The 57671-nt window shown below is 44.7% G+C and carries 52 protein-coding genes, 1 tRNA gene, 1 rRNA gene and 1 pseudogene (1 of these 55 running past the window's edge); 39 read left to right on the forward strand and 16 right to left on the reverse strand.

What is annotated here, in order from left to right:
• Positions 1-66: 66 nt before the first annotated feature.
• The 9 genes from D4N35_RS10975 to dnaA form a co-directional block, all read right to left on the reverse strand.
• Positions 67-143: transfer RNA gene (locus D4N35_RS10975), tRNA-Ile, on the reverse strand.
• A gap of 232 nt (positions 144-375) precedes the next feature.
• Positions 376-1923 (reverse strand): 16S ribosomal RNA (locus D4N35_RS10980).
• A gap of 358 nt (positions 1924-2281) precedes the next feature.
• On the reverse strand, positions 2282-4777 hold the full coding sequence (gyrA, locus tag D4N35_RS10985) for a DNA gyrase subunit A (RefSeq protein ID WP_120073482.1): 2496 nt from the start codon (positions 4775-4777) through the stop codon (positions 2282-2284).
• An 81-nt stretch (positions 4778-4858) separates the two neighbouring features.
• The gene (gene gyrB / locus D4N35_RS10990) at positions 4859-6784 is read right to left on the reverse strand and encodes a DNA topoisomerase (ATP-hydrolyzing) subunit B (protein WP_120073598.1); all 1926 of its coding nucleotides are present in this window, start codon (positions 6782-6784) and stop codon (positions 4859-4861) included.
• Positions 6785-6831: 47 nt separating this feature from the next.
• Entirely contained in the window at positions 6832-7080 is a 249-nt protein-coding gene (gene remB / locus D4N35_RS10995; protein WP_120073484.1) for an extracellular matrix regulator RemB, read from the reverse strand.
• An 11-nt stretch (positions 7081-7091) separates the two neighbouring features.
• Positions 7092-8210 (reverse strand): DNA replication/repair protein RecF, encoded by a 1119-nt coding sequence (gene recF / locus D4N35_RS11000; protein WP_120073486.1) that lies wholly within the window; start codon positions 8208-8210, stop codon positions 7092-7094.
• Positions 8211-8224: 14 nt separating this feature from the next.
• Positions 8225-8440: a ribosome maturation protein RlbA gene (gene rlbA, locus D4N35_RS11005; RefSeq protein WP_120073489.1), complete on the reverse strand. Its 216-nt coding sequence runs from the start codon at positions 8438-8440 to the stop codon at positions 8225-8227.
• Between the two features lie 119 nt (positions 8441-8559).
• Complete coding sequence (gene dnaN / locus D4N35_RS11010) at positions 8560-9696, reverse strand: DNA polymerase III subunit beta (protein WP_120073491.1); 1137 nt, start codon at positions 9694-9696, stop codon at positions 8560-8562.
• Positions 9697-9870: 174 nt separating this feature from the next.
• Positions 9871-11220, reverse strand: coding sequence for a chromosomal replication initiator protein DnaA (gene dnaA, locus D4N35_RS11015; RefSeq protein ID WP_120073494.1), 1350 nt, complete (start codon positions 11218-11220; stop codon positions 9871-9873).
• A 518-nt stretch (positions 11221-11738) separates the two neighbouring features.
• On the opposite strand from dnaA, the gene rpmH reads away from it, so the two are divergent.
• The 12 genes from rpmH (at position 11739) to D4N35_RS11070 (ending at position 22826) form a co-directional block, all read left to right on the forward strand.
• Positions 11739-11873 carry a 50S ribosomal protein L34 gene (rpmH, locus tag D4N35_RS11020; protein ID WP_120073498.1) on the forward strand — a complete coding sequence of 45 codons (135 nt, stop codon included), beginning with the start codon at positions 11739-11741 and terminating at the stop codon, positions 11871-11873.
• A gap of 378 nt (positions 11874-12251) precedes the next feature.
• Positions 12252-12386 carry a hypothetical protein gene (locus D4N35_RS18525; protein ID WP_268920377.1) on the forward strand — a complete coding sequence of 45 codons (135 nt, stop codon included), beginning with the start codon at positions 12252-12254 and terminating at the stop codon, positions 12384-12386.
• On the forward strand, positions 12383-12769 hold the full coding sequence (rnpA, locus tag D4N35_RS11025; protein WP_120073503.1) for a ribonuclease P protein component: 387 nt from the start codon (positions 12383-12385) through the stop codon (positions 12767-12769). Before D4N35_RS18525 ends, rnpA begins: the two co-directional genes overlap by 4 nt.
• A gap of 79 nt (positions 12770-12848) precedes the next feature.
• The gene (gene spoIIIJ, locus D4N35_RS11030) at positions 12849-13637 is read left to right on the forward strand and encodes a YidC family membrane integrase SpoIIIJ (protein WP_120073505.1); all 789 of its coding nucleotides are present in this window, start codon (positions 12849-12851) and stop codon (positions 13635-13637) included.
• Positions 13634-14254: an RNA-binding cell elongation regulator Jag/EloR gene (jag, locus tag D4N35_RS11035; RefSeq protein ID WP_120073507.1), complete on the forward strand. Its 621-nt coding sequence runs from the start codon at positions 13634-13636 to the stop codon at positions 14252-14254. The genes spoIIIJ and jag overlap by 4 nt, the downstream gene beginning before the upstream one ends.
• 769 nt (positions 14255-15023) lie before the next feature.
• Entirely contained in the window at positions 15024-16409 is a 1386-nt protein-coding gene (mnmE, locus tag D4N35_RS11040) for a tRNA uridine-5-carboxymethylaminomethyl(34) synthesis GTPase MnmE (protein WP_120073509.1), read from the forward strand.
• A 19-nt stretch (positions 16410-16428) separates the two neighbouring features.
• Positions 16429-18324, forward strand: coding sequence for a tRNA uridine-5-carboxymethylaminomethyl(34) synthesis enzyme MnmG (mnmG, locus tag D4N35_RS11045; RefSeq protein ID WP_120073511.1), 1896 nt, complete (start codon positions 16429-16431; stop codon positions 18322-18324).
• Between the two features lie 312 nt (positions 18325-18636).
• Entirely contained in the window at positions 18637-19353 is a 717-nt protein-coding gene (gene rsmG, locus D4N35_RS11050; protein ID WP_120073514.1) for a 16S rRNA (guanine(527)-N(7))-methyltransferase RsmG, read from the forward strand.
• A gap of 97 nt (positions 19354-19450) precedes the next feature.
• The gene (gene noc / locus D4N35_RS11055; protein WP_120073516.1) at positions 19451-20326 is read left to right on the forward strand and encodes a nucleoid occlusion protein; all 876 of its coding nucleotides are present in this window, start codon (positions 19451-19453) and stop codon (positions 20324-20326) included.
• A 139-nt stretch (positions 20327-20465) separates the two neighbouring features.
• Positions 20466-21227: a ParA family protein gene (locus D4N35_RS11060; RefSeq protein ID WP_120073600.1), complete on the forward strand. Its 762-nt coding sequence runs from the start codon at positions 20466-20468 to the stop codon at positions 21225-21227.
• Positions 21220-22074: a ParB/RepB/Spo0J family partition protein gene (locus D4N35_RS11065; RefSeq protein WP_120073518.1), complete on the forward strand. Its 855-nt coding sequence runs from the start codon at positions 21220-21222 to the stop codon at positions 22072-22074. Before D4N35_RS11060 ends, D4N35_RS11065 begins: the two co-directional genes overlap by 8 nt.
• 32 nt (positions 22075-22106) lie before the next feature.
• Complete coding sequence (locus D4N35_RS11070; RefSeq protein ID WP_120073520.1) at positions 22107-22826, forward strand: DUF554 domain-containing protein; 720 nt, start codon at positions 22107-22109, stop codon at positions 22824-22826.
• A gap of 72 nt (positions 22827-22898) precedes the next feature.
• Here D4N35_RS11070 and yyaC read toward each other — a convergent pair whose 3' ends face one another.
• Positions 22899-23507 (reverse strand): spore protease YyaC, encoded by a 609-nt coding sequence (yyaC, locus tag D4N35_RS11075; RefSeq protein ID WP_120073522.1) that lies wholly within the window; start codon positions 23505-23507, stop codon positions 22899-22901.
• A 178-nt stretch (positions 23508-23685) separates the two neighbouring features.
• Between yyaC and D4N35_RS11080 the strand changes: the two genes are divergently transcribed.
• From D4N35_RS11080 to D4N35_RS11180, 21 genes are all read left to right on the forward strand, one after another.
• Positions 23686-24606, forward strand: coding sequence for a mechanosensitive ion channel family protein (locus tag D4N35_RS11080; protein ID WP_120073524.1), 921 nt, complete (start codon positions 23686-23688; stop codon positions 24604-24606).
• On the forward strand, positions 24603-24806 hold the full coding sequence (locus D4N35_RS11085; protein WP_425326480.1) for a DUF951 domain-containing protein: 204 nt from the start codon (positions 24603-24605) through the stop codon (positions 24804-24806). Before D4N35_RS11080 ends, D4N35_RS11085 begins: the two co-directional genes overlap by 4 nt.
• Before the next feature lie 367 nt (positions 24807-25173).
• Entirely contained in the window at positions 25174-26274 is a 1101-nt protein-coding gene (ychF, locus tag D4N35_RS11090; protein ID WP_120073528.1) for a redox-regulated ATPase YchF, read from the forward strand.
• Between the two features lie 203 nt (positions 26275-26477).
• On the forward strand, positions 26478-27617 hold the full coding sequence (locus tag D4N35_RS11095; protein WP_120073530.1) for a thiolase family protein: 1140 nt from the start codon (positions 26478-26480) through the stop codon (positions 27615-27617).
• 24 nt (positions 27618-27641) lie between these two features.
• Complete coding sequence (locus D4N35_RS11100) at positions 27642-29195, forward strand: fatty acid--CoA ligase (RefSeq protein WP_120073532.1); 1554 nt, start codon at positions 27642-27644, stop codon at positions 29193-29195.
• 112 nt (positions 29196-29307) lie between these two features.
• Positions 29308-29652 carry a DUF378 domain-containing protein gene (locus D4N35_RS11105; RefSeq protein WP_120073534.1) on the forward strand — a complete coding sequence of 115 codons (345 nt, stop codon included), beginning with the start codon at positions 29308-29310 and terminating at the stop codon, positions 29650-29652.
• A 251-nt stretch (positions 29653-29903) separates the two neighbouring features.
• Positions 29904-30194: a 30S ribosomal protein S6 gene (gene rpsF / locus D4N35_RS11110; protein WP_120073536.1), complete on the forward strand. Its 291-nt coding sequence runs from the start codon at positions 29904-29906 to the stop codon at positions 30192-30194.
• A 62-nt stretch (positions 30195-30256) separates the two neighbouring features.
• Positions 30257-30757: a single-stranded DNA-binding protein gene (ssb, locus tag D4N35_RS11115; protein ID WP_120073539.1), complete on the forward strand. Its 501-nt coding sequence runs from the start codon at positions 30257-30259 to the stop codon at positions 30755-30757.
• Between the two features lie 24 nt (positions 30758-30781).
• Positions 30782-31018, forward strand: a complete 237-nt coding sequence (gene rpsR / locus D4N35_RS11120; RefSeq protein WP_120073541.1) for a 30S ribosomal protein S18 — start codon at positions 30782-30784, stop codon at positions 31016-31018.
• 332 nt (positions 31019-31350) lie between these two features.
• Positions 31351-32289 (forward strand): YybS family protein, encoded by a 939-nt coding sequence (locus D4N35_RS11125; RefSeq protein WP_120073543.1) that lies wholly within the window; start codon positions 31351-31353, stop codon positions 32287-32289.
• 40 nt (positions 32290-32329) lie between these two features.
• Positions 32330-34303, forward strand: a complete 1974-nt coding sequence (locus D4N35_RS11130; RefSeq protein ID WP_120073545.1) for a DHH family phosphoesterase — start codon at positions 32330-32332, stop codon at positions 34301-34303.
• Complete coding sequence (rplI, locus tag D4N35_RS11135; protein ID WP_120073548.1) at positions 34300-34749, forward strand: 50S ribosomal protein L9; 450 nt, start codon at positions 34300-34302, stop codon at positions 34747-34749. Before D4N35_RS11130 ends, rplI begins: the two co-directional genes overlap by 4 nt.
• A 136-nt stretch (positions 34750-34885) precedes the next feature.
• On the forward strand, positions 34886-36238 hold the full coding sequence (gene dnaB, locus D4N35_RS11140) for a replicative DNA helicase (protein ID WP_390615258.1): 1353 nt from the start codon (positions 34886-34888) through the stop codon (positions 36236-36238).
• Positions 36239-36325: 87 nt separating this feature from the next.
• Complete coding sequence (locus D4N35_RS11145) at positions 36326-36679, forward strand: hypothetical protein (protein ID WP_120073553.1); 354 nt, start codon at positions 36326-36328, stop codon at positions 36677-36679.
• A 188-nt stretch (positions 36680-36867) separates the two neighbouring features.
• On the forward strand, positions 36868-38154 hold the full coding sequence (locus D4N35_RS11150) for an adenylosuccinate synthase (RefSeq protein WP_120073555.1): 1287 nt from the start codon (positions 36868-36870) through the stop codon (positions 38152-38154).
• Positions 38155-38760: 606 nt separating this feature from the next.
• Entirely contained in the window at positions 38761-40134 is a 1374-nt protein-coding gene (locus tag D4N35_RS11155; protein WP_164876345.1) for a vWA domain-containing protein, read from the forward strand.
• 349 nt (positions 40135-40483) lie between these two features.
• On the forward strand, positions 40484-41209 hold the full coding sequence (gene yycF, locus D4N35_RS11160) for a response regulator YycF (RefSeq protein WP_120073602.1): 726 nt from the start codon (positions 40484-40486) through the stop codon (positions 41207-41209).
• A 6-nt stretch (positions 41210-41215) separates the two neighbouring features.
• Complete coding sequence (gene walK / locus D4N35_RS11165; protein WP_120073559.1) at positions 41216-43042, forward strand: cell wall metabolism sensor histidine kinase WalK; 1827 nt, start codon at positions 41216-41218, stop codon at positions 43040-43042.
• Complete coding sequence (locus tag D4N35_RS11170) at positions 43039-44364, forward strand: YycH family regulatory protein (protein WP_164876347.1); 1326 nt, start codon at positions 43039-43041, stop codon at positions 44362-44364. The genes walK and D4N35_RS11170 overlap by 4 nt, the downstream gene beginning before the upstream one ends.
• The gene (locus D4N35_RS11175) at positions 44351-45166 is read left to right on the forward strand and encodes a two-component system regulatory protein YycI (RefSeq protein ID WP_164876348.1); all 816 of its coding nucleotides are present in this window, start codon (positions 44351-44353) and stop codon (positions 45164-45166) included. The genes D4N35_RS11170 and D4N35_RS11175 overlap by 14 nt, the downstream gene beginning before the upstream one ends.
• Entirely contained in the window at positions 45167-45961 is a 795-nt protein-coding gene (locus D4N35_RS11180) for an MBL fold metallo-hydrolase (RefSeq protein ID WP_120073566.1), read from the forward strand.
• Positions 45962-46251: 290 nt separating this feature from the next.
• Here the strand turns inward: D4N35_RS11180 and D4N35_RS18115 are convergent, their stop codons facing one another.
• Positions 46252-46404 (reverse strand): hypothetical protein, encoded by a 153-nt coding sequence (locus D4N35_RS18115; RefSeq protein WP_164876254.1) that lies wholly within the window; start codon positions 46402-46404, stop codon positions 46252-46254.
• A 186-nt stretch (positions 46405-46590) separates the two neighbouring features.
• Between D4N35_RS18115 and D4N35_RS11185 the strand changes: the two genes are divergently transcribed.
• From D4N35_RS11185 to rlmH, 3 genes are all read left to right on the forward strand, one after another.
• Complete coding sequence (locus D4N35_RS11185; protein WP_120073568.1) at positions 46591-47802, forward strand: S1C family serine protease; 1212 nt, start codon at positions 46591-46593, stop codon at positions 47800-47802.
• Positions 47803-48016: 214 nt separating this feature from the next.
• Positions 48017-48175: a CxxH/CxxC protein gene (locus D4N35_RS11190; RefSeq protein WP_120073570.1), complete on the forward strand. Its 159-nt coding sequence runs from the start codon at positions 48017-48019 to the stop codon at positions 48173-48175.
• Between the two features lie 115 nt (positions 48176-48290).
• Positions 48291-48770: a 23S rRNA (pseudouridine(1915)-N(3))-methyltransferase RlmH gene (rlmH, locus tag D4N35_RS11195; protein WP_120073572.1), complete on the forward strand. Its 480-nt coding sequence runs from the start codon at positions 48291-48293 to the stop codon at positions 48768-48770.
• A gap of 668 nt (positions 48771-49438) precedes the next feature.
• On the opposite strand, the gene D4N35_RS11200 is transcribed toward rlmH, so the two are convergent.
• Together D4N35_RS11200 and D4N35_RS11205 are read right to left on the reverse strand one after the other, a co-directional pair.
• A complete protein-coding gene (locus D4N35_RS11200) occupies positions 49439-49846 on the reverse strand; it encodes a DUF2569 family protein (protein WP_120073574.1) in 408 nt (135 codons plus the stop codon).
• Between the two features lie 409 nt (positions 49847-50255).
• Positions 50256-51446, reverse strand: coding sequence for a coenzyme F420-0:L-glutamate ligase (locus tag D4N35_RS11205; protein ID WP_120073576.1), 1191 nt, complete (start codon positions 51444-51446; stop codon positions 50256-50258).
• 172 nt (positions 51447-51618) lie between these two features.
• Here D4N35_RS11205 and D4N35_RS11210 point away from each other — a divergent pair, with 172 nt between their 5' ends.
• The 3 genes and pseudogenes from D4N35_RS11210 to D4N35_RS11220 all read left to right on the forward strand — a co-directional run bounded on the left by D4N35_RS11210 (position 51619) and on the right by D4N35_RS11220 (position 55671).
• The gene (locus D4N35_RS11210; RefSeq protein ID WP_120073578.1) at positions 51619-52515 is read left to right on the forward strand and encodes a LysR family transcriptional regulator; all 897 of its coding nucleotides are present in this window, start codon (positions 51619-51621) and stop codon (positions 52513-52515) included.
• 112 nt (positions 52516-52627) lie between these two features.
• Positions 52628-53957 (forward strand): annotated as a pseudogene (locus D4N35_RS11215) (IS1380 family transposase).
• Positions 53958-54318: 361 nt separating this feature from the next.
• Positions 54319-55671, forward strand: a complete 1353-nt coding sequence (locus tag D4N35_RS11220) for an alanine/glycine:cation symporter family protein (RefSeq protein WP_120073580.1) — start codon at positions 54319-54321, stop codon at positions 55669-55671.
• A 372-nt stretch (positions 55672-56043) separates the two neighbouring features.
• On the opposite strand, the gene D4N35_RS11225 is transcribed toward D4N35_RS11220, so the two are convergent.
• The 3 genes from D4N35_RS11225 to D4N35_RS11235 form a co-directional block, all read right to left on the reverse strand.
• Positions 56044-56715 (reverse strand): DUF3169 family protein, encoded by a 672-nt coding sequence (locus D4N35_RS11225; protein ID WP_120073582.1) that lies wholly within the window; start codon positions 56713-56715, stop codon positions 56044-56046.
• Positions 56716-56919, reverse strand: a complete 204-nt coding sequence (locus D4N35_RS11230; protein WP_018708163.1) for a helix-turn-helix transcriptional regulator — start codon at positions 56917-56919, stop codon at positions 56716-56718.
• A 579-nt stretch (positions 56920-57498) separates the two neighbouring features.
• A protein-coding gene (locus D4N35_RS11235) for a transporter substrate-binding domain-containing protein (protein ID WP_120073586.1) crosses the window boundary here: on the reverse strand, positions 57499-57671 show its final stretch. Its footprint extends 655 nt past the window's final position; 173 of the gene's 828 nt are visible here — the last part of the coding sequence; the start codon falls outside the window, past its right edge — the gene reads right to left on this strand; its stop codon occupies positions 57499-57501.

Below are 57671 nucleotides of genomic sequence, written 5' to 3' on the forward strand. Positions count from 1 at the left end.
GCTCTCCCAGCTGAGCTAAGGCCCCATAAAGTAGAAAAACCCCATTTTAAAATACCAAATGTGGGATGGTGGGCCTGAGTGGACTCGAACCACCGACCTCACGCTTATCAGGCGTGCGCTCTAACCAGCTGAGCTACAGGCCCACTTGGATTTATATAAAAGAGTTTGACCTCTCAAAACTGAGCGAAACGAAAACGTCATTCGATTTTAGAAATGTCCAGTTGCGGCTCCTATCGACTAGCAAACTTCGCTCTTCTTCCTACGATAAGTCAACATCGATTCGCCTATCGGCTCATCGTGTTTCCTTTATCTCGTCAGAAGCGCTCCAGTTTGTACGTCGATGAACAGTCGCCTCCACATTTCAATTATCCTTAGAAAGGAGGTGATCCAGCCGCACCTTCCGATACGGCTACCTTGTTACGACTTCACCCCAATCATCTGTCCCACCTTCGGCGGCTGGCTCCTTACGGTTACCTCACCGACTTCGGGTGTTACAAACTCTCGTGGTGTGACGGGCGGTGTGTACAAGGCCCGGGAACGTATTCACCGCGGCATGCTGATCCGCGATTACTAGCGATTCCGGCTTCATGCAGGCGAGTTGCAGCCTGCAATCCGAACTGAGAATGGTTTTAAGGGATTCGCTCCACCTCGCGGTCTCGCTGCCCTCTGTACCATCCATTGTAGCACGTGTGTAGCCCAGGTCATAAGGGGCATGATGATTTGACGTCATCCCCACCTTCCTCCGGTTTGTCACCGGCAGTCACCTTAGAGTGCCCAACTCAATGCTGGCAACTAAGATCAAGGGTTGCGCTCGTTGCGGGACTTAACCCAACATCTCACGACACGAGCTGACGACAACCATGCACCACCTGTCACCGCTGTCCCCGAAGGGAAAGGCACATCTCTGCACCGGTCAGCGGGATGTCAAGACCTGGTAAGGTTCTTCGCGTTGCTTCGAATTAAACCACATGCTCCACCGCTTGTGCGGGCCCCCGTCAATTCCTTTGAGTTTCAGCCTTGCGGCCGTACTCCCCAGGCGGAGTGCTTAATGCGTTTGCTGCAGCACTAAGGGGCGGAAACCCCCTAACACTTAGCACTCATCGTTTACGGCGTGGACTACCAGGGTATCTAATCCTGTTCGCTCCCCACGCTTTCGCGCCTCAGCGTCAGTTACAGACCAAAGAGCCGCCTTCGCCACTGGTGTTCCTCCACATCTCTACGCATTTCACCGCTACACGTGGAATTCCGCTCTTCTCTTCTGCACTCAAGCCTCCCAGTTTCCAATGACCCTCCACGGTTGAGCCGTGGGCTTTCACATCAGACTTAAGAAGCCGCCTGCGCGCGCTTTACGCCCAATAATTCCGGACAACGCTTGCCACCTACGTATTACCGCGGCTGCTGGCACGTAGTTAGCCGTGGCTTTCTGGTCAGGTACCGTCAAGGCACCGGCAGTTAACCGACGCTTGTTCTTCCCTGATAACAGAGTTTTACGACCCGAAGGCCTTCGTCACTCACGCGGCGTTGCTCCGTCAGACTTTCGTCCATTGCGGAAGATTCCCTACTGCTGCCTCCCGTAGGAGTCTGGGCCGTGTCTCAGTCCCAGTGTGGCCGATCACCCTCTCAGGTCGGCTACGCATCGTCGCCTTGGTAGGCCGTTACCCCACCAACTAGCTAATGCGCCGCGGGCCCATCTGTAAGTGACAGNATAACCGTCTTTCAACCTCTCCCCATGCGGGNAAAGAAGTTATCCGGTATTAGCCCCGGTTTCCCGGAGTTATCCCAGTCTTACAGGCAGGTTGCCCACGTGTTACTCACCCGTCCGCCGCTGAATCCAAGGAGCAAGCTCCNCTTCATCCGCTCGACTTGCATGTATTAGGCACGCCGCCAGCGTTCGTCCTGAGCCAGGATCAAACTCTCATGAAGTACAGGATGTACTAATAAAGGCGTTGCCACAGGACGTGGCGAACTTAGCCTTTGCTCCCCTGAGTTTGTTTAGCTCATAAAAGCTGACTTAAAAAAATAAATTATTGACGTTTCGTTTCGTTCAGTTTTCAAAGATCAAACTTGCTTTTGCTTTCAGTCGCTCTCTTGGGCGACTTTTATATCATATCAAACTATCTTTTAGGTGTCAACTGTTTTTTTGAAAAACTTTTTTCGGTTACACCCTGTTTGGACAGCGATTAATAATATATCACCTTTTACTTGCTCTGGCAATGATTTTTTGAAACTTTTTTCGCAATCGAAAAAAACAAAAAGCGCCGGTATTCCCGACGCTCCAAATTTAAGATTCATATAACTCTTCGCCTGTGATTTCTTCGTCACTTGGGGTAGTTGAAATTTCTTCGAGCCCTTCCGTTTTTTCCACTTTCGCCACGGTAGCGACGGATTCCTCATCATCCAGCCTGATCAATATGACCCCCTGAGTATTTCTCCCGAGTATCGAAATATCTTCAACAGACATTCTGATCAGGACACCGCCTGCTGTGATAAGCATGAGGTCCTCATCGCCTTTTACCGTTTCAAGGGCAACGACTGTTCCGGTCTTTTCCGTAATATTGCACGTAATGATTCCTTTTCCGCCGCGCGATTGAATCCGATAATCCGCTGCAGGCGTCCGCTTTCCGTAGCCATTTTTAGTTACGACAAGGACAGCATGATCTTCTTCAAGGATCTCCATTCCAATGACTTCATCATCGTTGGACAAGTTGATGCCCCGCACGCCCGTTGCCGTTCTTCCCATTGACCGCACGTCAGTTTCGTGGAAACGGATAAGAAGGCCGTCTTTTGTTCCTATGACGATATTTTTGCTGTTGTCCGTCAATTTAACAGAGATCAATTCGTCATGTTCCCTGAGATTAAGGGCGATTAACCCGTTTGTTCTAATATTGGCAAAGGCGGATACCGGCGTCCGCTTCACAATGCCATGCTTTGTTGCAAAGAACAAATACCAATCTTCAAGGAACTCTTCGACACAGATGATCGTGTTGATCCATTCGCCTTTTTCGATGCCAAGCAGGTTAATGATCGGCAGCCCTTTAGCTGTTCTGCTGAATTCAGGAATTTCATACCCTTTCGCCCGATACACCTTCCCTTTGTTTGTAAAAAACAAAATCGTATCGTGGGTCGATGTTGTAATCAGATGCTCGACAAAATCATCTTCATTCGTGCCCATTCCCTGCACGCCGCGGCCGCCGCGCCGCTGGCTCCTATATGTTGAAATCGGAAGCCGTTTAATATAACCATTATGGGTGAGCGTCACAACGATATTCTCTCTTGGAATGAGATCCTCGTCTTCCAATTCGCCGAGTCCGCCGGCGACAATTTCAGTTCGGCGGCCATCATCAAAGCGCTCTTTGATTTCAAGCAGCTCTTCCCTGATGATTTCAAGAATTTTTTCCTCGTCAGCCAAGATCGCCTTTAGTTCAGCAATCAGCTTCATAAGGTTTTGATATTCTTCTTCTATCTTTTCTCTTTCCAGTCCGGTTAAGCGCTGGAGCCTCATATCAAGGATGGCTTGCGCCTGCTTTTCGCTCAGGCTGAATTGCTCCATCAAGCCCGCCCGCGCGATATCTGTAGTCTTTGATCCCCTGATCAGGCTGATGATCTCATCAATATGATCCAAAGCGATCCGGAGGCCTTCAAGAATATGGGCACGCGCTTCCGCCCTGCGCAGTTCAAATTCGGTTCTCCTTCTGATAATGACCTTTTGATGCTCCAAATAATAGTAAAGGCATTGTTTAAGATTTAAAACCTTCGGCTGGCCATCTACCAATGCAAGCATGTTAATGCCGAAGCTTGTTTGCAGGGCTGTCATTTTATACAGGTTGTTTAAAATGACATTGGCATTTGCATCTCTTCGGACTTCCATGACAATCCGCATCCCGGTACGGTCCGACTCATCCCGAAGTTCTGTAATTCCGTCGATTTTTTTCTCACGGACAAGCTCGGCGATCCGCTCGATGAGCCTTGCCTTATTGACCTGGTAAGGAAGCTCATTGACAATGATTGTCTCCCTGCCGTTCGCTTTTGTTTCAATTTCGGCTTTGCCACGCATCATGATGGATCCGCGGCCGGTTTCATAGGCCCGTCTGATCCCGCTTCTGCCGACAATCAAGCCGGCGGTCGGAAAATCAGGCCCTTGAACATGCTCCATCAATTCCTGGATGGTAATATCAGGATCCCTGCTCAATGAAATGATGGCATCAATCACTTCGCCAAGCTGATGGGGAGGAATGTTTGTTGCCATTCCGACAGCGATTCCCGATGAACCGTTGACAAGCAGATTCGGAAAACGAGAAGGCAAAACTATCGGTTCTTTTTCCGAACCATCGTAATTGGGTTTATAATCAATCGTGTCCTTATTCAAGTCTCTAACAAGTTCCATTGAAATCTTTGACATTCTCGCTTCCGTATACCGCATGGCGGCTGCCGAGTCACCGTCAATCGAACCGAAATTCCCGTGACCGTCCACAAGCAAATACCGGTAGCTGAAATCCTGGGCCATCCGCACCATTGTTTCATATACAGGAGAGTCTCCGTGCGGATGATACTTCCCGATTACCTCACCGACAATCCTTGCCGATTTCTTATACGCTTTGTCACTCGTCATTCCAAGGTCATTCATGGCATATATAATTCGGCGGTGAACCGGCTTCAGGCCGTCCCGGACATCGGGAAGGGCACGAGAAACAATAACACTCATCGCATAGTCTAAGAACGACGAACGCATCTCCTGGCTTAAATTTATTTCTTTAACGTTATCAGGCATATCTGTCATAAACTCACAACCTTCCTTCTTTAAAAAAAGCGAGTGAAGCAGCAAATTTTATTACTGCATCACTTGCTTTCAACCGACCGGTTATATATCCAGATTTTTGACATTCAAGGCATTTTCTTCGATGAACAGGCGCCGCGGCTCCACTTTTTCACCCATCAGCATGTCAAACGTTTCATCCGCGTCAATGGCGTCCTCAAGGCCCACTTGTAAAAGTGTCCTTGATTCGGGGTTCATTGTTGTTTCCCATAACTGCTCCGGATTCATCTCTCCCAAGCCCTTATAACGCTGCACACCCGGTGCCGGCTGTTTCGGCAGTTCCGCCAGGGCGGCCTCCAATTCAGCTTCGGAATAGGTGTAGATATCTTTTTTGCCTTGGCTGATTTTAAACAGAGGCGGCTGTGCAATGTAGATAAAACCCGCTTCAACAAGCGGCCGCATGTAGCGGTAGAACAGCGTCAGCAGCAAAGTCCGGATATGGGCACCGTCCACGTCTGCATCCGTCATAATGATGACTTTATGATATCTCGCTTTAGAGATGTCAAACTCTTCACCGATCCCGGTGCCAAGTGCCGTAATGATTGCCCGAACCTCGGCATTGGAGAAAATCCGGTCTAACCTTGCCTTTTCAACGTTGATGATTTTACCCTTCAATGGCAAGATCGCCTGGAAATGCCGATCGCGTCCCTGCTTGGCTGAACCGCCGGCGGAATCCCCCTCAACGATATATAATTCGCTGATCGATGCATCCCTAGAGGAACAGTCTGCCAATTTGCCGGGAAGATGGGAAACTTCCAAGGCGTTTTTACGGCGCGTCAATTCCCGCGCTTTCCTGGCCGCTAAGCGCGCTCTGGCCGCCATGGAGCCTTTTTCAACAATTTTCCTGGCCAATGACGGGTTTTCCAGTAAGAATTTCTCAAAGTGTTCAGAGAACAACGCATCGGTTATGGTGCGTGCTTCAGAGTTCCCGAGTTTCGTTTTCGTCTGTCCTTCAAACTGGGGGTCCGGATGTTTGATGGAAATGATGGCTGTCAATCCTTCCCGGACATCTTCCCCGGAGAGATTGCTGTCATTTTCTTTAAAAATTTGATTTTTACGCGCATAGTCGTTGATGACTCTTGTCAACGCAGCCTTAAACCCGGATTCATGCGTTCCGCCCTCATACGTATGGATATTGTTCGCAAAAGAGTAAATATTGCTCGCATATCCATCGTTATATTGCATCGCGATTTCAATCGATATGTCTTCACGCTCTCCCTCAATGTAGATGGGCTCTTCATGAAGCACTTCTTTGGACCTGTTCAAATGTTCAACATAAGAAATGAGTCCGCCTTCGTAATGGTACTCCTTCCTGACCGGCTCTTCCCCGCGCTTATCTTCAATGACCAATTTCAGCCCTTTGTTTAAAAAAGCCAGCTCCCGGGTACGGGAAGAAAGAACTTCAAAATCATATACCACTGTTTCCGTAAATATTTCAGGATCAGGCTTGAAATGAATCGTTGTTCCTGTTCGATCAGTGTCCCCGATGACTTTCAAATCAAAAAGAGGGACCCCGCGTTCATATTTTTGGTAATGGATTTTTCCATTCAAATGGACATATACTTCCAGTTCGCTGGACAGCGCGTTAACGACGGAGGCACCAACACCATGTAGGCCGCCGGATACTTTATAACCGCCGCCGCCAAACTTACCGCCCGCATGAAGTACCGTCAGGATGACTTCCACAGCGGGGCGGCCCATTTTTTCCTGGATGCCGACAGGGATTCCGCGTCCATTGTCCTCGACTGTGATACTGTTATCAGCTTCGATGGTAAGCACTATTTCATCACAATAGCCCGCCATGGCTTCATCGATACTGTTATCGACAATTTCCCACACGAGATGGTGAAGCCCTTTGGCACTCGTGGAGCCGATATACATTCCAGGACGCTTGCGGACTGCTTCGAGTCCTTCCAGCACCTGGATTTGATGTTCATCATACGTTTGTTCCTGCAATGCTCTATGTTCCATTGACATTGAGGATTCACCTGCACTTTCCATCTATTTCATCATGAACCTTAACCGTTTATCGGTACGCCGTTCAGCGCTTTTTTCTTTAAAGTGGCAATCGCAATGGGTGAGAGATACATACGGGTGGGAGTAATGACTAGAGATTTAAAGATGCCGTTTGAAATATTCACCGATTCGGACTTTCTTCTTTGGAGCATCTCCTGCATTCCTTCAGAATCCAGGATCGTCTGCTTATCTAAAATAGCAATGATTTCACTGGAGCGAATCATCACATCATCTCCCACATGGACATACACTGGTGTTCACCTCACTGCATTTTTGTAATAGTTCCGTTTTGCACAAAAAAACTGTCCGCTTCTTTGATTGTCTGATGGTCAATTCCGCTTGTCGTCGTTGTTGTGACAAACGTCTGGACTTTCCCCTGGATCGTGTTAAGCAAATGTGATTGGCGGTAGTCGTCCAGTTCTGAAAGTACATCATCCAATAGAAGAATCGGATATTCTCCAATTTCCGAATGAATCAATTCTATTTCGGCCAGCTTCACGGAAAGGGCGGTTGTCCGCTGTTGGCCCTGTGAACCAAATGTGTGAACATCGCGCCCGTTCACAAAAAAATTCACGTCGTCCCGATGAGGGCCGATAAGGCTGATTCCCCGTTCAATTTCCCTTTCCCTGATTGACGAAAGTTTTTCTTCAAATACGGTAATCATTTTGGACGAATCGAAAGTTTCTGATACGTCCAGAGAGGGTTTATATTGAATGCCCAGCGTTTCCAGACTTCGGGAAATGCCAGCATGAATTGGTTTGGCCCATCCTTGCAGCAGATGGATGAATTCAAATCTTTTTTGAATGATTTTGATGGCTGCACTGATAAATTGCTCATCCAAAATATCCAAAAACGTCCGGTCTGTCTGCCGTTTTGTCTGCAGCTGTTTCAAATAATGATTCCGCTGCTGCAGGATTTTTTGAAACTGTCCGATATCATAGAGATAAACCGGAGATACCTGGCCGATCTCCATATCAATAAAACGACGCCTTGTTTGGGGACTCCCTTTGACAAGACGGAGATCTTCAGGCGCAAACATGACGACATTCATATTTCCAACATAATGGCTTAATTTTCGCTGTTCTATATGATTAAATTTTGCCTTTTTCCCTTTTTTGGAAATAATTAACTGCAAAGGGACAGATCCGTTTGTCTTTTGGACCCTACCATCTATTTTAGCATAATCCTCATCCCAGCGTATCAATTCTTTATCATTGGACGTTCTGTGGGATTTCGCCATTCCCAGCACGTAGATCGCTTCCATGACATTTGTTTTGCCCTGGGCATTTTCTCCGACAAAGACATTTACTTTATTTTCAAAAGACAGTGAGAGGTGTTCATAATTCCGGTAATTTTCCAGTTCCAGTTCTACAATATACATCGGGTCAACAACCTCTAGCGGACAACAAGGAAACTTCCAACTCCTGTGATTTCAAGCAGATCGCCCTCTGCAAGCTTCCTTCCTCTTCTCTGCTCCTGCTCTCCATTCACGAGGACTGTATGCTCGCTTAAAAACCACTTGGCCATCCCTCCGGATTGAATCAGATCAGCAAGCTTCAGAAACTGTCCCAACGTAATGGTATCCGTTTCAATTTTGATTTTCGTTTCCACGTTCTCACTCTTTTCATATAAAGTAATCTGCTATCTTTATTTTACTAAAGATTTGCCTGTATGACAAAGTTTAGAAGGATTCACAATAGGAAAAAACCTGCCGAAAGCGGCAGGTTATATCAGGCAGTTCTTACAGGCAGAATCAGCTGCAGTACTGACGGATCTTCTTCCGAACGGATGATAAACGGCCTCATCGCACCTGTAAAACTGATCGTAATCTCTGTTCCATCCACCGCCCTTAGGGCTTCCATCATGTATTTTGCACTGAACGAAATCATCAGTTCTTCGCCTTCAAGGGATTCAATTGGAATCTCCTCTGAAACGTGGCCGATTTCAGGGGTGTTGGATGAAATCTCCAAAACATTTCTCCCTTGGGAAGTGAGTTTAACAACATTGTTTCTTTCTTCCCTTGCTAACAAAGAGGCACGGTCAATCGCATCGTTGAACAATTTTCCATCAAGGGTGATATTCGTTTTGTAATCGGTCGGAATCAGGCGGGAAGTATCAGGGTAATTTCCTTCCAGCCTCCTTGTGAAGAAATGGATGTTCTTCGTTTTAAAAAGTATTTGGTTTTCAGTAATAACAATATTCACGGGACGGTCGCTGTCATCCAATATTTTACTTAGCTCTATAAGGCTTTTTCCCGGAATGACCGTTTGATAGCTGACATCCCCAGGAACATCTATTGGCGAAGACTTTCTTGAAAGCCTATGACTGTCCGTTGCTACGCAAGTGAGATTCCCATTTTCTATTTGCCAGTTGACACCTGTCAAGATGGGGCGTATTTCTGAGGTGGACACCGCAAAAACGGTCTGCCTGATCATCGTTTTCAAAAGGTCACCAGGCATGGAAAATACATCCTCTTCCGATATTTGAGGAAGAAGCGGATATTCCGAAGGGTCGAACCCGTTCAAATTGAATTCCGCTTTTCCTGATTTAATCAGTATATGCTGGGAATCCTCCGCAACTATTTCCACTGTATCCATTGGGAGTTTCCTCACAATATCCCCGAAAAATCTTGCATTAAGGACGATGCTTCCCGTTTGTTTCATTTCGATTAGTTGATCGCCGTCTTCTTCAACAGGTATGAACGATTCGATTGATATATCGGAGTCACTTCCTGTAAATGTGATTCCGTTATTGTCGGCAACAATTTTTATTCCAGTCAAAATGGGTATTGTCGTTCTTGAAGAAACAGCCCTCATGACATGTTGAACACTATTAGTCAGCCGATTTCGCTGAATGGTAAATTGCATGATTCCTTCCCTCATTTCAGCCTTAATTTATTTATCTTTTTTTAAAAAAAATCGTAGTAATAGTAGTAGGGGCTGTGGATATGTTGATAAGCATGTGAATGAGTCAAAATTTCGGGTTATTCACATGTGGGCAACATGTGAAGCAAAGAGACACACTTATACACACCGTCCCCATCACGGATTTTTTAATGAATCGCGGATGCCGTTCACGATGTTTTGGAATTCTGTATCGGATTCCATCATTTTTGATATTTTTTCATAGGCGTGAATGACTGTTGTATGGTCCCGCCCTCCAAATTCTTCCCCGATCTTCGGCAGGGAGAGGTCTGTCAGTTCCCTGGAAAGGAACATGGCTATCTGCCTTGGAAAAGCGATTGATTTCGTCCTTTTTTTTGCTTTGAAGTCCTCCAGCCTGACATTAAATTCGGCACCGACTGTTTTTTGAATATCCAAAACGGTAATGGCCTTCGGCTTGGAACTGGGAATGATATCTTTCAATGCTTCGGCTGCCAGATCAGCGTTAATATCTTTATTGATGAGCGATGAATAGGCGACAACCCGGATCAGTGCCCCTTCGAGCTCCCTGATATTCGTATCGATCTGATTTGCTATGTACAGCATGGCTTCATTCGGGATGTCCAGGCCGTCCGCTTTTGCCTTTTTTCGTAGGATGGCGATTCTGGTCTCCAAATCAGGCGGGGTGATATCTGTAATCAATCCCCATTCAAACCGTGATCTCAGCCTGTCCTCCAATGTCGGTATCTCTTTTGGAGGCCTGTCGCTTGAAATGATGATTTGCTTGCTTTCTTCATGAAGAGTGTTGAATGTATGGAAAAATTCTTCCTGTGTTTGTTCTTTTCCGGCTATAAATTGAATATCGTCTATTAAAAGCACATCCACATTTCGATATTTATCTCTGAAATCAACTGCTTTATTATCGCGGATCGAGTTAATAAACTCGTTTGTAAATTTTTCGGAAGATAAATAAACCACTTTTGCCGACGGATTGTGTTCGAGTACATAATGCCCGATCGCATGAAGCAGATGGGTTTTTCCCAGACCGACGCCTCCGTATATGAAAAGCGGATTATAAGCGTTTGCGGGCGCTTCGGCGACCGCAAGCGATGCAGCATGGGCAAAGCGATTGCCTGCACCGATGACAAATGTGTCAAATGTATATTTTGGGTTGAGCATGTTCTGATATGTTTCTTCCCTTTTTATTTTCTGGATGGCGCTAGTGCTGGGTGCTGGTTCCTTTTTCAACTCTTCTTCCGCATCAGGAGGAATAATGAATTTTATATTTAAGTTTTCTCCGACCAGTTCATATAAAATTTTGGAGATCAAATCTGTATAGCGGCCTTCAAGCCAGTCTCTGGCAAACTCGTTGGGAACAGCGATTGTCATTATATCGCCTTGAAGCTCATATGCTTCAGTAGATTTCAACCATGTATCAAAACTGGGCTTACTAATCTTCTTTTCTATTTTTTCAAGCACTTTCTCCCAAAGATCAGACAGGTTTTCCAATACTTTACCTCCTTTGCTTCACATTCATACGGGACATTGGATTTCCTTTTGAGGGTCTGGTAAATGTGGAAAAGTATATATATAGTAGAAAGGGTCCTTTTCGACAATATCCACTAAATGTGGACAATAGTATCCATAGCGGGTGAATAAACAATCCACATGTTATTCACAATATGTGGATAAACCAATGAATAAGAAATGCTTTCCACAATAAAAACAATTTTATCATACCAAATAAAACATAGGACTGCAATGAACGGAGGGCATTATCCACATTATTAAATATTGCCATAAAATAAATTATCAACAGCTGCAGAATATGTGAAAAACTTGTCGATAATTGCTGTGAATATAAAAAAATGACTTCACAAATAATCCACAGGGAAAAATGAATCGGGTTCAGCAAGAGGATCGGCCAAAAAATAAAAATGAGAGGTTGACAATCAATGAATCGCATCTTTATAATTAGAAAGACTGTCTAACCTGTGATTGTTCAAATCCTCGAGGAGGTGTCATAAATGAAAAGAACATTCCAACCAAATAGAAGAAAAAGAAGCAAAGTTCATGGCTTCCGTGCAAGAATGAGCTCAAAAACCGGCCGTAGAGTTTTGGCAGCTCGCCGTCGTAAAGGAAGAAAAGTATTGTCAGCGTAGACCACTGAAACGTCTCAGTGGTCTTTTTTCTAATTAGAAAAGCACTGAATAACTGTCTAGCTCCAGCGCCTATCGACTAGCAGACTTCGCGCCTAATGTGCTCCTGCGGCGTAGCGTATTCGAGGATGTTAATCTCACCTCGTCGCAAAGCTGCACGAAGCTTACTCAAAGATGCTTCTCACGAGGTAATCAGGGTAAGCTGCTTTCCTACGATAAGTCAACATCGGCTCGCCTGCGGCTTCGCCGTGTTTCCTTTATCTCGTCAGAGGCACTCCAGTGTCTAGCTTCAGACGGCAGGGGCTCGAGGTCGCTTCGGTCAATCCAATGAAGTCAAAGAACGACTTCACTGGACTGCCCTCCGACGGACAGGATGTCCTAGTGCCACCGACGCCACAGGATGTGGCGTTTGTCGGCGGCCAGCGCTTGTCGCCCCTAAACGGCCGTCTTCCGCATTTCAGTCTGTACGTCGATGGACAGGCGCTTGCGCTTTTCTATGTTGAGGTGGATATATGAAAAAAACATATAGAATCAAGGAAAATGCAGAGTTTCAATTAGTTTTTAAAAAAGGGAAATCAGTAGCGAACAGGCAGTTTATCATATATATGCTGGAAAAAGAGGGACAGGCCCATTTCAGGATCGGCCTGTCTGTAAGCAAAAAGATTGGAAATGCGGTAACGAGAAACAGGATCAAGCGCTATATCCGCCAAGTATTCCACGAGCTTGAGGAGCAAGTGAGCCACAATAAGGATTTTGTTATCATCGCCAGGAAACCGGCGGCCGAAATGGATTATCATTCAGTGAAAAAAAGCCTGGAACATGTCCTCCGGCTTGGAAAAAGTCTGAAAAAGACAAAGCATGCGAAAAATAAACATGATTTTAATCAACAGCGACTATGAAAAGTGTTAAAATAACCGATAGACCATATCTAATTGCCCATACAGGGGTTATTTTCATACACAGGGAGGATATGAAGTTTTGAAAAAAAGAATATTACTCATGGCAGCTGTGCTTGCGCTTGTCGTAATTGCAGCCGGTTGTTCTACGTACAATAACCCTGTGCCGATTACATCTGAAAGCACTGGTTTTTGGAGCAAGTATATCGTATATCCTTTATCATGGCTGATTACAACAATTGCCGAATTTTTTGGCAATAGCTATGGTTTGGGGATTGTTATCGCTACGTTATTGATTCGTCTTGCCATCCTGCCGCTCATGATTAAACAAACAAAGAATTCAAAGGCGATGCAGGTACTCCAGCCGGAAATGCAAAAATTAAGAGAGAAGTACAGCTCTAAAGACGCTCAAACCCAGCAAAAATTGCAGCAAGAAATGATGCAGCTTTTTCAAAAACACGGCGTTAACCCCTTGGCGGGATGTTTTCCATTATTAATTCAAATGCCGATCATCATCGGTTTTTACCAGGCAATTATTAGAACAGAAGCAATTGCTACCCATAGATTTCTTTGGTTTGATTTGGGTGCACCGGATCCTTTCTATATATTACCGGTCGTTGCGGGGATTACGACGTTTCTGCAGCAAAAGCTGATGATGGCAGGTACAGAAGGCGCCAATCCGCAAATGCAGATGATGCTTTATATCATGCCGGTCATGATTATGGTTTTTGCAATCAATTTTCCAGCAGCGCTTTCTTTATACTGGGTAGTCGGTAATATTTTTATGATCGTTCAGACGTATTTTATTAAGCCGCCGGTCGTTGAAGGGACAGCGGCCAACGATGGAAAGGTGAGGGGAGCTAAAAAGTGAGACAAGTCACTGCAACCGGATCAACCGTGGAAGAAGCAGTACAATCGGCTTTGGCTCAACTAGAGACTACAGAAGATCAAGTAGAAATCAAAATTATTGACGAAGGAAAAAAGGGACTATTCGGGCTGTTTGGGTCGCGCCCGGTTGTCGTTGAAGTGACGGCAAAGCCGGGCGCTGTCGAATCAGCGGAACAGTTTTTACAAAACATCGTGAAAAATATGGGAATTGAAGCGGAGATCGACATTGTCGAAAAAGACGGGCGAAATGTCATGTTCAATATTTCAGGAGAAAAAATGGGGCTGCTGATCGGAAAGCGGGGGCAGACCCTCAATGCCCTGCAATATTTGACGCAGCTTGTAGCCAACCGCCATTCATCCCATTACATAAGAGTGATCCTGAATCCGGAAGATTATCGGGACAGGCGGAAAGAAACGCTCGTACGTCTTGCCGAAAGGCTTGCATCCAAAGCAACTCAGCTGGGCGAGCCCGTTTCATTGGAGCCCATGCCCAATTACGAACGAAAAATCATACATACAGTGCTTGCTGAAAACGAAGATGTCGAAACGATTTCCAGAGGGGAAGAGCCGAATCGATATGTCGTCATCCAGCCGAAATGACATCTCCCATATGCGGGAGGTGTTTTTTTTGTTGTTAGGAAATTATAAAATGCTCAGGTTGTAAGTAACTTATTTGTCACTTAGTGCTGCGTCCGGCTCCAGCGCCTATCGACTAGCAGACTTCACGCTTCTTCCTACGATAAGTCAACATCGCTCCGCTCCGCTGCGCGTGTTTCCTTTATCTCGTCAGAAGCGCTCCAGTCTGTACGTCGATAAACAGGCGCTTGCGCCTTTGTTCTGTTTGAGGAATTCCAATAAGTCCGGGCAAGCTTGATGAAAGTTTAGAAGGGTGCCGTCAAGAAGAAAGAGGAAATCAATAGGATATACGGAGATTATGACTGTCAGAGCGGCTGAACGCTGCTCTTAGTAAGGAATTGGAGGCAATTGGGCCTGAAAGAAAATAAGGTCCCAACAATATGATGTTATTTTTTTGTTAAAACGTAACCGTGCTGCATTGTTATTCACATGTGGATAAGCTAAAATAAAGAGTACGGCTTTTTAGCTTGTGGATAAAACCTGATGTTTTGGACGAAAATTTTATTGTGGATTAAAGAAAAGCGCAAGCGCCCGTTTAGCGACGTACAAACTGGAGTACTCCGCAATGAGATAAAGGAAACGCGGCGACGAAGGAGCCGATGTTGACTTATCGTAGGGGAGGAGTGCGAAGTTTGCTAGTCGCTGGGCGCTGGAGCTGGACAAAGCACAATAATTTTATACGAATATCTTTAAAAAAATTTGTACTTATTTTTTAAAAAAAGTGGTGAGCAAGATGGATTTTGATACGATAGCAGCCATTTCCACGCCGCTCGGCGAAGGCGGAATCGCCATCGTCCGGATCAGCGGGGAAGAAGCGGTTGATATAGCGGAAAAAATCTTTCGAAGCGCAAGCGGAAAGAGCTTGAAAGAAGCTGCCTCCCATACGATTCATTATGGCCGGCTCATCCAGCCGAAAACAGAGGAAACGATAGAGGAAGTAATGGTAAGCGTCATGAGGGCACCGCGGACTTATACGAAAGAGGATGTAGTGGAAATCAACTGCCACGGCGGGATGGTGTCCGTCAACCGCGTACTTCAATTAGTTTTAAACAATGGGGCCAGTCTTGCTGAACCTGGGGAATTCACCAAAAGGGCATTTCTTAATGGAAGAATCGATTTATCCCAGGCAGAAGCTGTCATGGATCTGATCCGGGCGAAAACGGACAAGGCAATGAATGTGGCACTTGATCAAATGGAAGGGCGCCTTTCCAAATTGATTACTGCATTGCGCCAGGAAATTCTCGAAACCCTGGCACATGTGGAAGTGAACATTGATTATCCTGAATATGATGATGTGGAAGAAATGACGCACCGCATGCTGACGGAAAAAGCGGATCATATTCAAAAAGAGATAAACAAATTACTAAAAACGGCTGAACAAGGTAAAATATTGCGTGAAGGACTGTCGACGGTCATTATCGGCCGGCCGAATGTCGGAAAGTCATCATTGCTGAACAGCCTCGTTCAGGAAAATAAAGCCATTGTTACAGATGTTCCTGGAACAACAAGGGATGTCATTGAAGAATATGTGAATGTTCGCGGAGTACCTTTGCGCCTGGTGGATACAGCGGGTATTAGGGAAACGGAAGATATAGTGGAAAGAATCGGTGTCGAGCGGTCAAGGAAGGTCCTCAAGGAAGCGGATCTTATTTTGCTTGTGTTGAATTCGGCAGAGCCGTTCACTCCGGAGGATAAGCAGCTGTTTGCAGCTGTTGAAGGCATGGATGTCATTGTCATCGTCAATAAGACGGATTTGCCAAGGAAAATAGATATGGAACAAGTCAAAAAAGTCGCAGGCAAGCATCGGATCATTACTACTTCATTGCTACAGGAAGAAGGGATTGACGATCTGGAGCAGGGGATAGCCGATATGTTTTTCCATGGGGAATTGGAAGCCGGCGATATCACGTATGTTTCAAACAGCCGCCATATCGCCCTTTTGCATCAGGCGCTTCAGGCGATCGAAGATGTGCAGGCAGGCATTGCGGCGGGCACTCCGATTGACATTGTCCAAATCGATATGACGAGGACGTGGGAACTGCTTGGTGAAATCATTGGAGACACGGTACAGGATAGTTTGATCGATCAGCTATTCTCGCAATTTTGTTTAGGGAAATAATTTAAAGGAGGTAAGACGCATGCAGCAATATGAAGCAGGCCAGTATGACATCATTGTAGTGGGAGCAGGTCATGCCGGATGCGAAGCGGGCCTGGCGGCCGCCAGAATGGGTGCGAAAACTTTGATGATCACCATCAACCTGGACATGGTCGCTTTCATGCCGTGCAACCCGTCCATCGGCGGACCGGCTAAAGGTGTTGTTGTCAGGGAGATCGACGCGCTCGGCGGCGAGATGGGAAAGAACATCGATAAAACTGCCATTCAAATCAGAATGCTGAATACCGGAAAAGGACCGGCAGTCCAAGCTTTGCGCGCACAGGCCGACAAGTTCCAGTACCAGCATGAAATGAAAAATACACTTGAAAATGAACCGAATCTGACATTGCATCAGGGAATGGTCGACAAGCTGCTTGTAGAAGACGGAGTATGCCATGGCGTTGTCACGATGACAGGCGCCGTTTACCGTTCAAAAGCTGTTGTCATCACAACAGGAACGTTCCTTCGCGGTGAAATTATTTTGGGTGAGCTGAAATATTCGAGCGGCCCGAACAATCAGCAGCCATCCATCAAGCTTTCGGAACATCTGCAGGAGCTTGGATTTGACATGGAACGGTTCAAAACAGGGACACCGCCTAGAATTAACAGCCAGACAATTGACTACAGCCTGACGGAAATCCAGCCCGGCGACGAAGAGCCAAGGGCATTCAGCTATGAAACAACGAAAATGATCACAGACCAGCTTCCATGCTGGCTGACGTATACGAATGAACATACACACAGGCTGATCGATGAAAATCTGCACCGTTCCCCGATGTTTTCAGGAATGATTAAAGGAACCGGCGCCCGCTACTGTCCTTCCATTGAAGATAAGGTCGTCCGTTTCAATGATAAACCGCGCCATCAGATTTTTCTTGAACCGGAAGGGCGGCATACGAACGAAGTATATGTTCAGGGACTGTCAACCAGCTTGCCGGAAGAAGTTCAGCATGAACTGCTCAAAACAATCCCTGCACTTGAAAATGCCCGTATGATGAGACCGGGATATGCCATTGAATATGATGCCATCGTGCCTACCCAGCTGTGGCCGACACTGGAAACAAAAAAGATCAAAAATCTTTACACTGCCGGACAGATCAACGGAACGTCCGGTTACGAGGAAGCGGCCGCCCAAGGTTTGATGGCGGGAATTAACGCGGCGAGAAATATTTTTGGAAAAGAGGAAGTCATCTTAAGCCGTTCCGATGCATATATCGGTGTCCTGATTGATGACCTTGTCACAAAGGGAACGAACGAGCCGTATCGCCTGCTGACTTCACGTGCAGAATACCGGCTTTTGCTCCGCCAGGACAACTGTGATCTCCGTTTGACGGATCTCGGTTATGAAATCGGATTAATTTCCCAGGAAAGATATGAGAAATTCACGAAGAAAAAAGCAGATATAGAAGCAGAAATCAAACGCCTGCAAAAGACGATTTTAAAACCGAATGAGCAAACACAGGCACTCATCCGCGAAGCAGGCGGAAGCGAATTGAAGGACGGGATCCGTGCATCCGATCTATTGAAGCGCCCGGAAATGAAATATTCCCATATTGCCCAGTTGATACCCCCGGAAAAAGAACTGTCTGAAGATGTGATCGACCAAGTGGAAATTCAGATCAAGTATGAAGGATATATCGAAAAATCACTGCAGCAGGTGGAAAAGCTGAAAAAGCTTGAGAATAAGAAAATCCCTGAAGATATTGATTATGATGCCATCAATGGCATAGCGACAGAAGCGCGCCAGAAGCTGAACAAAGTGCGCCCGCTGTCCATCGCCCAGGCATCCCGCATTTCAGGAGTCAATCCGGCGGATATTTCCATCCTGTTGGTATATATTGAACATGGAAAAATTGCCAGAGTATCGGGAGATGACTGATTATAGAAAAGCGCAAGCGCCTGCCCATCGACGTACAGACTGAAATGCGGAAGACGGCCGTTTAGGGGCGACAAGCGCTGGAGGGCAATCCAGTGAAGTCGTTCTTTGACTTCATTGGATTGACCGAAGCGACCTCGAGCCCCTGCCGTCTGAAGCTAGACACTGGAGCGGCTCCGACGAGATAAAGGAAACACGGCGAAGCCACAGGCGAGCCGATGTTGACTTATCGTAGGAGGAGTCCGCGAAGTCTGCTAGTCGATAGGCGCTGAAGCTGGACAATCATTATCCATATGCTTAAGAAAGGGTCAGCCAATGAATATTGAGGAATTTACGGAACAATTAAAGAACAATGGAATTGAGTTAAGCGCCCGCCAGCTGGAGCAATTCGAGCTTTATTACAAGATCCTTGTAGAGTGGAATGAAAAAATGAACCTGACAGCGATCACCGATCATGATGAAGTGTATTTGAAGCACTTCTATGATTCGGTGAGCGCCGCTTTTTTTCTCGATTTGAGTCAGCCACTGTCGCTTTGTGATGTGGGAGCGGGAGCCGGATTTCCGAGCATTCCGCTGAAAATCTGTTTTCCGGAAATCAAAGTGACGATCGTAGATTCGTTGAAAAAGCGGATCACTTTTTTGCATGAGCTTGCAAAAGAATTGGAACTTGATGATACATTCTTTTACCATGACAGGGCGGAAACTTTTGCAAAAAAAGAAGAGTTCCGGGAGCAGTTTGATATCGTGACGGCGCGTGCTGTTGCAAGAATGTCCGTTTTGGCTGAACTTTGCCTGCCGCTCGTCAAAGAGGGCGGATTGTTCGTTGCTTTAAAAGCGACCAATGCCGAAGAGGAGCTTGCTGCAGGTGAAAAAGCGGTCAAGCTGCTTGGCGGAAAATTGGCGGATGTCCATTCTTTCCAACTGCCGATTGAAGAAAGCGAACGGAATATCGTCATTGTGGAAAAGGTGAAAAAAACACCCAAAAAATATCCGCGCAAGCCGGGCACTCCGAATAAATTGCCGTTGGAATAATTTTATAGAAGATAGAGCAAAAGTTCGGCAGGAAAAATAGAAGAAAAAATAGTATGATGTATAAAAGGGAGTTACTATTTCAAGGTGGTGTAGAAGGATGAAACATCCTTTCTCGCGTTTTTTTGGGTTGGGTGATAAAGAGCTGCCGGCAGAGAATGAGATAGAGGCAGAAGCAGAGGATCTGGCAGAACGGGAAGAAGTAAGAAATATTTCTGTTTCCGCCATTTTTCCGAACCGGTTCCAGCCGCGGACTATTTTTGATGATTCAAAGATAGAAGAACTGGCCCGTACGATCCATACACATGGAATCATCCAGCCGATTGTTGTCAGGGAAGCAGGGAATGAACAATTTGAAATCATAGCAGGCGAACGAAGATTCCGCGCTGTCCAGATGCTTGGCTGGGAAGAAATACCCGCTATCATTAAAAATCTGAATGATACCGAGACAGCTTCCGTCGCTTTGATTGAAAACCTGCAAAGGGAGGAACTGACTCCGATTGAGGAAGCCATGGCATACGGAAAACTGCTGGAACTTCATAATTTGACGCAGGAAGCGTTGGCCCAGAGGCTTGGAAAAGGCCAATCCACTGTGGCAAACAAACTTCGCCTTCTTAAACTTCCGGAAGAGATACAGGAAGGCCTTCTAAAAAAGGAAATTACCGAGCGCCATGCCCGTGCTTTGATTCCATTAAAAGAATCCGATAAACAGATAAAATTAATGGAAATGATCATCGAAAAGAATTTAAATGTCAAACAGACGGAAGAACAAGTGGCCAGGATGCTTTCGGATGAAAAGCCCAAGCCGGCCAAAAGGCGGAAAGCCGTCAGCAAAGATATGCGGATTGCCGTCAACACCATCCGCCAGTCGCTTTCAATGGTGGCTGACACAGGAATTAAGCTGGATTCCACGGAAGAAGATTTCGACCATTACTATCAAATCACTATTAAAATTCCAAAAAACAAAGAAAAATAGATTATTTAACCTGGCCATGGGAAGCTTGAAAAAACAAGTTTCCCATTTTTTTAGATTACGATAAAATAATTGTTCATTATTTGATAAAATGGATGAGGTGCGAACAATCTTCGTAGGAAGTAAGGGGTAGGTGAAATTGTTGGGAAAGATTATTTCCATAGCCAACCAAAAAGGGGGCGTCGGAAAAACGACAACCTCCATCAATTTAGGGGCCTGTTTGGCTTACATCGGAAAAAAAGTATTAATTGTAGATATAGATCCGCAAGGGAATGCGACAAGCGGAGCGGGGATTGATAAAGGGGAGGTCAATGAATGCGTCTATGACGTGCTCGTTGATGATACAGATATTAAAAAAGTGATTCAGGAGACGGCAGTGGAAAATCTGTCGGTAGTCCCGTCGACCATTCAACTGGCGGGTGCCGAAATTGAGCTTGTACCGACCATCTCAAGGGAAGTCCGTCTGAAACGTGCTTTGGACGAAGTAAGGGATCAATATGATTTTATTTTGATAGACTGCCCTCCGTCGCTCGGATTGCTGACAATCAACGCCTTAACGGCGTCTGATTCGGTATTGATCCCTGTTCAATGCGAATATTATGCACTGGAAGGGCTCAGCCAGCTGTTAAATACAGTCCGGCTTGTACAGAAACATTTGAATCAGGAACTGATGATAGAGGGTGTGCTCCTGACGATGCTGGATGCCCGGACAAATCTCGGTCTCCAAGTCATTCAGGAAGTGAAGAAATACTTTCAAAATAAGGTTTATCAAACGGTGATTCCAAGAAACATCCGGCTGAGTGAAGCGCCGAGTCACGGGCAGCCGATCATCATTTACGATCCCAGATCAAGGGGAGCGGAAGTTTATCTAGAACTCGCAAAGGAAGTGGCTGAAGTTGGCTAAAGGACTGGGAAAAGGCATTAATGCTTTGTTTGCGAACATAGATGTGGATGTAGGAACAGAGGAGACGGTACGGGAAATCCAATTGACTGAAATCAAGCCTAATCCCTATCAACCAAGGAAAAATTTTTCCGCCGAAGCGATTGCCGAGCTCAAGGAATCTATTAAAGAGCATGGGATTTTACAGCCGATCATTGTAAGAAAAAACGGGAAGAGTTACGAAATTGTTGCCGGGGAAAGGCGGTTCCGCGCGGCTAAAGCGGCCCATTTAAAAAGAATTCCTGCGGTGATCAGAGAATTTAATGATTCCCAAATGATGGAGCTTGCAGTTTTGGAAAACCTGCAGCGCGAGGATTTGACGCCAATGGAAGAAGCGGCCGCCTATCAAACTTTAATGGACAGGCTCGGTGTTACGCAGGAAGATCTGGCCAAAAGGCTTGGTAAAAGCAGGCCTTATATTGCCAATCATATCCGGCTGCTTACACTGCCGCCAAAAATCCAAAACTTGATTACAGAGGGGAAATTATCCATGGGCCATGGCAGGACATTGCTTGGGCTCAAACAGAAGAACAAGATGGTTTCCGTCGCGGAACAAACAATAAAAGAAGGATTGAATGTCCGCCAGCTGGAGAAGCTGATCCAAAGATTAAATGAAAATGTTCCACGTGAAACAAAAAAGAAAACGATTAAGAAGGATGTTTTTATAAGGGAACGGGAAGATCGTCTGAGAGAAAAGTTTGGAACAACTGTTACAATTAGCCAAACGAAGAAAAAGGGAAAGATCGAAATCGAGTTTCTTTCCCAGGAAGATCTGGAACGCATTTTGGAAATAATGGAGTTAAGAGAGTGACTGCTTCATTATAGGAAGAGTCAGGTGAGTTCATGGTTTTAATGGGTACGATTATTAATGGAATCTGTATTATTATTGGCACACTGCTTGGAAGATTCCTTCAATCCATTCCGGAAAAAATGAAGGAAACAGTCATGTATGGAATCGGATTGGCGGTCATAGTTCTCGGGCTGCAGATGGGATTTAAAAGCGAAAACTTTTTAATCGTCATCATCAGCCTTGTTGTTGGTGCTGTGCTGGGTGAATGGTGGGCACTCGATGATAAGCTTGCCGCTGTGGGCCGATGGCTGGAAAGAAAGATGGGTGGTTTTGGCGGTACTGGGAGCATTGCTCAGGGCTTTGTCACTGCCACGCTCATTTTCGTGATTGGCGCAATGGCAATTCTTGGAGCGCTTGACAGCGGAATCCGGAATGACCACAATGTGCTGTACACGAAAGCGATTATCGATGGGTTCACTGCCCTTATTTTATCGACAACACTCGGAATTGGCGTCATTTTTTCCGTCATTCCGGTCGTTCTTTATCAGGGAACACTCGCTTTGTTTGCAACCCAGATCAATCGGCTTGTACCACAGGAATTGATGGATGTTTTTATATTGGAAATGACAGCAACCGGAGGAATTATGATTTTTGCAATCGGCCTGAATTTGGTCGGCTTGACGAAGATCCGGGTGGCCAACCTGCTGCCAAGCATTCTGGTAGTGGCGGTAATTGTTACAATGATACATATTTTTCAAGTGAAAATAATGTAAAAGAAACAGGAAGAAGGCCTGGGGACAGGCCCCCGCCGCTTTAACGCGTTAATGTCTTGCCTTTCCGTTTTGCTATTTAGCCGATTTCCTTTTTACAAAGTTGAAACCGATTGACTGGAAGGTTCTTTTTTTGTCGTATATTCTGTCCGTCTCGACAAGGGCTGCAGCAATCTTTTTTGCCAGCTTCATGACAAGATTCAGCCGCGTATTTTGAAGCACGACAAATTCCAGATGGCCGGCCATATTGACGATTCCGGTGATAAAAGCGTCGCCTACTTCCGGGAGCTTTTTATTTACCCCCGCTCCGGGCTTGATTGGGCCTGTTCCGACCTTGATTTCACCGATGTTTGCTATCCTGCCCAAACAGGCGTCGATCCCAATGATGAACGGGTTTTTGTATGTTTTTTTTACATGAGCCAAAATATCCTTCAGGTTCATGGCATGAACGGGGTTCTCCAATGTTCCGTACACATGAAAAAAGTTCATTCCGGCCTCATGCAAGAAGGATCCGATTAACGGTCCGAGCGAATCTCCGGTTGACCGGTCTGTCCCGATGCATATGATGACGACAGGCTGATTTTTCTGCGAGGGAAGAAGGTCCAAAAGTGCATCTGATATTTTATGGACAGCAGCTTGATCCTCAAAATGCACAATTGCATCAATTATATTCTGTTGCTCCACTCCAATCCCCCTTTAGCTCCGTCGTTTTAATTTCCATTTGATAAACAGTATACGAAGAACCGCCGTTTTCTATACATGGAGATGGGGTTAGGGAGGACTTTTTGTGTGTCATTGGAAAGGGACATGAATTATTGATAAAATAAAGAAACGAATTTAAGAAACGAGTCAGGTGAACTCAATGGATGAACAACTTAAAGAACTTGAAAAACTCGAAAAAAATACGAACCTATTTATAGATAAGCTGACCGACCCTGAATTATGGATTAAATATGGATTTATAGCCTTAAAAATCATTATTATTATTATTTTGTCTTCTATCATCATACGAGTCGGAAAGGCTGCGATCGGAAGAATTTTTAAAAGAAGATCGAAGGTGCCGCTGCAATTTTCAGAGAGGCGTGAAGCAACCCTTATCAAGCTTTTGCAAAATATCTTGACGTATACGGTGTATTTTATTGCTATCGTCATGATTCTTTCGGCATTGACAATCAATGTGACAGGAATCCTGGCTGGTGCGGGGATTCTGGGCCTGGCTGTAGGCTTTGGCGCACAGAATCTTGTAAAAGACATTATTGGCGGCTTTTTCATCATCTTTGAAGATCAATTTTCCGTAGGCGACTATGTTCGAATCGGGGAGTTTGAGGGTACCGTCGATGAAATTGGCCTCCGGACAACAAAAATATTGAACTGGACCGGTGAATTATATATTCTTCAAAACGGCAACATTACGGAAGTGACAAATTTTTCCCTGCATAACAGTGTAGCTGTTGTAGATATTTATCTTGGGTATCAGGCAGATCTGAAGAAAGTGGAAAGCCTCATTGAAAATGTGCTGGAAACGATGCCGGAAAAATATGAACAGATCGTAGGGACGCCCAGCGTACTAGGGGTTCAGCAATTGGGTGCTTCCGAAATTGTACTAAGGGTAACTGCGGAGACATTGCCGCTTCAAAATGCGTTTATTGCAAGAGAGCTGAGAAAGGCCATTAAGCTTGCATTAGATGCCCATCAGGTGGACATCCCGTATCAGCGCATTGTGATGATGCAAGGGAACGTACACCGGCAGGACAATCATTTAGGTGACCGACAAGGGGGATAAGAATGGAGAAAAAGGAATTTGACCTTCACGACGTTGTTGAAATGAAGAAACCTCATCCATGCGGAACCAATCGTTGGCGGATCATCCGGATGGGGATGGATATCCGCATGAAATGTGAAGGGTGCGGGCATAGCGTCATGCTGCCGAGGCGGGAATTCACAAGAAAAATGAAAAAGATCTTGGAAAAGCATGAGGAGTGACTTCATGCTTTTTCATTGTTTAGAAATTATAAAATGCTCAGGTTGTAAGTAACTTATTTGTCACTTAGTGCTGCGTCCGGCTCCAGCGCCTATCGACTAGCAGACTTCACGCTTCTTCCTACGATAAGTCAACATCGCTCCGCTCCGCTGCGCGTGTTTCCTTTATCTCGTCAGAAGCGCTCCAGTCTGTACGTCGATAAACAGGCGCTTGCGCCTTTGTTCTTTTAAAGAGCAGGAGGCCCTCGATGCCTCGCAGGCAAACACGAAAAAGGCTTCCAGCGATTCATCTTGCGCTTTTGCCTTTCAGTCTCTATAATTATGAATGGATTGGGGGCAGAGTCTGCCCCGACAAAGAGGAGTGACCGAAATGGCCCTAACAGCAGGGATTGTTGGTTTGCCAAACGTAGGCAAGTCAACCTTATTTAATGCAATTACGAAAGCGGGAGCGGAAGCGGCGAACTATCCATTCTGTACGATTGACCCAAATGTTGGAATCGTGGAAGTTCCGGACCACCGTCTCCAAAAGTTAACTGAACTTGTCAAGCCGAAGAAAACTGTACCGACGGCTTTTGAATTCACTGATATTGCCGGGATCGTCAAAGGCGCGAGCAAAGGGGAAGGGCTCGGAAATAAATTCCTGTCCCATATTCGCCAAGTGGATGCCATATGCCACGTCGTCCGCTGTTTTGCAGATGGTGACATTACGCATGTATCGGGAAAAGTCGATCCGATTGACGATATTGAGACGATTAATCTTGAATTGATTTTGGCGGACTTGGAAACCGTTGAAAAACGCATTGGCCGCGTTGAAAAAATGGCGAAGCAAAAAGACAAGGAAGCCATGGCGGAATTTGAAGTGCTGAGCAAGTTGAAAGCCGCTTTCGAATCTGACCAGCCGGCAAGAGCCATTGATTTTTCTGATGACCAGCTTAAAATTGTCAAGCAGCTCCATTTGCTGACAAGCAAGCCTGTCTTATACGTAGCAAATGTCGGAGAAGACGATTTGGCTGATCCGTCGGGCAACGAATATGTAAAAAAAGTGATGGATTATGCGGAAAAAGATAACGCGGAAGTCATTATCATCAGTGCCAGAATCGAAGAAGAGATCGCTGTGCTCGACGATGACGAAAAAGCGATGTTCCTTGAAGAATTGGGAATCGAAGAGTCCGGACTGGATCAATTGATCCGTGCGGCATACCATCTTCTGGGATTGGCTACTTATTTTACAGCGGGGGAGCAAGAAGTCCGGGCATGGACATTCAAAAAAGGAATGAAAGCCCCACAGTGTGCCGGAATCATCCATACGGATTTTGAAAAAGGCTTTATCCGCGCAGAAACGGTCTCCTATGATGATTTGCTGGATGCCGGCTCAATGGCCGCCGCTAGAGAAGCTGGAAAAGTCCGGTTAGAAGGAAAAGAATATTTGGTACAGGATGGGGATGTTATCCATTTCCGGTTTAATGTATAAGAGTAGAACAAAGGCGCTGGAGCCGGACGTAGCATTAAGTGACAAATAAGTTACTCAAAACCTGAGCATTTTATAATTTCCTTAACTACGAGAAAGTCTGTGAACAAGTTTGCAGGCTTTTTCTTTTTTATAGGAAGGAGAACAGCTGTAGTCTATCGAAAAAAGAAAGTAAGCGCTTTCTAATAATTAAGGGGGAGAAATGTTTGAGGGAAGTTGTCATAGTTGAAGCTGTTAGGACACCGGTTGGAAAAAGGAACGGGATGCTAAGTCATATACGCCCGGACGAACTGCTTGCCATGGTTTTAAAGGAAGTCACTGAAAGGGCTGAAGTAGAAGCGAGCCACGTGGAGGATGTCATTGCCGGCTGCGTTACACAAACGAGTGAGCAGGCGAATGATGTCGCAAGGCTGGCAGCATTGATAGCGGGATTTCCTATAACGGTCCCGGGAGTCACAATCGACAGGCAGTGTGGTTCAAGCCAGCAGGCTGTCCATTTTGCATGCCAGGCGATTTTAAGCGGAGATATGGATGTGGTCATAGCTTGCGGAGTGGAAAGCATGTCCCGCGTCCCCATGTTTTCAAATTTGCAGGGAGCGAAAAACAGCAGCCTGTTAACGGAGCGTTATGAAATGATCAATCAAGGTCTTTCAGCGGAACGGATTGCAGAACAATGGGGTTTTTCCAGAGAAGAACTGGACCGATTTTCTTTGGAGAGCCATGAAAAAGCGGTAAGGGCGATCAAGGAAGGGCGATTTGACCGTGAGATCATGGAAGTCAGCACGAAAAATGGTACTGTGAACAAAGATGAAGGCCCCCGCGAAAATACATCAATGGAGAAACTGGCAGCTTTGGAACCTCCTTTTTTAAAAAACGGAAAAGTCACCGCAGGCAACGCAAGCCAAATCAGCGACGGGGCTGCAGCCATATTGCTCATGTCCCGAGAAAAAGCGGAGCGACTCGGACTGAAACCCCGCTTCCAGGTCATTTCCAGGTCAGTGGTGGGGTCTGACCCCACATTGATGCTGACAGGACCAGTAGCAGCAACGGAAAAAGCATTGGAAAAAGCCGGAATGAATCTTTCCGATATAGATTTATTTGAAGTAAATGAAGCCTTCGCCTCTGTCCCGCTTCATTGGCTGAAGGAAACAGGGGCGGACCCGGCAAAATTGAATGTGAATGGAGGTGCGATCGCATTAGGGCATCCGCTTGGAGCAAGCGGGGCAAGAATCATGACGACATTGGTCCATGAATTGGAAAGGCAAGGTAAAAAACACGGGCTTCAGGCGATTTGTGAAGGTTTCGGCATGGCGAACGCAACGATTATTGAACGATTAGAGCAGTAAATATCAATACAGGGAGTGGTATACATGGGAGGACCTACACTCAGGGATGTATTTGAGCAAACTGTTGCAAAGTTTCCTCTAAAGGAAGGGCTTGCGGATCGGAGACTGGGAAAAAGCTGGACCTACAGTGATTGGGACCAAGAGGTAAATAAACTTGCCAATGCATTTAAAAATGCGGGAGTAGAAAAAGGAGACAGGGTATCCACTGTTTTATATAACACAGCTGAATTTGCAACTACTCTGTTTGCCTGTATGAAAATCGGAGCAGTTTTCAACCCCATCAATTTTCGCCTAATGGGAAAAGAATTGGAATTCATTTTACGTGATGCAGCCCCGAAAATCGTGCTGTATGAAAAAGCAACGGGCGGTCCGGTTGCACATGCCGCCAAGAACATTTCGGATATCCAGTTTTGGTGCATTGATGAGCCTGATTCGTTTGCAAAAGATTATTACGGGGAAATTTCCAAAGCAACGAGCGAGAGGCCGGATTGTGAGCTCGATGAAAATGATCCCTATGCTATCATGTATACTTCAGGAACGACAGGGATGCCTAAAGGTGTCGTCCATTCCCATCGTAATATGGTGGATCAAAGTCTGATTATGTCAGCCGTCATGCGAGTGACAAAAAATGAAAGGGGCCTGTGTATAGCACCTATGTTTCACTGTGCCGAGCTCCATTGTGCTTTCCTTCCGCGCCTTATGATGGGCGGCTCAAATATTATCATGCACCATTTTGATGCCAGGGAGCTTGTTCAGGCGATAAAAGAAGAGAAGATCACCCATTTTTTTGCTGCGCCGACAATGTGGAATATGATGCTGCGCGAAGATTTGACGGAGGCTGATTTTTCCAGTTTGCGTGCAGGGCTATATGGCGGTGCTCCCATGGCTCCGGCCCTTGTAAAAGAAGTAAATAATACTTTGGGTATCGATATATTCCAGGCATATGGAATGACCGAAATGGGCCCAGCTATTTCCGTTTTATATGATGATGAGCAATTATCAAAATCAGGAGCGGCTGGAAAAGCTTTGGTCAATCATGAAATAAGGGTAGTTAAGGTAAAGGAAGGAATACCATCCGATCCCGAAGATATTTGCGTTCCCGGGGAATTGGGAGAAATCATTGTGAGGGGGCCAAGTACCATGCTCGAGTACTTTAACCGCCCAGATGCCACAAAAGAAGCGCTGTACAAAGGATGGTACCATTCCGGGGATATTGGATACATGGACAACGAAGGCTATTTGTGGGTGAGTGACCGTGTGAAAGATATGATCATTTCCGGCGGTGAAAATATCTATTCGAGGGAAGTCGAAGATGTCTTATTCGAACACCCCGGCGTTTTGGATGCAGCTGTTGTCGGTGAGCCTGATGAAATATGGGGAGAAAGGGTTGTCGCTTTTGTGGTGAAGAAAGACCTTTCTTTGACAGCCGGGGAACTTGACAAGTTTTGTACGGAAAATAACCGGCTTGCCCGGTATAAAAGACCGCGCCGCTACGAATTCATGGATGAGCTTCCGAGGAATGCAAGCGGGAAGCTGCAAAAGTTCATGTTGAGAGAACAGGCTGCCGCTAAAAAATAAAATTGCAGCAACCCTCCTTGTAAAAGTATAAAACATCCCTTTTTTTCAAATAATAGTACGAAATCAATAGCAAAGCTGTTGGTTCCTTTGAAGAAAAAAGGGGGTGTGCCACATGAATACTTTACGGAAGATTGCTTTGGCCTTGGTTATTATTGGTGCCGTCAACTGGGGATTGATCGGATTATTCAGGTTTGACCTCGTGGCTGCCATATTCGGCGGACAAACTGCAGGGTTGTCGCGGTTAATTTATACCTTGGTCGGATTAAGCGGCCTTATTTGCTTGTCATATTTCTTTGATCGGGAAACAGTGGAGGATGATGAAAACTTTACAAGTCCGGTTCTGGATGAAAGGTCAGCCGTCCGGCCTAACTACGGAACGGAATTTGCCGAAGATCCGGATTTGGATCTTGCCTTCAATCCATCCCGGGATGCATACGAAAATAAGGAAGAAGAATAAATGGAAAGCCATGCAAGCCATGAAGGCAAGCATGGCTTTATTTTTTAATAAGGGATTGATTATTTGGAACGTGTGTTCTATAATGATAAAAAGAACCAATAAAGATTGTTGACGCAGCCGAAAAGATGAAAAATTGATATTTGTTTTATTGGGTCCTTTATGTTATAATTTTTCTCTGTGAGTAATGAAAGTTGCTCCTTGCCCTTAATTATTTTTGAGGGCCGCACAGACCATAAGGAGGTGGACCATTGATGAGAAAGTACGAAATCATGTACATCATTCGCCCTAATATTGAGGAAGAAGCGAGACAATCTGTTGTAGAGCGTTTCGATAATATTCTTGCTTCCCAAGGGGCAGAAATCATCGAATCGAAGGATTGGGGCAAGCGTCGCTTGGCATATGAGATTGAGGATTTCCGAGAAGGTTACTATCGCTTAATCCACACAAATGCAAGTCCTGAAGCAGTTCAGGAATTCGACCGTCTTGCTAAAATCAACGATGATATCATCCGTCATATCGTAATCAAAGAAGAAGAAAAATAAACAGAAATAATGTTCCACGTGGAACAATGTAAGAATAGTAAATCGGGAAGAGGTTGATTCTGATGATGAACCGAGTAGTATTAGTTGGCCGATTAACTAAAGATCCGGATTTGCGCTATACGCCGAACGGAGTGCCGGTTGCGAACTTCACATTAGCTGTTAACCGTACGTTTACCAACCAGCAGGGGGAACGTGAAGCAGACTTTATCTTTTGTGTTGCTTGGCGCCGCCAGGCAGAAAATATTGCCAACTACTTGAAAAAGGGAAGCTTGGCAGGGGTGGACGGCCGTTTGCAGACACGCAGCTATGATGATCAGGATGGAAAACGGGTATATATCACTGAAGTGGTTGCAGACAATGTTCAATTTCTGGAACCAAGAAGTGCTGCATCACAAGATCGCGGCGGCGACTTTGGCGGAAGCTCATTCGATGGCAGCGGCCAGCGAAGCCAAGGCTCCTCCTACGGCGATCAAAGGAACCAGGGCTATACTCGGACAGATGAAGACCCATTCTCAAATGATGGACAACCGATCGACATATCGGATGACGATCTTCCATTTTAATGAAATTGCGAAGGAGGGTTTTAAATGGCAGGTGGACGCAGAGGCGGACGTAGACGCCGGAAAGTATGTTACTTTACATCAAACGGCATTACACACATCGACTACAAAGATGTTGATCTACTTAAAAAGTTCATTTCTGAACGTGGAAAAATTCTTCCGCGCCGTGTGACTGGAACAAGCGCCAAATACCAGCGCAAATTGACAGTAGCTATCAAACGTGCTCGTCAAATGGCACTTCTTCCATTCGTGGCAGGGGAATAATAAAAAGGGAGCAGTGGGGAGAAATCCTTGCTGCTCCCTTTTATTGGTATAGAAAGCATAAAATTTTACCGAATTTTCTCTTCGAACAAAGGGTACGTAATGTCCAGTTCCAGCGCCTAGCCCCGCAAGGATCAAGCCGCTTCCCTGTTCGCTTACGAACTGCCTCCTCGGGAATCGTCTTGTTTGCCCGCGCTAATCAAGGTGCTTGCGCTTTTCTTTATTGCAAATATATACCTTGCCTTTTTCCCTTATAAACTGCCTCCCGTGTATCTTGGGACTTATCGGTTTTTTTTTGTTAAAATAGACTGGTACATACTTAATGAGGTGACAATGTGAAAAATACCCGCATGTTGACAGAAGGAGCGTTGCTGCTTGCTGTTTTTACGGTGCTTTTGCTCCTTTCTGTCTATGTTCCGGTGGCAACGCTCGTTACTCAGCTTTTTTTGATACTGCCTTTTCTTTTGTACAGCTCCAAATATCCTTTGAAAAACAGCATTGTTTTAGTTGTGGGTGCTATTTTTATGGCTATAATTGCAGGCGCTGTACTGGGGGCTCTGTTTGCTGTTTTATATGGTACAACAGGTACAATGATGGGGTATTGCATTCGGACTGGAAAAAGTAAAATGGTTGCCTATATGGCTTCGAGCCTTGTATTTTTGGGGAATCTTGTACTATTTTATGTGATAGCAGTCCAGTTATTTGAGTTCAACTTTCTAAATGAAACGGCCAAAATTTTATCAGCATCAGCCGAGCAGTATGCTGACTTAATGAGAACATTTGGACAGACTCCTGATCCAAACATGGCGCAGCAGCTTCAAGAAATGATCCGGTTGATGAAAACACTGGCTCCAAGCTTATTGCTGGGCAGTGCATTTTTATCCGTCTTTTTAGCTATGGCGGTCAACTTTCCGATCATCAGGAAGTTTGGGGTTGACGTGCCGAAATTCCCTCCTTTCAGGACGGCTAAATTACCGCAAAGCATCTTATGGTATTATTTAATTACCTTGATCGGGTCCCTTTTTCTTAAACCCGAAGAGGGAACGTTTTTGCATATGGCCATTATCAATGCCGCCTATATCTTGCAGATCCTGCTGCTGATCCAGGGGCTGGCCTTTATTTTCTATTACAGCCATGTGAAAAATTGGTCGAAAGCCATACCGATTGCTGCAACGGTTATGACTCTTTTATTGCCTTTGTTTTTCTCTCTTGTCAGGTTATTGGGTATAATTGATTTAGGTTTCGATTTAAGACAGCGACTGGCAAAAAAATAATGCCGGAAAAAACAATTATGGAGTAAAGGGAGCTGAAAGGATGCCGCCATATATAAATAGAAAGAAGAGCTTTCCTCCTATCATCGGGATTGTGGCTTTAAGCGCCGTTCTTCTTGTAATCATCAGTTTCCAATACTGGTGGGCAGGCGCGATAGGAGCTCTCTTGCTCGTAATATTCTTTGGTTTATTTTTAAAATCCCAAAAGGATAGGATAAGCGAAATCGAAAAGTATATTTCTACACTTTCTCACCGGGTGAAAAAAGTGGGGGAAGAAGCATTGCTGGAGATGCCGATCGGGGTGATGCTGATCAACGATGATTATATCATTGAATGGACCAATGCTTATATGGCATCACGGCTGGATGAAACTTCCCTTGTCGGCCGTTCACTCTATGAGATAGCGGAATCGCTCATTCCTCCCATTCAGCAGGAAAAAGAATCTGAAATTATTACATTGAATGAACGAAAATACCGTGTTTTATTGAAAAATGAAGAACGCCTTCTATATTTTTTCGATGTAACCGAAGAAATGGAAATCATGAAGCGATACCAGGATGAACGGCAGGTTATCGCTACAATCATGATCGACAACTATGATGATGCGACACAGGGAATGAATGACCAGGCGAAAAGTGAACTGAATAGTACAGTCACCGCTTTGTTGAATGAATGGGCATTGGAACACGGCATTTTTTTAAAAAGAACATCTTCCGATCGGTTTATCATTTTATTTAATGAAAAAACTTTGCGTGAGCTGGAGAAAGATAAGTTCTCTATACTGGATGTCGTAAGGGAAACGACAGCGAAGCAGCATGTGCCGATTACTTTAAGCATCGGTGTAGGGCTTGGCGTTTCGGATTTCCCTGAGCTCGGGGCACTCTCCCAATCAAGCCTTGATTTGGCCTTGGGACGTGGAGGAGACCAGGTCGCAATGAAACTGCCGAATGGAAAACTAAAATTTTACGGCGGGAAAACGAATCCAATGGAGAAAAGAACCCGTGTCCGCGCCCGTGTCATCTCGCATGCATTGAAAGATTTGATCCTGGGAAGCGACAAGGTCATCGTTATGGGGCATAAATTCCCTGATCTTGATGCAATCGGGTCTGCTATAGGAATCAGAAAAGCGGCAGAGATGAATGAAAAGGAAGGCTATATTGTCATAGACTTCAATGATATTGATTCAAGCGTCAAAAGGCTTGTAGACAAATTGAAAGAAGAGCCGGAGCTATATTCCAGGCTCATATCTCCGGAAGATGCATTGGAAATCGCAACGGAGAAGACGCTGCTTGTTGTTGTGGACACACATAAACCTTCTCTGGTCATTGAAGAAAAGCTGCTCGGCAAGACCGACCGAGTCGTAGTCATTGACCATCACCGAAGAAGCGAAGATTTTATCAACAAGCCGCTCCTTGTTTATATGGAGCCATACGCATCGTCCACAGCCGAGCTTGTGACGGAACTGCTCGAATACCAGCCGAAGGGCAAAAAACTGCACATGCTGGAAGCGACGGCCCTTTTATCAGGTATTATTGTAGATACGAAAAGCTTCACATTAAGGACAGGGTCCCGGACATTTGACGCGGCTTCCTATTTGCGGGCCCGGGGTGCGGATACGATTCTTGTTCAAAGCTTCATGAAGGAAAACGTCGGGTCTTATATTAAAAGGGCAAAACTGATTGAAACAATGGAATTTTACAAGAACGGTGTAACGATCGCCACAGGCGAGGAAGATGTGGTCTACAGTCCCGTCATGATTGCACAGGCGGCCGACACTCTATTAACAATGGATGGTGTAGCTGCGTCGTTTGTCATCTCCAAGCGGGCAGAAGATGTTGTGGGTATCAGTGCGCGCTCCCTTGGAGAAGTGAATGTGCAGATTATCATGGAAATGCTCGGCGGTGGGGGCCATTTGACGAACGCAGCGGCACAGCTTCCGGGAATCACGGTAGTAGAAGCGGAGCTGCAACTGAGACAGGTGCTGGATGAATACTTTGAAGGAGGTCAATCATCATGAAAGTCATTTTTTTAAAAGATGTAAAAGGGAGAGGCAAAAAAGGGGAAGTGAAGGATGTTGCCGTCGGTTATGCCCAAAACTTCCTGTTTAAACAAGGGCTGGCAGTTGAGGCAACGCCCGGGAATTTGGCCAATCTCAAAAACCAGCAAAAGAAAGAGCAGAGACTGGAAGAGGAAGCCCTCCAGGATGCTAAAGACCTGAAAGAGAAAATAGAGAAGCTTACAGTTGAGATCAAGGCAAAATCGGGAGAAGGCGGACGGCTATTCGGCTCTATCACAAACAAGCAGGTGGCAGATGAGCTGAAAAAGAAACATGATATCAAAGTGGACCGCAGGAAAATTGAAATGGACCAGCCGATCCGGACGCTTGGCGTGACAAAAGTGCCGGTCAAACTTCATCATGAAGTGACAGCAACCCTCAATGTCCATGTCGTGGAGCAAAAATAATATATTGCTATTGAACGATTCGTGATAAAATAGAATAAATGATAAAAATGTGATCTGGTTTTTTGCCGGTCACATTTTTTATGGATACGAAAAAGGTTTAGATTAAGGGGAGGTGACCTGTACATTGAATGAGTTGATGGTTGACCGTACACCGCCACAAAATATTGAAGCTGAGCAGGCGGTGATCGGTGCGATTTTTCTTGATCCTGCGGCTATTGTATTGGCATCGGAGATCTTGCTTCCGGAAGATTTTTACCGCAGTGCCCATCAGAAAATATTTGAAGTCATGCTCCATTTAAATGAAACAGGACATGCCGTTGATTTGGTTACCGTTACGGAACAACTGGCCGCCTCCAAACTGCTGGAGGATGTGGGCGGAATCTCCTATTTGAGTGAGCTTTCCGTATCTGTCCCGACAGCAGCCAATGTCGGCTATTATGCCAGAATCGTAGAAGAAAAGGCTTTGCTGCGGCGTCTGATCCGAACTGCTACGGATATTGCGACAGAAGGTTATACGCGGGAAGATGAAGTGGAAGCCCTGCTTGATGAAGCTGAAAAAAGCATCATGGAAGTGGCCCAGCGCAAGAATTCAGGAGCCTTTCAAAATATTAAAGATATCCTTGTCCGTACATATGACAATATTGAATTGCTTCATAACCGGAAAGGGGAAGTGACGGGGATCCCGACAGGATTCTCGGAATTGGACCGGATGACTGCCGGGTTCCAGCGTAATGATCTGATTATCGTCGCGGCCCGGCCTTCTGTCGGTAAGACGGCTTTTGCCCTGAATATCGCCCAAAATGTAGCGACGAAAACGGATGAAAATGTGGCGATTTTCAGCCTGGAAATGGGGGCGGAGCAGCTTGTCATGAGGATGCTCTGTTCTGAAGGGAATATTGATGCCCAAAATTTGAGAACAGGCTCCCTTACAGATGAAGACTGGCGAAAACTGACGATGGCGATGGGAAGCTTATCCAATTCAGGCATTTACATTGATGATACACCGGGAATCCGGGTCAGCGAAATCCGGTCAAAATGCCGGAGGCTGAAGCAGGAAAGCGGATTGGGGATGGTCTTGATCGACTACTTGCAGTTGATTCAAGGGAGCGGCCGCTCAAAAGAGAACCGGCAGCAGGAAGTATCGGAAATCTCCCGTTCACTCAAGGCGCTTGCGCGTGAATTGGAAGTTCCGGTCATCGCTTTGTCGCAGCTTTCCCGGGGAGTCGAGCAGAGGCAGGATAAACGGCCGATGATGTCCGATATCCGGGAATCCGGCTCCATTGAGCAGGATGCCGATATCGTTGCGTTCCTGTACCGTGACGATTATTATGACAAGGAAACGGAAAATAAAAATATCATCGAAATCATTATCGCAAAACAGCGGAACGGCCCGACAGGAACCGTACAGCTGGCTTTTGTAAAAGAATACAATAAATTCGTCAACCTGGAACGAAGGTTTGACGAAGCGGATGCTCCGCCTGGAGCATAGTTTTAGGCATCTCTTTTGGGGTGTCTTTTTTTTGATTTGAAACCTTGGGAGATTATGGTCATATCATATAGCAGGAGGAGAGTGACAGTGAAGAAGGTTTTTTGGATCATTGCCGGTGTACTGCTACTCGTAGTACTATTCATTGGTGTAGGAATCTGGTTTATCAAAAAAGAATTCAAAGAGGATGACCCGGAATTTGTCCTGGAGTTGATCAAAGATCAGGCAGCTTCAAAAAACGTTGGGGGTTCGACAGCTTTTGTATTAACGAATGCAATGTATGCCGAAGATAAGAAGGGAAATCGGACGGAGTTCGCTTTTTTCGCCAATGACCTGGGTATGATTGAGCAAATGCAGCTGACAAGAAAGTTGAACAGTTTTCAGCTGAAAATATTGACGGATCCTTCTTTCCGGTCAAAAGTGAAAAAGAAATTGGGTACATAGAATTCTGTTAATCGAACCAAATAATAGGTTATAATATGATTGGAACAAAGAAACATTTGTAAAAACGAACAAATAATGTTTTAATCGCCAACAATGTTCGTTTTTCGCTTGTCGTGTGGGAATCGCACTGCTAAAATGTATATGTTCCATATCAGGGTTCGAAACGAACCGTCGGAGGTGCTTTTTGCATGTCATCAGTAGTAGTTGTCGGTACACAATGGGGAGACGAAGGAAAAGGAAAGATTACAGACTTCTTATCCGAAAACGCAGAAGTGATTGCCCGTTATCAGGGGGGCAACAATGCCGGCCATACAATTCAATTTAACAATGTTACATATAAGCTGCATTTAATTCCGTCAGGGATTTTTTATAATGATAAAATCAGTGTGATTGGAAACGGGATGGTCGTTGATCCGAAAGCGCTTGTTCAAGAGCTTGAGTATTTGCACGGCCATTCTATTTCCACGGACAATTTGCGAATCAGCAACAGAGCTCATGTCATTCTGCCTTATCACTTGAAAATTGATGAGGTGGAAGAGGATCGCAAAGGCGCAAACAAAATCGGTACAACCAAAAAAGGGATCGGTCCCGCATATATGGATAAAGCCGCCCGTATCGGAATTCGGATTGCCGATCTTTTGGACCGCGAGGTTTTTGAAGAAAAATTGACACGCAATCTCGAAGAGAAAAACCGCCTATTGGAACGTTTTTACGAAACAGAAGGCTTCAAATTAGAAGATATCTTGGATGAGTATTATGAATATGGACAGCAGTTCAAAGACTACGTGTGTGATACATCCGTTGTCCTGAATGATGCGCTCGATGAAGGCAAACGCGTCTTATTTGAAGGTGCACAGGGCGTTATGCTTGATATCGACCAGGGAACCTATCCATTCGTTACATCATCCAATCCGGTTGCGGGAGGAGTCACAATCGGATCCGGTGTCGGACCAACGAAAATCGACCATGTTGTCGGTGTATGTAAGGCATATACATCCCGTGTAGGGGATGGCCCGTTTCCAACGGAATTGAAAGATGAAGTTGGAGATCAAATCCGCGAAGTCGGCCGTGAATACGGTACAACGACAGGGCGTCCGCGTCGCGTCGGCTGGTTTGACAGCGTCGTTGTCCGCCATGCCCGCAGAGTCAGCGGACTGACGGATCTTTCACTGAATTCCATTGACGTTCTGACAGGAATTGAAACACTGAAAATCTGTACGGCCTATGACTATAATGGAACATTGATCAAAGAATATCCGGCCAACTTGAATATCTTAAAAGAATGCAAACCAGTATATGAGGAACTTCCCGGCTGGAACGAAGACATCACAGGCTGCAAAACATTGGATGAACTGCCTGCAAATGCACGCCATTACCTGGAGCGTGTATCCCAGCTAACAGGCGTACCACTTTCCATCTTCTCAGTTGGGCCGGACCGTTCACAGACCAATATCGTGAAGAGTGTGTGGAGATAGAAAAGCGGAGGCCGCCTGCTCATCGGCGACAAGCGCTGGAGGAAAAACCAGTGAAGGCGTTCTTTGCCTTCATGGTTTTTCCGAAGCGACCTCGAGCCGATGGCGGCCGGAGCTGGACAATAGAAAAGCGGAGGCGCCTTGTTCAGCCCCGACAAGCATAAGACGATTCCCGAGGAGGCAGCTTTTCAGCCGCCACAGGGAATCGTCTTATGACCTCGAGGGGCTAGGCGCCGGAGCTGGACAATAGAAAAGCGGAGGCACTCGTAGAAAAAAATTAGTATGGCATAGGTTTTTTTAGACCTATGTCTTTTTTTTTTTGGGCGGACGCTGTTCAAATAAGTGTTTTGTGCAATTAAAGGCCCAGTTCGTGCAATTATCGCCCAAACCCGTGCAATTAACGACAGAACCCACAAACAATAGGGACAAATCCCAATGATTCCATCCGCCACCCCATAACACCTATTAAGTCCCATAAACATTGACTTTTATCCTAGCCCGCACAAGTTTATTTATGGTAAAAAAGGATGATTCCTTTCAGTTTCGCTATTTCTTTCGAAAATTCAAAGTTAGAATATGCTTAAGACTCCAATGGAAAGGAAGAAGACGGTGAAAAGATTACTCTTTGTGATTTTGGCTGCGGGGGTTATTGTCGGCGGCTGCGGCAAGGCGGAGAAGACGAAAAAGGAGCCGGAACCTGATCAATCTGTTGAAGGCAAGACTGCCAAAGAAGCTGAAGAAAAAGACGCCTGGTGGGAAAAAGAACCGGAAGTTTATGAACCGGCGGATTTGCCAAGAGAGATGACAGAAGACGAGAAGGACCTCATGAGGAAACCGGGTGAGTTCAGCGGTGACCAATATGACGAACAGGCAGCCATTGAAAAGCTCAAGGAGCTTCCGGATAATTTAACGGATGACCAATACGCGGAAGCGATTGTAAAGTTGGTTGCTGAAGATTATCACGAAGAAGTTCAGGAATTGATCAAATTTGATCCAACGATTGAATCTACAGGCAGCCGCCCCGATGAAGAAATCGACGAACCAGTCGTGAACGGTGTCCATTACGCCATTTTATTGGATGCGAGCGGCAGCATGAACGCTCAAAATAAAGGCGGAACAAGAATGGAAGAGGCCAAAAGCGCCATTATGAGTTTCATAGATGTCCTGCCGAAGGAAAGCACGGTGTCGCTTCGTGTGTACGGCCATGAAGGAACCGGGAGTGATGCGGATAAAGAACGTTCCTGTGCTTCAACCGAAATGCTTTATAATGGAGCAAACGATGCAGGCAAGGTGAAGTCCGCGCTGGATCGAGTGAATCCGGCAGGCTGGACACCGATTGGAAAAGCGATTGCCGAGACCAAAAAGGATATTCCGGAAGATGCCGGTTCCGCCATTGTGTATGTGGTAAGTGACGGCATTGAAACATGCGGGGGAGATCCGGTAAAAGAAGCCAAACAACTGGCAGCGGAAGGAATTGAACCGATCATCAACATTATCGGCTTTCAGGTGGACAACGAAGCCCAGCAGCTTTTAAAAGAAGTGGCCAAAGCCGGAAACGGCGAGTTCACGCTTGCCAATTCAAAACAGGACGTGGAGAAATATTGGCAGGAAGAGTACCAGCGCCTGATGGACGCATGGGAAAAGTGGCAACTAGAAAGTCTTAAAGAAGTGGATGCTAAGCAGCAGGATCTTTTGAAGAAAGCAGAAGGCTTGGGCCAGTCCGTCATGAAAAAATCTGAAAAGGAATTCAAACATGCTGAAGCCCTCCATGCCGCCCTTTCAAAAGAAGGGATCCAGGAGGAATACGATATTACTAGAAAAGTTTGGAACTTACTTTATGACCGCCAGAAAAAAATTTGGAGATACGGATATGAGACCGGAAATGATGTGTGGAGAGAGGCTTACGAAGGCGGCAATAAAGTATGGCGGGAAATTTATCATGAAGGCAATCATAAATGGCAGGAATATTATCATAAACAATAAAGCCCTGCATAGAATGTTTTTAAATAGACAAGACAACCGTTCAATTTGTAAACATTGTGTGACAATATGAAAAAACAGGTTTAATTTCACAAAAAATGTGTCGAAGCCTGTTGCACACTCAAAAACCCTGTGATAATATATGATTTATTACATTAACCATCAAAAAGCATTGCGACGACATCGCCTCTCGCAGTGCTTTTTTTACTATAAAAATAACATTATTTTTTAGGAAAAGATTGGTCTTTGCAGGCTTAAACCTCGTTTGGACCGGTCTCTTTTTTTATGATAAAATAGTGAGATTAAGAGAGAGAAATAAACTTCGTTTGACATATATGATCATTACATGGAGATGGGAGGAGATGGGGCTGTGGAAAAGAAGATTTTAGTGGTTGACGACGAGAAGCCGATTGCAGACATCCTGCAGTTCAACTTAAAGAAAGAGGGATTTACGGTACAATGTGCCTATGATGGCGAAGAGGCGCTTGAACTCGTTGAAGAAATGCAGCCTGATATGGTTTTGCTTGATATCATGCTTCCAAACCGTGACGGGATGGAAGTTTGCAGGGAAATCCGCAAGAAATATGAAATGCCGATCATTATGCTGACTGCCAAAGATTCCGAGATCGACAAAGTCCTTGGACTTGAGCTTGGCGCGGACGATTATGTGACAAAGCCTTTCAGCACAAGGGAATTGATTGCGAGGGTGAAGGCGAATCTGCGCCGCCATGCACAAATTGCCGATCAGCTGACGGAAGAAGAGAACGATGAAATCACCATCGGTTCGCTGACTATTCATCCAAATGCCTATGTTGTGTCCAAGAATGGAGAAACCATCGAATTGACACACCGGGAATTTGAGCTTCTCCATTATCTGGCAAAACATAGCGGGCAAGTAATGACCCGTGAACATTTGCTGCAAACGGTATGGGGCTACGATTACTTTGGGGATGTCAGGACAGTGGATGTTACGGTAAGGCGCCTCAGGGAAAAAATAGAAGATAATCCAAGCCATCCTACATGGATTGTTACAAGAAGAGGAGTAGGCTACTATTTACGCGTACCTGAACAGGAGTAGTCCCATATGGAAAAAGTAGGTTTTTTTCGATCGATACATGTAAAGTTTGTAACAATCTATTTATTGCTTATTCTGATCGCCATGCAAATCATCGGCGTTTACTTTATAAATAAACTTGAAGACCAACTGATCCGGAACTTCCAGCAATCTATCGAAGGAAGGCTGTCTTTGCTGGAATACAGCCTTGTCGAGGAAATGATGAAGGACCGGACGGACGAAAGCGTTCCGCCGCTTGAAGAGGAAGTCGGCAAACTTCTTGCGGACTTTTCAGCCCAGGATATTTCAGAAGTCCGTGTCATTAATAACAGAAGCTTGATCATCGGAACCTCCGAACGGAACAATCAGAGCATTGTCGGCCAGAAAACAACCGATGTCATGGTAAAAAGGATTTTGGCCGGCGGAAAAAAAGAAGATAAAATTTTTATAGATACACAGTCCAAGAACCGTGTCTGGATTTTGGCGACGCCTATTAAAATCGGCGGGGAAGTGGCTGGGGCCATCTACCTTGTCGCCAAAATAGAAACAGTTTTTGACCAGCTGGAAGAGATCAACCAGATTTTCATATCTGCCACGTTGGTCGCTATGGCGATCACCGCAGTACTCGGCATCCTTGTGGCCAGGACGATTACAAGGCCGATCTCTGATATGAAGCGGCAGGCAGTGGCCATGGCAAAAGGAAACTTTTCACGGAAAGTCCGTGTCTATGGAGATGATGAAATCGGCCAGCTCGCCCTTTCATTCAACTACTTGACCCGGAAACTGCAGGAAGCGCAGGCCATGACTGAAGGGGAACGCCGGAAACTTTCATCGGTCCTTTCCAATATGACAGACGGCGTCATCGCGACGGACCGGAAAGGGCGGGTCATTTTAATCAACGAGCAGGCTTCCCAGATGCTGAATGTTTCACGTGAAACAATGATTTCACAGCCGGTGACAGAGCTGCTTCTCTTGGATGACCAATACAGCTTTGAAGACCTTCTCGATCAGCAGGAACCGATTATCCTTGACTACGGCACGGATGATTCTCCGTTTATTTTACGTGCCAATTTTTCCGTCATCCAAAGGGACACAGGTTTCGTAAACGGGCTGATTGTCGTTTTGCATGATGTTACGGAAGAGGAAAAAATTGAAGCGGAGCGCAGGGAGTTTGTGGCGAATGTTTCGCACGAATTGAGAACACCGCTGACTACGATGCGCAGCTATCTTGAGGCGCTTGCTGATGGAGCAATCCATGATAAAGAGCTGGCACCGCGTTTCTTAGATGTAACACAAAATGAAACGGAGCGGATGATCCGCCTTGTGAATGATCTTTTGAAATTGTCAAAAATGGACAGCAAAGACTATGAAATCAACAGGACGTGGGTTGATTTTGTATCATTTTTCAATCATATCATTGACCGATTTGAAATGACGAAAGAGCGGCACATCACCTTCAAACGGGAGCTGCCTGACAAGGCTGTATTCATCAAGGTTGATGAGGATAAGCTGACGCAAGTAATAGACAATATCATTTCAAATGCGCTCAAATATTCTCCGGAAGGCGGCCGGGTGACATTCAGGCTGAAAATGCTCGATGACCAGATTGAAATCAGCATCAGTGACCAAGGCCTCGGTATCCCGAAAGAAAACCTGGAAAAAGTATTTGAACGTTTCTACAGGGTGGACAAGGCCCGGACGAGGCGCCTCGGAGGAACAGGGCTCGGACTTGCGATTGCAAAAGAAATGATCGGTGCTCATGGCGGAGATATTTGGGCGAGGAGCGTGGAAGGCAAAGGGACGACAATACTCTTTACGCTCCCTTACGATCCGGAACAAGAGGATGATTGGTCGTGAGATATGAAACAATTAAATCAGTGCTGCTTGTTTTTCTTGTCATCACCAGCGGCGTTTTAACATGGAATCTATGGACTTTTCATCCAAAATATGAATTTAACGATGAAAAACATGTCCATGAAGTCTCCATATCTGATCCGAAAGATATTGCGGATGTCATCAGGCCGGTCAAACTCCTGCTTCATACGGACAGCGGCCACTTTGGCATTGTGGATGAAAAGAAAGTCGGAGAGACGCTGCAGGAACTGAGCAGCTGGAATTTTTACGATCTCGGCAATGAAAGAGTTTATTCGCAGGATCAAATCATGGCTCTATCCCAAAGGGAAAAGTCGCTGGAACTCATTTTTCCTGATCTCGTCCCTTTCGATCTGTATAAAGGTATTCTCAAATTTGAGTCAGAACGCCTGCCGGCTGGATCATTTGACCGCTTGGTCATTTATTGGGAGGACGAGTCCAAAGAAGACGGGACTGCCTATTTCATCGCAAGCAAAGAAGGAAAAGTCTATGAAAGCCACGTCAATCATGACTATATACAAGCCCTTTTTACACGCTTGAAAAAACAGGAAAGCCAGTTTCCTGAATTCGAACGGTATGAGCTGCCGGATGGCAGAGTAAAGTATCTTCCGGCGAAAGAGACGGTCATGTACAGATATAATTATTACGCCGATTATATTGATCCGAATAAGTTTACAAGGGCATTGTTCAAGGATCCCTCCTTGGTAAGAAAAACGAGCGAGGATTCCGCTACTGAAAAATTCAGAGATAGTACAAGCGAGATGAATGTGGATAAATCGACCAGCACAATCTTTTATGTCAATCCGAGCCAGGCAATCGACCCGGCGGCCGGCCAGGCTGATACGGATCTCCTTAAGAGAAGCATCGATTTTATTAACGAGCATGCCGGCTGGACGGATAACTATAAATACTTCAGCGTTGATCCAGCCACCCAGAAGGCGACTTTCCAGCTGTTTCTGAAAGGATACCCGGTTTTTAATGTTGAAGGAATGTCTGAAATCAAACTGTATTGGGGCAAGGAAGAGATTTACCAATACCGCAGGCCATACTTCAGCCTTGATATTCCGCTGCCTGATCCCGAAAAGGTCAATATGTCCTCAGGGGAAGAAGTGATGGATACATTGCTGGCGGATCCGAGTATCGACATCAATAAGCTCCAGGAGCTGATTCTCGGCTACAGAATATACAAGAACCCGGAAAATTCGAAAGTGATTATTCTGGACCCTTCCTGGTATTATTTATACGATGGCACCTGGGAAAGATTTGAAGCGAAGGATGTTAGGGGGAATTTACGTGGATTGGGGTAGGCTGAAGTCCATTTTCATTATCGCATTCTTGATCCTCGACATTTTCCTCCTGACTCAATTGATGAATAAGCAAAAAGATAACAAGCTCGAAGAAAAGGCCGATGTCTCTTTGGAGGAAAACCTGAACAACGCCGGCATTGATTACAGCGGCATTCCGAAAGATCCGATAAAGGACCAATATATGAGTGCCAATACGAAAGTTTTCAGTGATAAAGAGGTCGAGAAACTGAAAAAAGACCAGTCAGTGACCGTCGTGGACGGGTCCATCATATATTCTGAACTGGCGCATCCCGTCAAATTGCCGGACAAGCTCAATATTCAAGAGTTGGAGCAGTATGTAAAAAATAATGTTCTATATGGAGACCAATACGGTTTCGGCAACTATGACGAGGAAGCGGGAACCATTACCTTTTACCAAAAACATCAAGACAAATTCCTATTTAAAAATAGAAGCGCACACCTCATCTTTTATGTGAAGAAAGATAAAGAAATCTATTCATATGAACAGACGATGCTTGAAAAGATCGAGCCGATCAGTGAAATGGAAGAAATATTGCCGGCTATCCGGGCGGTGGAAGTCATTTTCCGGAATAGGCTTCTGAAGCCGGACAGCAAGATCGACAAAGCTGAACTGGGGTATTATACGGTTGTCAATATGGAGGCCTCCCAGGTACTGACACCAACCTGGCACTTGGTGGTTGAACATGAAGGCGAGAAAGAATCGGTGCTTGTTAATGCATTTGAAGGACAGGTTATCCAGGAAAACACGGGAAACCAGAAAACGTTATTTGAGGTGAACTGAATGTCGATGCAATTTAGCGTACTGGCAAGCGGAAGCTCGGGAAACGCTTTTTATATAGAGACAAAGGACCATTCCTTTCTGGTGGATGCCGGGTTGAGCTGCAAAAAAATCGGGGAGCTGATGAAACAGATTGACCGCGATCCTGCCAATCTGGACGGGATTTTCATCACCCATGAACACAGCGATCATATCAAGGGCCTCGGTGTCATGGCAAGAAAATTCAAACTGCCTATTTATGCCAATGAACGGACGTGGAAAGCAATGGACGGCCTTGTCGGGGAAATTGCAGTGGATCAAAAATTCACGTTTGGCATGGAGACGGTGAAATCCTTCGGCTGTCTCGATATTGAATCGTTCGGCGTGTCGCATGATGCGGCCGAACCGATGTTTTACATTTTCAGATCCGGAGAAAAGAAGCTTGTCCTGATCACGGACACGGGATATGTCAGCGACCGGATGAAAGGTCTGATTGCAGGCGCCGATGTTTATATTTTTGAAAGCAATCATGACACGGAGATGCTGAGGATGGGAAGATATCCCTGGAATGTCAAAAGGAGAATTTTGAGCGATGTCGGCCATGTTTCCAATGAAGATGCAGCGCTTGCTATGAGCGAGGTCGTCGGTGACCGGACAAAGCGGATTTATCTTGCCCACTTAAGCAGGGATAATAATATGAAAGATCTGGCAAGAATGAGCGTGACGCAGACGCTCGCCGCAAGAGGAATAGAAATTGGCGCCCAGTTCGATCTTTTTGATACAGATCCATACATACCGACGGAGTTGTCCGCTGTATAAAATGGTTTAATTTTTCGCCAATAAGGAATAAAGAAATGAAGATAAACGGTTAAACGTCCGCTTGTTTTCATTTCTTTTTTTACAGAGAGAAAGTATAAGATGTTTTAGCTTTAAAATTTTGAACAAAGCTATTTGTTGTCTAGCTCCAGCGCCTATCGACTAGCAGACTTCGCACCTGGTGTGCTCCTGCGGCGTAGCTTATTCGAGGATGTTTGGCGAACATCATAGCAAAGCTGCACGACGCCAACTCGAGGAAGCATCACACGAGGCCATCTCAAGTAGTAGCTTTCCTACGATAAGTCAACATCGGCTCGTTCCTCGCCGTGTTGTCCGGCTGCGAGCGCCATCGGCTCGAGGTCATAAGCCAATCGCTGCTGAAGGCAAACTACGCCTTCTTCAGCGCTCGTCTTATGCTTGTCGCCGATAAGCAGGCACTCTCGCACTTCCTTATCCTTTATCTCGTCGGAGGCACTCCAGTCTGTACGTCGATGGGCAAGGCGCTTGCGCTTTTCTTAACATTTTCTTGAACAGGAAGGCTTTTTTATGTGCTTTTCGGGCAGACGGATTATAATTATTCATATAGAAGGGAAACTTATCTTCATGGATGCTAATGAAAGGAATGGTGAGCAGTGGGATTATACGATGATCACAGTCCGAACCGTTTCAAAAACCGAGGCGGAAGGGGAGGCTTTTTTACGGGATTGATCGGCGGGCTGATCGGGGCATTGATTATTGCCATACTGGCTCCATCAGTTTTTGGGGGAAACAACAACGAAAATCCGAACAGTCCGGCAATCGAGCAAAATGAAGGAAAGACAACGAAAGAACAGGTTTCACTGGATGTGACGACAGATGTCACGAAAGCTGTAGAGAAGGCCGGAAAAGGCGTTGTGGGCATAACGAATATCCAAACAGCCAATTTCTGGGCGACAGGCGAGGAAAGCCAGCAGGCGGTAGGAGTCGGTTCCGGCGTTATTTATAAAAAGCAAGGGGATAAGGCTTATATCGTAACAAACCACCATGTGGTGGAAGATGCCACGCAGTTGGAAGTGACGCTGTCCGATGGAAAAAAAGTTCCGGGTAATCTGCAGGGAAGTGATGTATGGACAGACCTGGCTGTCGTGGAGATCAGCTCCAAAGATATTGGAGAAGGTTTTGTGAATGAGTTTGGAGACTCTGATGCATTACATATCGGAGAGCCTGTCCTGGCAATCGGAAATCCTCTTGGCCTGGAATTTGCTGGCTCTGTGACTCAGGGGATCGTTTCCGGTGTGAATCGAACTGTTCCTGTCGATATCAATAAAGACGGCATTCCCGATTGGAATGCGGAAGTCATTCAAACCGATGCGGCCATCAACCCTGGAAACAGCGGCGGGGCGTTGGTCAATATTGCCGGCCAGGTTGTCGGCATCAACTCAATGAAAATTGCCCAAAGCGCCGTTGAAGGCATCGGTTTTTCCATACCAATCAATTATGTCATACCGATCATCGAAGACTTGGAAAAATTCGGCGAAGTGAAACGTCCGGCGATGGGTGTCACGCTGCGGGATGTCGCTGAAATCTCGGCCTACCACCAAGAACAGACCTTAAAGCTTCCAAAAGACGTAACATATGGGATCATGATTGAGAAGGTGATGCCAAATTCACCGGCAGCGAAAGCCGGATTGAAAGAGCTTGATGTCATCGTTGCGCTGGACGGGGAAAAAGTTGAAGATGTCGTAAGTCTTCGCAAATACTTGTACAGCAAGAAGAAGGTCGGCGACAACATGAAAGTCACATACTACAGGGGCGGCAAAAAACAAGATGCAGACGTCAAACTGACGGACGATACAAGATTATAGTAGGGAGCGGGAAGGCTTGGGAGGCTTTCCCGCTTTTCTATTTAATGTGGTAAAATAGATGTGGATAAGTTGTGTGCCTGCTGGCATTCTTTCAAAATATTGGCGGGAATCGTGCAATGAAAGGCTGAACTCATGCAATTGATGGTAAGGCCCGTGCAATGAAAGCCGAGAACCGTGAAATAAAAATCAGGAACTTGTGAAAAGGGGGCAAAGTATGATCTATTGCTGCAAAGAGCACGTCGAATTGGCGTTGGATATCGTGGTGGACGAACACGAAACAGCACCTGTTTTGGAGAAACTGGAAACAGAGAGCGAGTTACCCACATCCTGTAAATTTTGCAAAAACGCGGCAGAATATATTGTGGGGAACTAATATTCCCACACAAAATGTGGATGAATAATGTGGATATGTGGATAAGTGCTGTGGATAAAATGTTTGTTATGTGTTTGCAACCTGTGTGTAATCTATAAGGAAGGAATCGGACATCATGAACATCACCATCATATCAGTCGGAAAGATAAAAGAAAAACATATGAAACAGGGCATTGATGAGTACCTCAAACGCCTCTCCGCCTACACAAAAATCAACATTCTTGAACTCCCCGACGAAAAAGCCCCAGAAAACCTAAGCCAAACCCAAATGAAGCAAATCAAGCAAAAAGAGGGAGGCCGCATCCTCGATAAGATCCATCCCGATGCTCACGTCATCGCTTTGGCCATTGAAGGAAAGCAGGCAAGCAGCGAACAATTTTCGGAACACCTGGGCCGCCTGTCAGCATCCGGGAAAAACAGCGTTGTCTTTGTTATCGGCGGGTCACTAGGATTGAGCGAAGAAGTAATGAGACGGGCGGATGAAGCTTTGTCTTTTTCGAAGATGACATTTCCGCACCAGTTGATGAGATTGATCCTGGTGGAGCAGGTGTATCGGGCGTTTAGGATATTGAGGGGGGAACCGTACCATAAGTAAATGAGGTTCAAAAAAGAACTTATAAGTGGAGCACAATATTGCTTCACTTTTTTCTTGTTCTAAAGACTGACCATAAGAGCAAGAATGAACGCCTGCCCATGCTGCTTTTGTGTTTCCAACCCGACAACAATTTTACCGATTCCATTGTCCAGGTAGTGCCTGACAATGTGGCGGGTCGTTTTGTTCAGGAAATCGCGCAAAATGATATCAAAGGAACACTTGTTTGCCTAACAAACACCCATTCATCCCATGATTGAAGTCACGGGTGTTCTGGGCGCGTTAATAAAAAAACATCTGTTTTAAAAGATCATAAAGGCGGGCTATTGAGTGGCAACAAGTTGTATACTAAACCAAGTAAAGCTCAATTTCTCTCGATGAGAAATTGAGCTTTCAATATTTGGATAAATTAGGAATAATAGATTTCGTCCCTGATAAAGATGGTCTTTCCGTCAATTCCCTATTGAAAGAGAAGGACATGGAGATGATGTCAACAAATATTCAGCTTTTAAGCACCTGCTCCAGTAAATACTGGTTTACTGTCCGGTATGTTCGACTTATTAGGATACACAAAGAACATCGTCACCATTTAATTCACGGCAACAGCAACTGCCGCCTAAAAGTGTTAGCAGGATTAGGCTAGAATGAGTCTTCAAGAAACTGTCATGACATCAATTGACGAACGTTGCCTTGACGCGCCGGGATCTGATAAAATACCCTATCCAAACGGCACTGAATAGTATAGTAATCCAGTCGATTGCCGCTCCTGCAAACATGAGAGGCAGACTCAATAAAACGTCGATGGTATAAAAGGCTATCATAAGCTTTGGCAAAATCATTTTCCGTTTAACCCATGTATATAGAGTGAATAGATAAAAGAAAACCAGAATGAAGTCCGTTATATATATAAATAAGTCGTAACCCCCTAAATGAGCCGGATTGAACGTTAAGATAACATACATAACTGTAACAAGATTGAATAGAATTGTAAGTGCCGGGATAATAAGCCATCCTGCTACGATGGCATAACGAAAATCAGTTTCAAATTGAGGCTGATTTCTTGCCGTTTCTTCAATCACAGATGCTCCCTCCTCCTTCTTTACACAATAGTTTCAATTTTAATGTTTCAAGGATATTTTTTCAATGATTTAATGGGGATATCTACCAAACTTTTAAAACCAGGAATGGAACTCTGAATTTTCGGCACCTGGCAATAGTCCACTAATTGCAATCCGAGGTGTTAACTGACGGATGCAGAAGGACTTAAAATATGGAAATTAACCAGGAAAAATAGAGTTGGCTATAATAGTCAGTATATTAAAGAGGCAAAAAAATTCATTAATGAATATGGGTTTTTAAGCTTTAGTTGGTACAGGGCATACCATTTATATAAGCACGTTCTCTTTCGAGCACCCGGCAGCCATAAAAATAGGACAAAGGAGTTACTCTCCCTTGTCCTATAAGTTTTAGTTTGGCTTTCTAGTACGCTTATTTTGTGTAGTTGTCGAAGTAGCCTTGAATAAAGACAATCGGTGTCCCTTTATCACCGCTGCCTGAAGTTAGATCGGACAGCGAACCGATTAGGTCTGTTAGTCTCCGAGGAGTAGTTCCTTGGGCTTCCATCGCTCCGACTAAGTCATCCTGTTTCTCATCAATGTATTTAGAGATGGCTTTCTTTAGTTCTTCACCTTTTAAGTCAGCAAATTGATTGTCAGCCAAGTACTTTAATTTAATTTCATTCGGTGTTCCTTCTAATCCAGCTGTATAAGCAGGGGAAACAACCGGATCTGCCAGCTCCCAGATCTTTCCTACAGGGTCTTTGAATGCACCATCACCATAAACCATGACCTCAACCGTTTTACCTATTTTTTCCTTCAGGATTTCTTGAATGTTGTCAACGACAGGCTGACAATTGCGCGGGAACAACTTTACACTGTCTTCTGTTGCCTTATTGGAGCCTAATAAGCCATAGGCCTCATTGAAACCACTTCCGTCAATTGATTCAGAAAGAATATTATCGAGACTATAAATTTTTTCGCCGCCATTAGCCTTTAAAATTCTCTTCGTTCTAAATCTTGAATGAATATCACAACAAAGTACACTCTTTGTGTACTCTAAAATCGTCTTTGGATGATTTGAAAAGATTACTTCGCATTCTACTCCATATTCTTCAACTAGAGACTTGTAATAATCAATATAATCTACGCCTGTGAAGGTATGTTTATTGTAGCCAAAGTGCTCACGAAATTGCTTTTCTGTTAAAACATCTGTCCAAGGGTTTATCCCTTTTTCATCAAGTGTATCTAAATCCACTAAATGATTGCCTACTTCATCGGAAGGATAGCTTAGCATTAACACAATTTTCTTTGCACCTTTTGCGATCCCGCGAAGACAAACAGCAAAGCGGTTACGGCTAAGAATAGGGAAAATCACACCGATTGTATCATCGCCGAATTTGGCTTGAACATCTTTGGCAATATGGTCAATGGTGGCATAGTTTCCTTGCGCACGTGCCACAACCGACTCCGTAACAGTTACAATATCTTTATTCTGAATTGTAAAGCCTTCAACTTCTGCTGCTTTTAATACGCTATCAACAACGATATCTTCAATGCGATCTCCCTTATTGATGATGGGACAAAGAAGTCCCCTGGCAACAGTTCCTACAACTCTTTCCACAATAATTCGCTCCTTCTTCGCAATCTAACTATATTCGATAAAAAGGGTCAATTTTTTTTAAAAGTATCATACTAATACATTAACAATCCAAACAGTCTCCTCTTGTAATATACGGTTTTTAATGATATAAGTAAAGTCAATATATCTTATATTGGGTATAAGGAGTTATTATATGGTGAGCAAATTGGATTTATATTATCTTTTTTATACTGTTGGTAAAAATAAAAGCTTTTCCAAAGCGGCAAAAGAGCTATATATGTCGCAGCCGGCAATAAGTCAATCGATTGCACAATTGGAGAAGGAATTAGATACACGGCTTTTTAACCGGCTATCTAAAGGCGTAACGCTAACCGATGAAGGGAATTTATTGTTTGAATATGTCAGTTCAGCACTTCAATTTATACAAGCTGGTGAAGAAAAGCTTTTAGAATTTAAAAATTTAATCATTGGCGAGTTTAAAATAGGGGTTAGCGATACCATTTCTCGATATTTTTTACTTCCCTATTTAGAAACTTTTCATAATCGATATCCAAATCTCAAATTCAAAATAGTCAATGGGACAACGTGGGAAATCATCGCTGCCTTAAAAGCAGGAGAAGTGAACATCGCCATCTGTAATCTCCCCATTGATGACAAATCATTAGAAGTAAACCCTTTATTAGAAATTCAGGATACCTTTGTATATGGCGAAAAATACCGAAAAGCATTATCTAAGCCGATCAAACTGGAAGAATTGGTTAAGTTCCCGCTCATTTTATTGGACAATTCCAATTCCCGGAAATATGTTGAAGAATTTTTCCTTACAAAAGGGATTAAAATCCAGCCGGAATTTGAGTTAGGTTCACATGAACTGCTGTTAGAATTTGCAAAGATTAATCTTGGTGTTGCTTGCGTTACAAAAGAATTCTCTGAACAGCTTTTGAGAAAAGGACTGCTTCATGAAGTGACCTTAATGGAACCTATACCTAAAAGAAGTATTGGCATTTGTTATATAAAAAATGTTCCTTTAAATAGAGCTGCGGAAAGGTTTGTTGACATTATTGAAGAAAATATAAGAAATTTCTTTTAGCAATAACCTTAATCCGTGACTAATTTTATCTATAAACCATCCGAAAGCTAGTAAAATCAAGTATAATACCCAGAAAAGGTGAATTTAGTAACTTCACCCAGCAGGTGATAATATGAAAAAGTTTATTATTGAAACTACTAGCGAACGGATTACAGCCCATAGCGGGTTAGCGATTATCGGCGACCTTTTGTATCATACCAATTTGCCGCAACGATTAAACCAGGCTAAACCTGGAAAAACAGAGCGGAATTCGAAAATTTCCAACGGAGATGCTGCCTCTTCCTACATTGGTATACTCTGCCAAGCCAAGAGTGACTTTGACCATATTGAAGCTTTCCGGGAAGACGAATTTTTTCGTTATGCCTTGAATGTCGAAAAAGTCCCTTCCAGCCCTACCCTTCGTCAACAATTGGACCAGGGTGCTTTGACGGAGGACTGGAAAACGATCCTGATGGAAGAGTCAGCTGACCTCATTCGCCGTTTGGATGCAGCCATTTCTCCCATCGACGTGGGAGGTAAGCCATACCTTCCCCTGGATATGGATGTCTCTCCTTTTGATAACTCTAACACCTTCAACGAAGGCGTTTCGAGAACATATAAAGGATGTGGCGGCTATGCACCCATGTTTGCCTATATAGGGCAAGAAGGTTACGGGGTCAATGTAGAGCTGCGTGAAGGGAGTGACCATTCGCAAAAGGGAACCCCCGACTTTCTTCAGAAGACGATTAAACTTGCGAAAAGCATGACGGACCAGGCGCTTCTTCTGCGCATGGATTCTGCATGTGACAGTGCCGACAATATGAAAGTCTGTACAATGAACAAGGTGGATTTTGTTATCAAGCGAAACCCTCGAAAAGAAACAGCAGAAGACTGGCTGGCCATCGCCCAAAAAGAAGGCATGTGTCATGAAGAACGCCCCGGGAAAAGGTATATACAGGCATCCGTCTCTCCACTATCAAGGGGACGGGCGTTCCTGTCCGCATCGCCTTTAAAGTCATAGAGAGGACGATCGATAAAGACGGACAAATTTTGCTTGTTCCTGATATCGAATTCGAAACCTACTATACGTCACTGCCTGTTCCGGCTTCCACTGTGGCAGCCTTGTATCGGGATCATGGTACGAGTGAACAATTTCATAGTGAAATAAAAACTGAACTGGACCTGGAACGCTTGCCTTCGGGCAAATTTGCGACGAATGATCTCGCTCTTCATTTGGGGCTGTTCGCATACAATCTGTTGCGGCTCATTGGGCAGGAAAGCCTGAAAGCCGATGCTGCCCCATTAAGAAAAAATGTGAAAAGACGCCGTATAAGAACAGTTATTCAGAATATGATTACCTTGGCATCAAAATGGTCTATCACGGCAGACAGTGGAAATTGAAACTCTATGAGCATAATCGCTGGATGCCGGTATTCGAAAGGCTTTATTACGCCTTTTATTAAAACTGCATATTAAAACACATAGCCTTAAAAAAATTTTTACACCCGTGGATAAGTATTTTTTCCTGTTTNACTGCATATTAAAACACATAGCCTTAAAAAAATTTTTACACCCGTGGATAAGTATTTTTTCCTGTTTTAAGGACTAAAACACATAAATTTACTCCTAAAAGCTGAGGAAAGATAGGTTTTCTTGACATTTCACACATAGTGATGTAATATTCAAACAATGGCGATGGGGGGTGAAAAGATTCGATGAGGATAATACAAGATCGGAAATGTAAGCGTTATCATATCGGGTTAAAATGAACATTTCATTTTCTATTATCCTCGCATTTATAAATAGAAACCGGAGGGATATATCATGGAAGCATTTGAAGCATTTCTTGATAAGGCCGGGGGTATTGTTTGGGGGCCACCGCTATTAATTCTTCTCGTTGGGACAGGTATTTTTCTTACTTTCAGACTTGGCGCATTGCAAGTAGGGTTATTGCCTTATGCGTTAAAATTAGTTTTCTCAAGAAATCAAGATAAGAAATCAGAAGGAGACATTACCCATTTCCAGGCACTTATGACAGCAATGGCTGCAACCGTTGGGGTGGGCAACATCGTTGGAGTTGCTACCGCCGTAGTGCTGGGTGGACCTGGTGCAGTCTTCTGGATGTGGCTGGCCGGATTTTTTGGAATGGCTACAAAGTATGGAGAGGCAATTTTGGCGGTAAAATACCGTGTCAAAGATTCCAAAGGTGAAATGGCTGGAGGGCCAATGTACTATCTTGAGCACGGTCTCAAACAAAAGTGGCTCGGCGTCCTCTTTGCTATTTTCGGTGCATTTGCAGCATTTGGGATCGGAAACGGAACCCAATCAAAAGCTGTTGCCGATGCCATGTCCAATACGTTTTCCATCCCCCACTGGGTATCAGGAATTGTTCTCGTTCTTTTTGCTGGATTGGTTATTCTTGGTGGAATTAAATGGATTGGACGAGTTACATCGTTCTTCGTTCCAATCATGGCTTTATTTTATTTAATTGGCGGGTTAATCATTATGCTATCCAATTTAACCCTTATTCCGGAAGCATTTGCTACTATTTTTAAATTTGCATTTACTGGTGAAGCAGCTGCTGGTGGTGCAATCGGTGCAGCTATTCGCTTTGGGATCGCTCGCGGATTGTTCTCAAACGAAGCGGGTCTCGGATCAGCGCCTATTGCCGCCGCTGCAGCAAGAACAGATATTCCTGGAAGGCAAGCATTAGTTTCCATGACTCAAGTATTGTTTGACACAATTGTTATTTGTTCCATCACAGGTGTAACAATTGTGATGTCCGGCCAGTGGAAAGACACTTCTATCGAAGCAGGAGCATTAACTTCTGCCGCATGGGGAACGTTTCTTGGGGATATAGGACCAGTGCTCGTTTCTATTGGCATTATCTTCTTCGCGTCTTCGACTATTTTAGGTTGGGGTTATTACGGCGAGAAATGTTTCCAATACCTTATTGATAATCCAACTGCCGTTAAAATATATCGGGTCATCTTTGTTCTGTTTATCTTTGTTGGTGCAACCGCGAAACTCGACGTTGTTTGGGCGTTAGCAGATGTATTAAATGGTTTAATGGCTATCCCCAACTTAATCGGACTTCTTGGATTATCCGGAATCATTGTCCTTGAGACAAAGCGCTTGCGCAGTAAGATTAAAGAGGAGAGAAAGGAAGTAGCTTAAAAGAGAAAGGCCTGATGAAAGCAATGCTTGTGTTTCATCGGGCTTTTTATTTGTTTAGCGTATTATGTCAAGTACTTTTTTTACCATTTTGGGTATAGGAAATACACCTACCACTATTGGTTACCAAAAAATGGATTAGTAAGTATATAAGTTGAATTAAAAATTGTGCATAGTTAGAAAACCACCGTTGATTTCCGTTCCAGGCGGACGCTTTCCGCGGGCGTGGCTTGAACCTCCTCGGCCGCTTCGCGCCCTGCGGGGTCTCAAGGATCACGTTCATCCCGCAGGAGTCGCCGCCTTCCACTTCAATCAACTAAGAACTGCTTAAACATTAAAAGTTAACTCAATCTATATAGCAACCGCATATATTATTTACTTATTTCGAATCACTAACAGATATTTTCCATTAACAATCAGCAATACGGCCGCCATAAGGATAATGGAGAAAGTCTGCGAATTTTCCTCTATAACGGAGTATACAGTAGATAATGTAATAGCAGCGATAAGGCCAATATTTAATAGGCTTTGTGATTTATATAATCCATCTAGAATGACATGCTTTTCACCATCGTCTGCAGCGTCAAGTACTTTTTGGGCATAATCAGGGTCAGAAGTACTCGGGATATTACGCTCCGGATATACTTGTTGCATTAAATGCCCCATGTAATGGATTAAGAAATAGGTAATGATGAGTAAGCATAATGATGCAATGGCCATGATTAACCTTTGAGTTGTAAGAATGCTTAAACTAAGTGCAAGAATAGAAAAAACTAGGCTGGAATTTGCATATAAAGAATAATCGGCAAACATCTTATACTTTCTTTCTTCGACTTCATCTTCTTCATTACCGCTAAAGGTTTGTTTGTTTAATGATTTAATCTTTTGAAACCGTATAACACTCATAGTTATCAGGATGACAGAGATTGCAATTAAGCTAATTACTGTTATTTCTCCAGCAAATTTGACCTCAGAAAAGTTCATCAAAGCATACACGACAAAAAAACCAACAAATCCACTAATAAAAAGCTTAAATCCAGATTTCATTTATAACTCCTCCTCCTCAAATTGAAATACATTTTCAACAGGCTCATTAAAAATACGTGCAATTCGAACGGCGATAAGTAGTGAAGGCATATACTCTTCGCGTTCAATCAAGCTAATCGTTTGTCTGGACACCTTTGCGAGCTTTGCAAGCTGAGTTTGGTTATATCCTTCACGCGCCCGAAGCTCCTTTAAGCGGCTTTTCAAATTACATCACCTTCAGTCCTTTTCATTTTATTGTATACGATGATGTTCATTTTGACAATGATATTTGTCAAAAGTAAAACGATCATTGTCAAAAGACTGAGAGATGTTGCGTTGAAGAGCTAAAAGGAATTTCAATGGGATAAGGAATTCTACATAATAATGGTTAAGAGCGAAGCGCTTGAGTTGTTTTAATAATTCCTTATTAAAGAAGCAGGGGTTTTTCTTCAATAAAAAATCAAATCACAGGAGAATCTATTCAATGGAAATGTTTAAAACTTTAAAGCACTCCCGCCAAGTCAGCAGGGGTGCCCATTGTCCATTTTTTATAAGCATGAAAACTGAGAAAATAATCTCGTCCAGGTTCATTCGTGTCCTTTTTATTTCGGTCCATGCTGATTGTCCTGCGTCCACATTAGTTTTTTCACCAATCCATGAAAAGGAGCCGGAAAAAATAGCCTGCCCAACACCTAAAAAGTTCGGATGTTAAGCAGACTAATAGATATTTCCATGTATTTTCTATTTCAGTTCACAAGCATTTTACCACTGACCATTGAAAAACGTCAGGTTGCACCTTGTGTCCTATTCAATCCATTTCTTATGCAGCTTGTCAAATTCGCCATTCAATTTCATTTCATCGATCCACAGATTGACAAAGTTGTGGAAATCATCTTCCCCTTGCCGCATTAAATAACCCATTTGACTATGAGTCAGTGTATTTTTCTCAAAAGCAGAAAATAGCCGTTTGTCTTCTT

The organism is Siminovitchia fortis, from assembly GCF_003605365.2.
GTDB classification, from domain to species: domain Bacteria; phylum Bacillota; class Bacilli; order Bacillales; family Bacillaceae_C; genus Siminovitchia; species Siminovitchia fortis.

Excerpts from the sequence above, each read along its gene's own strand:
- gyrA (WP_120073482.1), bottom strand. The coding sequence starts at position 4,777 with ATGACAGATATGCCTGATAACGTTAAAGAAATAAATTTAAGCCAGGAG.
- gyrB (WP_120073598.1), bottom strand. The coding sequence starts at position 6,784 with ATGGAACATAGAGCATTGCAGGAACAAACGTATGATGAACATCAAATC.
- recF (WP_120073486.1), bottom strand. The coding sequence starts at position 8,210 with ATGTATATTGTAGAACTGGAACTGGAAAATTACCGGAATTATGAACAC.
- dnaN (WP_120073491.1), bottom strand. The coding sequence starts at position 9,696 with ATGCAATTTACCATTCAGCGAAATCGGCTGACTAATAGTGTTCAACAT.
- rpmH (WP_120073498.1), top strand. The coding sequence starts at position 11,739 with ATGAAAAGAACATTCCAACCAAATAGAAGAAAAAGAAGCAAAGTTCAT.
- rnpA (WP_120073503.1), top strand. The coding sequence starts at position 12,383 with ATGAAAAAAACATATAGAATCAAGGAAAATGCAGAGTTTCAATTAGTT.
- mnmE (WP_120073509.1), top strand. The coding sequence starts at position 15,024 with ATGGATTTTGATACGATAGCAGCCATTTCCACGCCGCTCGGCGAAGGC.
- mnmG (WP_120073511.1), top strand. The coding sequence starts at position 16,429 with ATGCAGCAATATGAAGCAGGCCAGTATGACATCATTGTAGTGGGAGCA.
- rsmG (WP_120073514.1), top strand. The coding sequence starts at position 18,637 with ATGAATATTGAGGAATTTACGGAACAATTAAAGAACAATGGAATTGAG.
- noc (WP_120073516.1), top strand. The coding sequence starts at position 19,451 with ATGAAACATCCTTTCTCGCGTTTTTTTGGGTTGGGTGATAAAGAGCTG.
- D4N35_RS11070 (WP_120073520.1), top strand. The coding sequence starts at position 22,107 with ATGGTTTTAATGGGTACGATTATTAATGGAATCTGTATTATTATTGGC.
- D4N35_RS11080 (WP_120073524.1), top strand. The coding sequence starts at position 23,686 with ATGGATGAACAACTTAAAGAACTTGAAAAACTCGAAAAAAATACGAAC.
- ychF (WP_120073528.1), top strand. The coding sequence starts at position 25,174 with ATGGCCCTAACAGCAGGGATTGTTGGTTTGCCAAACGTAGGCAAGTCA.
- D4N35_RS11100 (WP_120073532.1), top strand. The coding sequence starts at position 27,642 with ATGGGAGGACCTACACTCAGGGATGTATTTGAGCAAACTGTTGCAAAG.
- D4N35_RS11105 (WP_120073534.1), top strand. The coding sequence starts at position 29,308 with ATGAATACTTTACGGAAGATTGCTTTGGCCTTGGTTATTATTGGTGCC.
- rpsF (WP_120073536.1), top strand. The coding sequence starts at position 29,904 with ATGAGAAAGTACGAAATCATGTACATCATTCGCCCTAATATTGAGGAA.
- ssb (WP_120073539.1), top strand. The coding sequence starts at position 30,257 with ATGATGAACCGAGTAGTATTAGTTGGCCGATTAACTAAAGATCCGGAT.
- rpsR (WP_120073541.1), top strand. The coding sequence starts at position 30,782 with ATGGCAGGTGGACGCAGAGGCGGACGTAGACGCCGGAAAGTATGTTAC.
- D4N35_RS11130 (WP_120073545.1), top strand. The coding sequence starts at position 32,330 with ATGCCGCCATATATAAATAGAAAGAAGAGCTTTCCTCCTATCATCGGG.
- rplI (WP_120073548.1), top strand. The coding sequence starts at position 34,300 with ATGAAAGTCATTTTTTTAAAAGATGTAAAAGGGAGAGGCAAAAAAGGG.
- dnaB (WP_390615258.1), top strand. The coding sequence starts at position 34,886 with ATGGTTGACCGTACACCGCCACAAAATATTGAAGCTGAGCAGGCGGTG.
- D4N35_RS11150 (WP_120073555.1), top strand. The coding sequence starts at position 36,868 with ATGTCATCAGTAGTAGTTGTCGGTACACAATGGGGAGACGAAGGAAAA.
- yycF (WP_120073602.1), top strand. The coding sequence starts at position 40,484 with ATGGGAGGAGATGGGGCTGTGGAAAAGAAGATTTTAGTGGTTGACGAC.
- walK (WP_120073559.1), top strand. The coding sequence starts at position 41,216 with ATGGAAAAAGTAGGTTTTTTTCGATCGATACATGTAAAGTTTGTAACA.
- D4N35_RS11180 (WP_120073566.1), top strand. The coding sequence starts at position 45,167 with ATGTCGATGCAATTTAGCGTACTGGCAAGCGGAAGCTCGGGAAACGCT.
- D4N35_RS11190 (WP_120073570.1), top strand. The coding sequence starts at position 48,017 with ATGATCTATTGCTGCAAAGAGCACGTCGAATTGGCGTTGGATATCGTG.
- rlmH (WP_120073572.1), top strand. The coding sequence starts at position 48,291 with ATGAACATCACCATCATATCAGTCGGAAAGATAAAAGAAAAACATATG.
- D4N35_RS11210 (WP_120073578.1), top strand. The coding sequence starts at position 51,619 with ATGGTGAGCAAATTGGATTTATATTATCTTTTTTATACTGTTGGTAAA.
- D4N35_RS11220 (WP_120073580.1), top strand. The coding sequence starts at position 54,319 with ATGGAAGCATTTGAAGCATTTCTTGATAAGGCCGGGGGTATTGTTTGG.
- D4N35_RS11225 (WP_120073582.1), bottom strand. The coding sequence starts at position 56,715 with ATGAAATCTGGATTTAAGCTTTTTATTAGTGGATTTGTTGGTTTTTTT.